This window comes from Rosettibacter sp. KY25 (genome assembly GCF_057554405.1).
In genome coordinates this window covers 1-57,671 of sequence record NZ_BAAJAO010000016.1, presented here as the reverse complement: position 1 = coordinate 57,671, position 57,671 = coordinate 1, and the positions used below count along the sequence as shown (strand labels likewise).

48 protein-coding genes (1 of these 48 running past the window's edge) are annotated in these 57,671 nt (G+C 31.2%); 34 read left to right on the top strand and 14 right to left on the bottom strand.

Annotated features, from left to right (window positions below):
* The 5 genes from uvrA to AC27L2_RS10280 all read right to left on the bottom strand — a co-directional run.
* On the bottom strand, positions 1-1,118 hold the 5' portion of the coding sequence (gene uvrA / locus AC27L2_RS10300) for an excinuclease ABC subunit UvrA (RefSeq protein ID WP_487211683.1). It extends 1,681 nt beyond the left edge of the window; only the first 1,118 of its 2,799 coding nucleotides appear in the window; its start codon is at positions 1,116-1,118; the stop codon falls past the left edge of the window.
* Between the two features lie 200 nt (positions 1,119-1,318).
* Positions 1,319-2,779, bottom strand: a complete 1,461-nt coding sequence (locus AC27L2_RS10295) for a sigma-54-dependent transcriptional regulator (RefSeq protein ID WP_487211682.1) — start codon at positions 2,777-2,779, stop codon at positions 1,319-1,321.
* 12 nt (positions 2,780-2,791) lie between these two features.
* A complete protein-coding gene (locus tag AC27L2_RS10290; protein ID WP_487211681.1) occupies positions 2,792-4,264 on the bottom strand; it encodes a sensor histidine kinase in 1,473 nt (490 codons plus the stop codon).
* A 6-nt stretch (positions 4,265-4,270) separates the two neighbouring features.
* Positions 4,271-5,596 (bottom strand): extracellular solute-binding protein, encoded by a 1,326-nt coding sequence (locus AC27L2_RS10285; RefSeq protein WP_487211680.1) that lies wholly within the window; start codon positions 5,594-5,596, stop codon positions 4,271-4,273.
* A 2-nt stretch (positions 5,597-5,598) separates the two neighbouring features.
* Positions 5,599-7,419 (bottom strand): peptidylprolyl isomerase, encoded by a 1,821-nt coding sequence (locus AC27L2_RS10280; protein WP_487211679.1) that lies wholly within the window; start codon positions 7,417-7,419, stop codon positions 5,599-5,601.
* Between the two features lie 174 nt (positions 7,420-7,593).
* On the opposite strand from AC27L2_RS10280, the gene AC27L2_RS10275 reads away from it, so the two are divergent.
* On the top strand, positions 7,594-8,754 hold the full coding sequence (locus tag AC27L2_RS10275; protein WP_487211678.1) for a thiamine pyrophosphate-dependent enzyme: 1,161 nt from the start codon (positions 7,594-7,596) through the stop codon (positions 8,752-8,754).
* On the top strand, positions 8,751-9,074 hold the full coding sequence (locus tag AC27L2_RS10270) for a cupin domain-containing protein (RefSeq protein ID WP_487211677.1): 324 nt from the start codon (positions 8,751-8,753) through the stop codon (positions 9,072-9,074). The genes AC27L2_RS10275 and AC27L2_RS10270 overlap by 4 nt, the downstream gene beginning before the upstream one ends.
* Before the next feature lie 56 nt (positions 9,075-9,130).
* On the opposite strand, the gene AC27L2_RS10265 is transcribed toward AC27L2_RS10270, so the two are convergent.
* Together AC27L2_RS10265 and AC27L2_RS10260 are read right to left on the bottom strand one after the other, a co-directional pair.
* Entirely contained in the window at positions 9,131-9,403 is a 273-nt protein-coding gene (locus AC27L2_RS10265) for a co-chaperone GroES (protein ID WP_487211676.1), read from the bottom strand.
* Positions 9,404-9,412: 9 nt separating this feature from the next.
* Complete coding sequence (locus tag AC27L2_RS10260) at positions 9,413-9,667, bottom strand: glutaredoxin family protein (RefSeq protein ID WP_353678258.1); 255 nt, start codon at positions 9,665-9,667, stop codon at positions 9,413-9,415.
* Positions 9,668-9,765: 98 nt separating this feature from the next.
* Between AC27L2_RS10260 and AC27L2_RS10255 the strand changes: the two genes are divergently transcribed.
* On the top strand, positions 9,766-10,305 hold the full coding sequence (locus tag AC27L2_RS10255; protein WP_487211675.1) for a hypothetical protein: 540 nt from the start codon (positions 9,766-9,768) through the stop codon (positions 10,303-10,305).
* 659 nt (positions 10,306-10,964) lie between these two features.
* On the opposite strand, the gene AC27L2_RS10250 is transcribed toward AC27L2_RS10255, so the two are convergent.
* Complete coding sequence (locus AC27L2_RS10250; RefSeq protein ID WP_487211674.1) at positions 10,965-13,037, bottom strand: bifunctional 3-deoxy-7-phosphoheptulonate synthase/chorismate mutase; 2,073 nt, start codon at positions 13,035-13,037, stop codon at positions 10,965-10,967.
* Between the two features lie 223 nt (positions 13,038-13,260).
* On the opposite strand from AC27L2_RS10250, the gene AC27L2_RS10245 reads away from it, so the two are divergent.
* The 27 genes from AC27L2_RS10245 to AC27L2_RS10115 all read left to right on the top strand — a co-directional run bounded on the left by AC27L2_RS10245 (position 13,261) and on the right by AC27L2_RS10115 (position 46,156).
* Positions 13,261-14,163, top strand: a complete 903-nt coding sequence (locus AC27L2_RS10245; RefSeq protein ID WP_487211673.1) for a 4Fe-4S dicluster domain-containing protein — start codon at positions 13,261-13,263, stop codon at positions 14,161-14,163.
* On the top strand, positions 14,163-15,398 hold the full coding sequence (gene nrfD / locus AC27L2_RS10240) for an NrfD/PsrC family molybdoenzyme membrane anchor subunit (protein ID WP_487211672.1): 1,236 nt from the start codon (positions 14,163-14,165) through the stop codon (positions 15,396-15,398). The genes AC27L2_RS10245 and nrfD overlap by 1 nt, the downstream gene beginning before the upstream one ends.
* Positions 15,398-16,528, top strand: a complete 1,131-nt coding sequence (locus AC27L2_RS10235) for a cytochrome c3 family protein (RefSeq protein ID WP_487211671.1) — start codon at positions 15,398-15,400, stop codon at positions 16,526-16,528. Before nrfD ends, AC27L2_RS10235 begins: the two co-directional genes overlap by 1 nt.
* Positions 16,525-18,408 carry an ATP-binding protein gene (locus AC27L2_RS10230; protein WP_487211670.1) on the top strand — a complete coding sequence of 628 codons (1,884 nt, stop codon included), beginning with the start codon at positions 16,525-16,527 and terminating at the stop codon, positions 18,406-18,408. Before AC27L2_RS10235 ends, AC27L2_RS10230 begins: the two co-directional genes overlap by 4 nt.
* A 1-nt stretch (position 18,409) precedes the next feature.
* On the top strand, positions 18,410-19,201 hold the full coding sequence (locus tag AC27L2_RS10225; RefSeq protein ID WP_487211669.1) for a response regulator: 792 nt from the start codon (positions 18,410-18,412) through the stop codon (positions 19,199-19,201).
* Between the two features lie 21 nt (positions 19,202-19,222).
* Positions 19,223-20,371, top strand: coding sequence for a response regulator (locus tag AC27L2_RS10220; RefSeq protein WP_487211668.1), 1,149 nt, complete (start codon positions 19,223-19,225; stop codon positions 20,369-20,371).
* Positions 20,372-20,578: 207 nt separating this feature from the next.
* Positions 20,579-23,020: a cytochrome b/b6 domain-containing protein gene (locus tag AC27L2_RS10215; protein ID WP_487211667.1), complete on the top strand. Its 2,442-nt coding sequence runs from the start codon at positions 20,579-20,581 to the stop codon at positions 23,018-23,020.
* Positions 23,021-23,091: 71 nt separating this feature from the next.
* Positions 23,092-23,637: a cytochrome c family protein gene (locus tag AC27L2_RS10210; protein WP_487211666.1), complete on the top strand. Its 546-nt coding sequence runs from the start codon at positions 23,092-23,094 to the stop codon at positions 23,635-23,637.
* An 18-nt stretch (positions 23,638-23,655) separates the two neighbouring features.
* Positions 23,656-24,918: a hypothetical protein gene (locus AC27L2_RS10205; RefSeq protein ID WP_487211665.1), complete on the top strand. Its 1,263-nt coding sequence runs from the start codon at positions 23,656-23,658 to the stop codon at positions 24,916-24,918.
* A 6-nt stretch (positions 24,919-24,924) separates the two neighbouring features.
* Positions 24,925-26,124 carry a cytochrome c3 family protein gene (locus tag AC27L2_RS10200; RefSeq protein ID WP_487211664.1) on the top strand — a complete coding sequence of 400 codons (1,200 nt, stop codon included), beginning with the start codon at positions 24,925-24,927 and terminating at the stop codon, positions 26,122-26,124.
* Between the two features lie 21 nt (positions 26,125-26,145).
* A complete protein-coding gene (locus AC27L2_RS10195) occupies positions 26,146-27,147 on the top strand; it encodes a CxxxxCH/CxxCH domain c-type cytochrome (protein ID WP_487211663.1) in 1,002 nt (333 codons plus the stop codon).
* A 126-nt stretch (positions 27,148-27,273) separates the two neighbouring features.
* Positions 27,274-28,098 carry a cytochrome C assembly family protein gene (locus AC27L2_RS10190; protein WP_487211662.1) on the top strand — a complete coding sequence of 275 codons (825 nt, stop codon included), beginning with the start codon at positions 27,274-27,276 and terminating at the stop codon, positions 28,096-28,098.
* A 54-nt stretch (positions 28,099-28,152) separates the two neighbouring features.
* Positions 28,153-29,448 carry a glutamyl-tRNA reductase gene (hemA, locus tag AC27L2_RS10185; protein ID WP_487211661.1) on the top strand — a complete coding sequence of 432 codons (1,296 nt, stop codon included), beginning with the start codon at positions 28,153-28,155 and terminating at the stop codon, positions 29,446-29,448.
* Positions 29,449-29,450: 2 nt separating this feature from the next.
* Complete coding sequence (gene hemC / locus AC27L2_RS10180; protein WP_487211660.1) at positions 29,451-30,380, top strand: hydroxymethylbilane synthase; 930 nt, start codon at positions 29,451-29,453, stop codon at positions 30,378-30,380.
* A gap of 17 nt (positions 30,381-30,397) precedes the next feature.
* Positions 30,398-31,198, top strand: a complete 801-nt coding sequence (locus tag AC27L2_RS10175; RefSeq protein WP_487211659.1) for a uroporphyrinogen-III synthase — start codon at positions 30,398-30,400, stop codon at positions 31,196-31,198.
* 16 nt (positions 31,199-31,214) lie between these two features.
* The gene (hemE, locus tag AC27L2_RS10170) at positions 31,215-32,258 is read left to right on the top strand and encodes a uroporphyrinogen decarboxylase (RefSeq protein ID WP_487211658.1); all 1,044 of its coding nucleotides are present in this window, start codon (positions 31,215-31,217) and stop codon (positions 32,256-32,258) included.
* Between the two features lie 18 nt (positions 32,259-32,276).
* Positions 32,277-33,653 (top strand): oxygen-independent coproporphyrinogen III oxidase, encoded by a 1,377-nt coding sequence (gene hemN, locus AC27L2_RS10165; RefSeq protein ID WP_487211657.1) that lies wholly within the window; start codon positions 32,277-32,279, stop codon positions 33,651-33,653.
* A 132-nt stretch (positions 33,654-33,785) separates the two neighbouring features.
* Positions 33,786-34,049: a DUF6922 domain-containing protein gene (locus AC27L2_RS10160; protein WP_487211656.1), complete on the top strand. Its 264-nt coding sequence runs from the start codon at positions 33,786-33,788 to the stop codon at positions 34,047-34,049.
* Positions 34,040-34,693 (top strand): nucleotidyl transferase AbiEii/AbiGii toxin family protein, encoded by a 654-nt coding sequence (locus AC27L2_RS10155; protein WP_487211655.1) that lies wholly within the window; start codon positions 34,040-34,042, stop codon positions 34,691-34,693. Before AC27L2_RS10160 ends, AC27L2_RS10155 begins: the two co-directional genes overlap by 10 nt.
* Before the next feature lies 1 nt (position 34,694).
* The gene (hemH, locus tag AC27L2_RS10150) at positions 34,695-35,693 is read left to right on the top strand and encodes a ferrochelatase (protein ID WP_487211654.1); all 999 of its coding nucleotides are present in this window, start codon (positions 34,695-34,697) and stop codon (positions 35,691-35,693) included.
* Positions 35,694-36,118: 425 nt separating this feature from the next.
* Positions 36,119-38,221, top strand: a complete 2,103-nt coding sequence (locus AC27L2_RS10145) for a M3 family metallopeptidase (RefSeq protein WP_487211653.1) — start codon at positions 36,119-36,121, stop codon at positions 38,219-38,221.
* Positions 38,222-38,586: 365 nt separating this feature from the next.
* On the top strand, positions 38,587-38,871 hold the full coding sequence (locus AC27L2_RS10140; RefSeq protein ID WP_487211652.1) for a GIY-YIG nuclease family protein: 285 nt from the start codon (positions 38,587-38,589) through the stop codon (positions 38,869-38,871).
* 315 nt (positions 38,872-39,186) lie between these two features.
* On the top strand, positions 39,187-40,551 hold the full coding sequence (gene hemG / locus AC27L2_RS10135) for a protoporphyrinogen oxidase (protein WP_487211651.1): 1,365 nt from the start codon (positions 39,187-39,189) through the stop codon (positions 40,549-40,551).
* Between the two features lie 353 nt (positions 40,552-40,904).
* A complete protein-coding gene (gene zwf, locus AC27L2_RS10130) occupies positions 40,905-42,419 on the top strand; it encodes a glucose-6-phosphate dehydrogenase (protein WP_487211650.1) in 1,515 nt (504 codons plus the stop codon).
* The gene (gene pgl / locus AC27L2_RS10125) at positions 42,416-43,171 is read left to right on the top strand and encodes a 6-phosphogluconolactonase (RefSeq protein WP_487211649.1); all 756 of its coding nucleotides are present in this window, start codon (positions 42,416-42,418) and stop codon (positions 43,169-43,171) included. Before zwf ends, pgl begins: the two co-directional genes overlap by 4 nt.
* Before the next feature lie 135 nt (positions 43,172-43,306).
* A complete protein-coding gene (gene hemB, locus AC27L2_RS10120) occupies positions 43,307-44,290 on the top strand; it encodes a porphobilinogen synthase (protein ID WP_487211648.1) in 984 nt (327 codons plus the stop codon).
* 603 nt (positions 44,291-44,893) lie between these two features.
* Positions 44,894-46,156, top strand: coding sequence for an MFS transporter (locus AC27L2_RS10115; RefSeq protein ID WP_487211647.1), 1,263 nt, complete (start codon positions 44,894-44,896; stop codon positions 46,154-46,156).
* 151 nt (positions 46,157-46,307) lie between these two features.
* On the opposite strand, the gene AC27L2_RS10110 is transcribed toward AC27L2_RS10115, so the two are convergent.
* Positions 46,308-46,814, bottom strand: a complete 507-nt coding sequence (locus tag AC27L2_RS10110; protein WP_487211646.1) for a PaaI family thioesterase — start codon at positions 46,812-46,814, stop codon at positions 46,308-46,310.
* 34 nt (positions 46,815-46,848) lie between these two features.
* On the bottom strand, positions 46,849-47,826 hold the full coding sequence (locus AC27L2_RS10105; protein ID WP_487211645.1) for a DUF1028 domain-containing protein: 978 nt from the start codon (positions 47,824-47,826) through the stop codon (positions 46,849-46,851).
* Between the two features lie 155 nt (positions 47,827-47,981).
* Here AC27L2_RS10105 and bamJ point away from each other — a divergent pair, with 155 nt between their 5' ends.
* Positions 47,982-48,680 (top strand): BamJ family beta-barrel-assembly machinery protein, encoded by a 699-nt coding sequence (bamJ, locus tag AC27L2_RS10100; protein ID WP_487211644.1) that lies wholly within the window; start codon positions 47,982-47,984, stop codon positions 48,678-48,680.
* Between the two features lie 176 nt (positions 48,681-48,856).
* On the top strand, positions 48,857-49,843 hold the full coding sequence (locus tag AC27L2_RS10095; protein WP_487211643.1) for a radical SAM protein: 987 nt from the start codon (positions 48,857-48,859) through the stop codon (positions 49,841-49,843).
* A gap of 12 nt (positions 49,844-49,855) precedes the next feature.
* On the opposite strand, the gene miaB is transcribed toward AC27L2_RS10095, so the two are convergent.
* Complete coding sequence (gene miaB / locus AC27L2_RS10090) at positions 49,856-51,163, bottom strand: tRNA (N6-isopentenyl adenosine(37)-C2)-methylthiotransferase MiaB (RefSeq protein WP_487211642.1); 1,308 nt, start codon at positions 51,161-51,163, stop codon at positions 49,856-49,858.
* A gap of 159 nt (positions 51,164-51,322) precedes the next feature.
* Here miaB and hemL point away from each other — a divergent pair, with 159 nt between their 5' ends.
* The gene (gene hemL / locus AC27L2_RS10085; protein WP_487211641.1) at positions 51,323-52,633 is read left to right on the top strand and encodes a glutamate-1-semialdehyde 2,1-aminomutase; all 1,311 of its coding nucleotides are present in this window, start codon (positions 51,323-51,325) and stop codon (positions 52,631-52,633) included.
* Between the two features lie 398 nt (positions 52,634-53,031).
* On the opposite strand, the gene AC27L2_RS10080 is transcribed toward hemL, so the two are convergent.
* The 3 genes from AC27L2_RS10080 to AC27L2_RS10070 are packed head-to-tail and all read right to left on the bottom strand — an operon-like array spanning position 53,032 to position 56,741.
* Positions 53,032-54,180 (bottom strand): iron-containing alcohol dehydrogenase, encoded by a 1,149-nt coding sequence (locus AC27L2_RS10080; protein ID WP_487211640.1) that lies wholly within the window; start codon positions 54,178-54,180, stop codon positions 53,032-53,034.
* 52 nt (positions 54,181-54,232) lie between these two features.
* Positions 54,233-55,816, bottom strand: a complete 1,584-nt coding sequence (locus tag AC27L2_RS10075) for a 4Fe-4S dicluster domain-containing protein (RefSeq protein ID WP_487211639.1) — start codon at positions 55,814-55,816, stop codon at positions 54,233-54,235.
* Position 55,817: 1 nt separating this feature from the next.
* Positions 55,818-56,741, bottom strand: coding sequence for a DUF362 domain-containing protein (locus tag AC27L2_RS10070; RefSeq protein WP_487211638.1), 924 nt, complete (start codon positions 56,739-56,741; stop codon positions 55,818-55,820).
* 93 nt (positions 56,742-56,834) lie between these two features.
* Here AC27L2_RS10070 and AC27L2_RS10065 point away from each other — a divergent pair, with 93 nt between their 5' ends.
* Positions 56,835-57,344, top strand: coding sequence for a hypothetical protein (locus AC27L2_RS10065; protein WP_487211637.1), 510 nt, complete (start codon positions 56,835-56,837; stop codon positions 57,342-57,344).
* Positions 57,345-57,671: the final 327 nt, after the last annotated feature.

The following is a 57,671-nucleotide window of genomic DNA, read 5'->3' as shown; positions in this document are numbered from 1 at the left end:
TTAAAAAAACCATTAATTCCTGCAAATCCACCGAATCCTTCTTTTAAAAGATTTATTTGTTCCTGTGTTAAATTTTTGAATGGAATATTAAGAGGAATTCTGCCATTGTTATTTCTAATTAAATCTCGCAGATATGAACTATGCTTAACGGTTCTCCATGGAGCAATGGCACCTTCGCTAATGCTTAAGTTTGGGTCTGGAACAATCAGATTCATGTCATAATCCATTGTTTTGCCAAATCCCTGACAAACAGGACATGCGCCAAAAGGATTATTGAAGGAAAAAAATCGCGGTTCGGGTTCTTCGTATCTAATTCCGCAACATTCATAAAATTTTGTAAAATGTTTTAATTCATTTTTATCTGCATTTATAATTGTTAATCTTCCTTCCCCTTCTTTGAAACTAATTTCAATTGATTCAGCAAGAGTTTCTCTTACTTTTCCTTTTTTGATTTTGAATCGGTCAAGAACTATAATAATTTCTTTTTTAGAATTGTGATTAATCTTGGCTTTAATTTCTTCAATCGGTTGAGAGTTGATATCAATCAATTCATTTTTATAAAAAATTCTGAAAAATCCTTTCTTCTTTAATAAATCAATTTCTTCTTCGATTGTCCTTCCTTCGTGATAATGAATTGGAAATCCAATATAAAATTTATCTTCTTCATTTTGTGTTTCGAGCCATTGAGATACAGTTGCAACTGTATCTTTTTTTACTTCATTGCCGCAGTTAAAGCAGATAGTTTTGCCAATTCGAGAAAATAACAGCCTTAAGTAATCATAAATTTCTGTACTGGTTCCTACAGTAGACCTCGGATTACGAGCTCCTGTTTTTTGTTCAATAGCAACAGCTGGTGAAATTCCATAGATAAAATCTACATCAGGCTTGTTCATTCTTTCTAAAAATTGTCTTGCATAGGAAGACAAACTCTCGACATATCTGCGCTGTCCTTCTGCATAAATTGTATCAAATACAAGAGAAGATTTGCCGCTTCCGCTTACACCTGTAAAAACAACTAATTTATTTTTGGGAATTTCGAGAGATATATTTTTAAGATTATGCTGCCGCGCTCCTTTAATTATAATTTTCTGGCTTTGTATTTCTTTATCTTCTTTCATTTTTTGATGAAGTTATGAAATCGTAACCTATAAATTACTAAAACTTTTTTGAAATTGATTGGAGCAAGAAATAGAAATAAGTGGAATAATGGAATGATGAAATAAGTGGAGTAATACATATATAATCTTTAACTGACAACCCTAAACTCTAATTTTTAACACGAAACCTTCAATCTGCAACCTTTAACCCTAAACCACTCCTACTTCAACCCTAACTCTTTGCACATTCTGTGATAATTTGGTGGTGCTAAGCCAAGAATTGATGCAGCTTCCTGATCAGAATTTACTTTGCTTCTGATATATCTAAAATATTTTTCACGGAAAATTCTTTCCATTTGTTTAAGTGGTAAAGGACCATTTGGAGATTTAAAACTTATTCCTTCATTTCCAAAGTAGTCTTCAAGTTCATTTATTTTTTTGCCAAGTGCAGTTTCAATTAGTTTTGGAGTAATTATTTTATCATCAAAAAATAATAGGCGCTGAACAAGATTTTTGAGTTCACGAATATTTCCAGGCCAATCATAATCAACAAGTAATTTCATTGCATCTTCTGAGATTACAGGGGCTTCTCTTCCTATTTCAATTGCGAATTGATTCATGTAATAATCAATCAAACAAATTATATCCTCTTTCCTTTCTCTTAGTGGTGGAATATGAATATTGATAACATTCAATCGATAATACAAATCTTCACGAAATCTTTTTTCTTTTACTTCCTCTTCAAGATTTTTATTTGTTGCAGAAATTATCCTAACATCAACTTTAATTTTATCAGTTCTGCCAAGTTTTTCAACTTCGCCATCCTGAAGCACGCGAAGCAATTTTACTTGAGATGAAAGCGGCAATTCTGAAATTTCATCCAAAAAAATTGTTCCATTGTTTGCTATTTCAAATAATCCGGGTTTACTTTTTTCTGCCCCTGTAAATGCACCTTTTTCATAACCAAATAGCTCACTTTCAATTAATTGGTCTGGTATACCACCGCAATTTATTGGAACAAAGTTTTCATATTTTCTTGGACTGTTGTAATGAATATTGTATGCAACAAGTTCTTTTCCTGTTCCGGATAATCCTGTAATTAGAACAGGCACATTGCTGTTTGAATATTTTTTTATTTGTTCTCTTAAATGTTCTGCAGTTTGAGAAACTCCAATAATTTTTTTTGAAGATAGAATATCATCAACATTCTTTCTTAATTTTTGTGTTGACTTCTGTTTTTCTTTAATTAATTTTCTTTTTTCATAAGCATTAAAGATTGACATTATAAAATCTGTTGGCTGATAAATGTGTTCTTCGATATCTCCAGGATATTTTGTGCAATACCAGAATGCTCCTGCTTCAATTAGACTGTGTGCAAATTCATAATCTGTTACATTTACAGTCATTTTTGTGATTACAATAATTTGAAGTGATGGATCAAAATCCTTTATTTTTTTGATTAGATATTCACCGTGCAGGCCGCCTGCAATTTGATAATCCATTATTACAACATCAAAATTATTTTTGTCTGCTTCCAGAAGTTCAAGAGCCGATTTTCCATCTGAAACAACTTCACAAATTTTTATTCTATCGGCAAAAGGTTTAATTGTGTTTTCAACACGTCGAACATCAAAATCTTCATCTTCAATAAGCAATATTTTGATTTGTTCATACTTATTCATTGTTGCTCCAAATTAATTTCGAATTGTTATTGTAAATCTGCAGCCTTTTTCCGGCAGATTTTCTGCATCAATATCCCATCCACACCTTTGTTTGGAAATTTCATAAGCTATATAGCAGCCGTAACCGCTGTTGGCATGAGACAAATTTTTTGTAGATACATTTTCAAGAAAAATTTTTTTGATTCCTTTTTCATTTACTTCTAATAGTTCGGGTTTAATTCCTTTTCCGTTGTCTTCAATTATAATGTTGGAAATTTTTGTTTCCGGATTATACTTGGTTGTAATTGTAATTAACAATCCAGTATCGCCGCCATGGTCAATACTGTTCTGAATTAATGGTTCTAAAATTTCCCAAACTACAAATTCATTAATATTTACTTTAGGAACTTTTTCATCAAGATTCAATTTTATTTCAAAAGATTTTGATTTCCTTGAAGTTCTGTTGAAAATATTTTCAACCATAAATTTTATTACTTCATTTAAATCTGTTGAAAAAGATGGATTTCGAATTGTTTGAATTGGCGGTTCATACCATTTCATATCATAAATTACACGAGAAATAAAGTTCGAATATTTTGTTGCCCGATATTTAACCTCATCTATATTTTCTGTAGAAAGTGTTCTTAAATCTTCTTTGATAAAGCCCATCACTTTTTCTGCTTTGTGATGTGTGTGATAAATTCTTTTTGTAAACATTGATTCTTTTTCGTGTTCAATTTGTTGTTTAATGTTTCTTTCATGTTCTTCCATTAAAAGCTTTTGAGCTTCATCTCTTTCTTTCACTGTGTAAGTTGAAATGTAATACATTGCAAGCAGTCCAAGCAAAAAAAGTGCAGAATAAATTATTGATGTTTCTTCATAGCTCGAAACCATTTCTCTTTGAATAAAAGAAAAATCAGGAGTATTACGAATGTATAATGCACCTGCATATTCACCATTAGGCACAAAAGGAACAAATATGTGATAAGTATTTTTGTTTAGTAAAATGTTTACAATCTGTTCACTGCCGATTAATTCACTTTTTACTTTTTTGTATAATTCGATTGCAGAACGATGACGCGAAGAATTGTTGCTGCCTTCTTTATGTTCAAACATAATCGCAAATAAATCATTGCCGTTGTCAATTGCTTTTATTTTATTTCCTTCCCCAACGAGAAGACAAATTTCTTCAATGTTCTGCTGAAGTATTTGTTGATTTAGAATTATATCAAAGAATTGAATAATCCTGCGCTTTTCATTCGGGTCAATTGTTTTTCTCATTTTTACAGTTTCATAAAATAATTCAAGTGAAGTTGTTGTTAAATTAGCCAATCTTTCCGCAGAATTTTTTTGATACCATTCCTGGGCATTTTCAACAAAATTGCGCAGAGAAGTTTTATGCACAAAAGATAAAATCAATTGGAAAATTATTAAGCCGACAAACAAAACTGTCAGATGCTTGAATTCAAAGTGATATTTTTTAAGATTTTCAAAAAAATTATCCATAATACATTATTTAAAGCTTGCTTCTGAGTTAATTATTTTTTCAGCATTGCTTAAAGCATCGTTTACAGAAATTTCATTTTTTATTGCACGATTAAGATAGTAAGTAATTATATCAGAATATCGAGTGTACTTTTCAAGAAATGGTCTGCGTGTACATGTTTTAAAAATTGATTTGTAAAAACTTAATTCGGGATTTTGCTTTAAATAATTTTTGTCTTCATAAATTTTTTTATTAATTGGCAGATAACCGCCGAGTTCATAAAATTTTTTTTGAATGTCTTCTTGAATTAAGAATTTGATAAATTCAATTGCTTCGCTTTTTTTTGTAGAATATTTTGAAACCATCAAATTCCAACCGCCGATTATGCTTTTTTTCGAACCATCTTTGAAATGAGGTAGAGGTGCTGTTTCAATTTTATCTGCAAAACTTTTATCGTTGAATTTAGTTTCATACCATTTTAATAAACCAGGCCAGCCGCGCAAAAATATTCCATTGTTATCAATAAAATAATAATAAGTATCGTATTCTTTGAAATTAGTAATTTCTTTTGGCGAAAGTTTGTATTTGTTTACAAGGTCAACAAGTAACTGAAGGGCTCTATTAGCTTGAGGTGTGTTTAATTTTAGAGAATCACCTTCAAGTATTTTTGAATTTTGAGATTCAATGAGTTCAACAAAACTGCACATCAATCCTTCAAATGCTTCTGCCTGATATAAATAAAATGGATAGCCCTGGTTTTTCATTCTTTGACCGAGTTTGATAAATTCTTCCCATGTAATTGAGTTGTCTATATTGTTTTTAATTTCTTTATAGTCGCTCAAATTTTTTAATAAATCTTTTCTGTAATACATTACACTCACATCAATATAAAGAGGAATTGTTACAAGCTGATTTTTATAAAAACAAGATTCAAGTGCATATGGAATTATATTCTCTCTTTCAGTTGTTGAAAAATAATTACTGAGCGGTTCTACAAATTTTGCAAAACGCGGAACCCATATCTGGTCTATTGAAAAAATATCAAGTCTGTCACTTCTGCTTCTCAAATATCTCATCAATAATTCTTTTCTTTCATTAGTTTGAAATTTTTCGAAAGATAAATCAATTGGTACTACTTCAATTTTCCCTTTATGAAGTTCATTGAATTTTTCTATTGCATATTTATGACTTGCTGAGATGTTATCTGCAAAATAAATTTTTTTTGGTCCCCCATCTTTGTAATCTGCAAGATTCCCAAATATGTACATGAAAATAAAAACTGATAGAACAAGAAAAGTAATTGCAGTTACAGAGAAATAGAAAGTTTTCATGTATGGTTTTAAAGTTTTCATATCTAAAAAGATAATTCCTTTCTCATTTGCTGGTAAATTTTATACCATGTAGAAAATATCGGTGCATAAGGAACTGCAATAAGCTGTCCACCAAATCCAAATCTTCTAAATACAAGCATATTTATGTTCGAAACTTTAGTTGACTTAAGAACATTTTCGTTTATTTCAATACCATTATCAACTGCAAGCTTGGCGGTAATTTTATCAAGTTCATTGTACATTTTTTTTGTTTGAATAATATTTTTTATATCATCTTTTGCTTCTTCAAAAGTTTCGATTTTCTTTCTGGCTCCTTTCTTTTTGTCGAGCAATTTTATAATGGAGTATCCAGATTCAGTTTTAATTGGACCATAAACATCACCTTTATTCATACTTGATGCAACTTTTCCAATTTCTCCAAATTCATTTACTGGTTTTAATCCTGATATTTTTGAATTAGAAAATTTTTTCTGCATCTCATCAAAGCTGATACCATTGTTTAATTCATTTAATATTTGCTCGATTGTTTCAAGATTATCTGAATTTATTTCAGCAATATTGATACTGTCTGGTTCTTCAATAGTTCTGTTCATTTTCAGGTAAAATTCTTTTGCTTCTTCATCACTTACATTTTGCTTTTTGAAAATTTCTTTCATTCTCAAACGCGATAAATAATAATCTTTCCACATATTTAATTCTTCATAAACATCAGGCAGTTTATCGTAACCTCGTTTGCGAGCTTCTCTTGCATATAACTCATTTCGGATAAAACTGCTTACAAAGTTATTCAATTTGCTTTTGATATCATCAATGCTTGCTGAATCAAAATCAATCCCTGTAAAGCTCAAGTTTTTTAGAAAATATTTTAGTGAAACTGGAGAATCTTCAAATTTTACAAAGGGAAGATTAATTTCTTCATTTGAAAAAGATTTTTGTATTTGTGAAAACTCTGTTTCTGAAAATCTAAGTTTTTTATTTTTTTTATCGTTGAAATAATTTTGATTTTGTTTTATAAAATTAAAAATCTCGATTGATAACTTTTCGAATAAAGGACGGTCAACATTTACATTGATTCCTTTGAAGAATTTATTATAAAATTCTTGATAGAGTTTATCTTCTGTTCTTGATTCAATTATCTTTTTAATTCTTGAAATATCTGAAGAATTGAGGTCGTTTTTTTTAATAACATCATAAACTTTACAAATGTACCAACCTTCTTTTAATTTTACCGGAGATGTAAATTCACCTGGCATAAGTTTGAAGATTTGTTCTTCAATTTCTGGAGCCATATTACCAAAAGTTACTTCGGCATAATTTTTCTGTTCTAAATTTTCCGGTCTCAGTGCTAATAATGAATCAAAAGATGCTCCATTTATAAGTGATGAATAAATTTCTTTTATTTCATTTTCATCAACAGAAAAGATGAATTTTACTTTTAGAGTTTTCAACATCTTATTTGTTCCTTCAAAAAAAGCCGAATCAGTTATTACAACTTTATCCTTGATTTCTTTTTTGTAAAGCGCATCTCGTAGATAAATGTTTTGGAGATAATCCATTAGATAAGTGAAATCTTCTGATTTATCTAAATTCTGTTTTATTGCATCTTGTGCAAGTAATTTTTCGGCTAAAAGGGTATATAGAAAATCTCTTTTTATTGTTGCAGTATCAAAAGCAGTTTCTGTTTGAGCATGAGGAGAAAATTCATAACGTTGAATAAATTCTTTTTTGGTTATTTTAATATTACCTGCTTTTGCGATTATTTCATTTTCTGATTGAGCTGATAAATTAGAAAAACAAAATATTGTAAGAAGAAATATTATAAATGAAAGAGACTTATTAAACATATATTCACTTAAAAATATTAATCAATCATTAATAATATCTAAAGATTATAAAAAATAAAAGTCATAAAAATAGAAGTCACAGTAACACAACAAAATAAGTTTCAAATTATTTTTCAGTAATAAAAATACAGAATTTATTTTATCTTAATGTTAAAATAATTTGATATATATAAAATGAAAGCTGCAGTATATCAGGCTATAGCTCATGCATTAAATGATTTGGGAGTTGAAATAGTTACATTTGTTCCTGGTTATGGTGCCAGTGAAACATTTCAATTCTATAATGAATTAACAATGCGAAGCCTTAAAATTTCATTTCATGAAGAAGTTGCCTATACAATAGCGCATGGTGCAAGTATCATTGGTAAACGTGCAGCTGTCTTGATGAAAGCTCATGGATTGATGAAAGCAGCAAACAGTGTGAGTGATTCACTCTACACAGAACCAACTGCTGGATTTGTTACAATAATCTTTGATGATAAATCAGGCAAACATTCAGACAATATACTTGAAATTACTCCGATTCTTGAAGGGATGAGCATGCCATTTACTGTTTCAAAGAACGAAACTGTTTATGATGATATTGTCAATGGATTTTTAGAATCGGAAAGAAGAAAAATGCCTGTAGCTGTTATTGTTGATGCACTAAGTGTTAAATCAGAAATTGAGTTTGCTTCCAAACAAAATCTTAAAAAAAATTTTTCATACGAGAGAAATGTGTATTCACATGTTGTCAATCCTCTTCTTGCAGATTATCAATACAAATTGTTTATAGCAAAAAAACTTAATGGAAATTTAGAAGCAGTAATTCGACCGGAATTGCCAGTTGTACCCGAAAGTTTAACTGAAAAAGTAAAAGCTGGAGCTATAAAGTATATTCCTTTCTTTGATGTTTTTAAAAATATCAAAAGAGATATTGCAACAGGAGATACTGGCTCATCAAGTTCGTTTGCTTTTCCTCCTTATAATTGCATTGATATTGTAACTTACATGGGAGGAAGTATACCTCTTGCAATTGGTGCTTATCTTGCAGGCAAGAAAAATGTTTGGGCTTTAACAGGTGATTTTAGTTTTATATCTGCAGGACATCTTGGACTTCTCGAAGCATTTAACAGAGAGATTCCTTTGAAGATTGTTATATTTTATAACAAAAAAGCTGCATCAACAGGGAATCAGCCGATTCATAGAAAACTGTTAAGACATCTTCTTGCAGGTTATGAAAAATATTTGCTTGCTATTTCAAACCCAGATGACCCATTTGAAATTGACACAGTTCTGCACGAAGCTTCATCTTCTAATGAATTAAAAATTATTATAGTAGATTATCCCGAATGAAAATAGAAGTAAAAAATATTTTTGAAAATATTCCGGAAGATTTATCAAAAGAATTTTTTGAAGATATTTTAATTGCAGAAAATTTTCGAATGGAAAGAATCATTTCAAAGGCACACTCATCGCCGGAGGGATTTTGGTATAACCAAAATCAAAATGAATTTGTTCTGCTTTTAAGCGGGAGTGCTGAAATATTATTTGAAAATAATTATTCAGTAGAATTAAAACCTGGTGATTATCTGATAATTCCTGCACATGTAAAACATAGAGTTGAAAAAACAGACAGTGATAAATTAACTTATTGGCTTACACTTTATTATTAAAAAAGCGGCATGAATTAAAAAAATCCACACCGCTTATTACAGGGGGCACCAATTGACTAATCTTCTACAACAGCTAATATGTCGGAACGAGGAATAATTTTTAATTCTTTGCCATTAGCGCTTACTTCCTCGCCGCCGTATTTAGCAAATAATATTCTGTCACCTTCTTTAATTTTTTCACGCAAATCTTCATCTGTCCCAACAGCAATTACTTTTCCCATTCTTGGTTTTTCTTTTGCTGTATCAGGAATTATAATTCCCGATGTTGTTTTTGATTCTTCTTCAATTGGTTCAACAAGAACTCTGTCGTCAAGTGGTTTAATTTTCATAGTGGTCTCCTAATCTTTTATGTTTAACATCTGATTGATTTTTTGTTTATCAAATCCAATTATTGGTCTGTTATTAATTAGAATTACAGGAACACCTGTTTGTCCAGTTCTTCGCATCATATCTCTTGCTGCTGCTTCATCTTTAGAAACATCGACATCTGTAAATCGAATATTCTTTTCTCTGAAATATCTTTTTGCTGCATTACAAAAACTGCATGTTGGTGTAGAAAAAATTATTACTTTTGGTTGAGATGTTACTGCCATATTAAAACCTTTTTTGCATGGTTAGATGAAAAAATTTTTTGAAAGATTCAAAATATTATTTGGTATATTGTCATAAAAAGTATGAAATCATGAGCAATATGAAAAAGTCTCTAATTTATTTTTTGTTCTTTATTTCAATTCCATTATATGCGCAGGTCAGCAATTTCAACGCAGGAACCTATGCTGGAATCGGAGAGATAAAAGGGAATACATCATCTATTGCAAGTGTTGGGGGTTCTTTGTTTTTCGATTTTAATTTATGGTTTTCTGATGATGTGTTTTTTCGAACAGGATTCAGCTACTTTAGAAAAATAGAATATTTTATACCTGAAGAACGAATGGGAAGATATTATCCATTTATAAAATTATACTCACTGAAAGGAATGATTCAACAAAATATTTATCAATATTTTTTTATGGAAGAAGGATTTGGAATAATTTATTTGAATGACAGAACATTAAGCGATACAAATGTTTGGCAACCCGGGATTTCGTTTAGTTTAACTGCAGGAATTGATTTCTGGCAAATCAATAAATCAAATTTTCAACTTGGATTGGGACTTGACTATGGAATGGGATTTACAAAAACAAATGCAAATTATTACATTATTTATTTGCAAGGGAGAATGAAACTATAATTTTTTTAATTCACTTGTTAATTTTCTATTTTCTTTGTTTGTTATGAATGTATGACACAATCAGTTTTATAATGAAACCGCTGGGAACACTAAGAGCGCAAAGATTTTTTAGAGATTTTTCATCTGCCTGTGGTGGACTCAAAATGATTTTTAAATATCGTCTTTTTGAGGACTCCGTACTTGGTGTGCGACGAATAATCTAATTTCTGCTTCACAATTTTATATGAGATTCTTCGCTCCGCTCAGAAAGACTTGTTTGCATAATCCATTATTCAAAGATTCTTCATCCTTCTTTGGCAGGGTGACTGAAGAATCAAAAATCATTTCACGCGAAGAAACAAAGAAAAACTTTTTTGATTTGCGGCTTTGCGAGAAACTAAAACCATTGAGATTGCTTCGTCACGACTAAAATCGTCGGGATTTATGGTTTTTATCGAGTTTCTTCACTTAGTTCAGATGACTTTTAATTTGGATTGACTAAAAAATCTAATCACGACAAGAGGCTAAGAATACAAGATTAAAAGAAAAATTTGCAGCTTGGTGTCTTAGCAAGAATTAAAAAAATTAAGAGGTAGCTTTGCGTTTATAAATTAAAACTCGTAAAGGCATTTGCTACCTTAATCCAATAATATTTTCAAAAAGATTAATTTTCTAACGAATTATAACTTATATAACTCTCTCATCAGTTCTTCGAATTGACTGAAATACAATGCCTGGTCAGGGTCACTTAAAGCATTTGGTGGATCGGGATGAAATTCAACCATAATCCCATGAGCACCAACAACTTTTGCTGCTTTTGCAAGTGGTATTACTTTATTCCTTTCGCCAATTGCGTGCGATGGGTCAACAATTACTGGCAAATGAGTTAATTCTTTAAGAACTGGGATTGCACTTAAATCTAATGTATTTCTTGTTGCAGTTTCAAAAGTTCTTATTCCTCGTTCACATAAAATTACCTGTCTGTTTCCTTGAGATAAAATATACTCAGCAGCATTCAGCCATTCATCAATTGAAGCACTTAAACCTCTTTTGAGCATAACTGGACGATGAGTTTTTCCAACTTCTTTCAACAAAGCAAAGTTTTGCATATTGCGTGCACCAATTTGAAGTATATCTGAACTCTTGGCTACTTCTTCAACCTGTTCTGTGTCCATTACTTCTGTAATTATTGGTAGGTCATAATATTTTCCTGCATCGGCTAAAAGTTTTAAACCTTCGTAACCCAAGCCTTGAAAACTGTAAGGTGAAGTTCTGGGCTTAAAACATCCTCCGCGCAAAATATGAGCTCCATTTTCTTTGGCTTCCAGAGCACACTTCATTATCATCTCTTCATTTTCTACAGAACATGGACCGGCAATTACAACAAAATTATTTCCTCCAATTAAAACATTCTTTACTTTGATTATTGTATCTTCACTTTTGTATTCACGGCTTGCAAGTCTATAACTTTTCTTCGATTTAATTATTGCAGGGGCTTTCTGAACATTTTCTGATTCAGAAGTTTTAACTTCAGTTGCATTTTCTTTGCTTAAATCTTTTTCTTCACTTATTATTTTTGAAAATTGCAATGCGGTTCTTTCAACTTCTTGAGAAGGATAACTTCCAAGAACTTTCATAAAACGAGTGTACTGGCCTAATTCATCAAGCACTTTTTGAATTGTTTCATTTGCAATATTTCCTTCGAAATCAAGATAAAACATTTCTTCCCATGGGTTGCCAATTATTGGTCTTGATTCAAGTTTTGTAAGATTAACATTATATTTTCTGAAAACATTTAATGCTTCAACAAGTGAACCTGGTGTATGAGATGTTGCCATTACAATTGAAGTTTTGCATGGAATTCTTTCATCAATTGTTTGAGGTTTTCTTGAAGCGATTAAAAATCTTGTATAATTCTCCGGTTGATTTGCAATATCTTTTTTAAGAATTTTTACTCGAAATAATTTTGCAGCTTCTTCGCTTGCAATTGCCGCATGAGAAATATTTCCTTCCTCTTTAATTTTTTGAACCGACATTGCTGTATCATCAAAATATTCAATAGAAATATGAGGAAGAGATTCCAGAAATTTACTGCATTGTGCTGCAGCTTGATAATGTGCATAAACCTTTTTGATTTTTTGAAATGGGATATCATCAAGAGCTACAAAGCAATGCTTAACCTGAAATTTTTCTTCGCCAATTATTGAAAGAGTTGTGTGAAGAAGTAAATCATAAACTTCATTGATTCCACCGGAAGTTGTATTTTCAATTGGAAGAACAGCATAATCAGCTTCTCCTTTTTCTGCAGCTTCAACAACTTCATCAAATCTTCGCTTGAATAAAAAATTTAATTTATAATCTGAATGAGAAAAGAATTTTTGTGATGCAAGATAACTGTAAGAACCTTCAATCCCCTGAATTGCAATTGTAATTGTTTTTTTCTTTTCACCTTTTTTACTTAATCCTGATTGAACAAAATTTTGCTGCAATCGAATTGAATCTTCTATAATTTCATAAAAAACACGGGATAAGAAATTGGAATCTAATCCTGCTTTCTTTCCTAATCTAATAAGTCTTCTTAAAAGTTCTTCTTCTCTTTTCTGGTCTCTAATTGGGGATTTATTAATTTCTTTAGCCAGAGCAATTTCTTTACTTAAATTTCTTCTATCTGAAAGGAGCTTAATTATTTTTTCATCAATTTGATTTATTTTCTCTCTCAGTTCTTTAATGTCGTTTACTTTTTTCTTTCCCATCTTATGTTCTAATTTTATTTAATTTTTGTGCGAATCTAAAAAAATTATCATCTTAAAAAAAGATTTGGAGGCAGAATTTTCAATAAAATAAAAAAATTGATTCAAAAAAATTAAAATTGACAGAGAGGAAACTATCTGCTAATTTTGAAATGGATATATTGCTCCAATTAGAAAATTGTCTTTTTAATCTTTTATGAGCTCACCGAGTTCGGAGGATAAAAATATGGCAAATCAATCCCGCCGTGAATTTCTAAAAACATCAGCTTTAATTGGTGCAGGGTTAACGGGACTTAGTTCATCAAAATTAAAAGCTGCACCAAAAAATATTCTTGACGAAAACAGAATGGGAGTACTTGTTGATACTACAGCTTGTATTGGCTGCAGAAAATGTGAATGGGCATGTAAAGTAGCACATAATCTTCCTACACCGCCGCTTGAGGCTTATGATAACAGAAGTGTATTTAAGAAAATGAGAAGACCAGATGACAAAGCTTTAACAGTTGTAAATGAATATCCGCCCTCTGAATCAGGAGGTTTTCCTGTTAATGTAAAAGTTCAGTGCATGCATTGTGACCATCCAGCATGTGTATCGGCTTGTATAGTTGGTGCATTTTCAAAAGAAGAAAATGGTTCTGTAATCTGGGATACAAAAAAGTGCATTGGATGCCGATATTGTATGGTTGCATGTCCATTTCAAATACCTGCATTTGAATTTGGTAAAGCAATTCAGCCAGAAATTAGAAAATGTGATTTTTGTTTTAACAGGACTAAAGAAGGTAAGTTGCCTGCATGTGTGGAAATTTGTCCAATGGAAGCTTTAACTTACGGCAAAAGAGAAGAACTTGTAAAAATTGCTCATGAAAAAATCAGGCTTTATCCAGAAAGATATGTAAATCATGTCTACGGTGAATACGAAGTTGGTGGAACAAGTTGGCTTTATTTGGCAAGCAAAGATTTTTCTGAACTTCAATTTCCTAAACTTGGAAGAAATCCTGCACCAGGTGTAAGTGAAGCAATTCAACATGGAATTTTTGCATACTTTGTTCCGCCAGTTGCACTTTATGCTTTGCTTGGAGCTGTAATGTGGATTAATAAAAATAGAAAGAAAGAACCGGAGGAAGAATAATGGAAAATTTTATGAAGCCGGCTCCGATAAGTAAAAAATTTTTTACTCCTGGAGTAATTGTTCTTACCATTTTTGCTGCTATTGGTTTATTTGTTGTATTTCTTCGATTAATTTTTGGTTTAGGTGCAGTTACAAATTTGAGCAATCAATATCCTTGGGGAATCTGGATAGGAATTGATGTGGCTGCGGGGGTTGCACTTGCTGCTGGCGGTTTTACTACAGCAGCTCTGGGACACATTATGCATAAGGAAGAATATCATGTTATTGTTCGTCCTGCTTTATTAACTGCAATGCTGGGTTATACTTTCGTTGCTTTAAGTGTTGCTCTCGACCTTGGAAGATATTATTACATATGGCATCCATTAATTATGTGGAATGGAAATTCCGTTCTCTTTGAAGTTGGTATGTGTGTTATGATTTATTTATGTGTTTTATATATCGAGTTTTTGCCAATTGTAACTGAAAGATTTATTGGGAGAGTTAACCTTCCAGGAATTTTAAGTGCCTTGAATAAACCAATAGATAAATTATTAAGATTGTTAGATAGAACACTTAACAAAGTGATGTTCATTTTTATTATCGCAGGAGTTGTTCTTTCATGTTTGCATCAATCTTCATTGGGAACACTAATGGTAATTGCAGGACCCAAAATGCATCCACTATGGCAAACACCAATCCTTCCACTTTTATTTTTGCTTTCTGCTATTTCAGTTGGTTTTCCAATGGTAATTTTTGAATCATTGATAACTTCAAAATCGTTTGGATTAAAACCTGAAATGAAGATTCTTTCTGATCTTGGAAGTATGGTTGCCCCAATGCTTGGAATTTATCTTTCATTTAAAATTGGAGATATGGTAATTAGAAAAACATTTGTTTACTTAAATGAGATTAATACTGCAAGTGTTCTTTTTGCAATTGAAGTAGTGGTTGGAATTATTGTTCCATTAAGAATTTTTCTATCTCCAAAATTAACAAAAACACCTCTTGGATTATTCATCGGTTCTTTACTTGTAATTTTTGGAGTTCTGTTAAATCGAATTAATAATTTCATTGTAGCTTATACTCCTCCATATCAATTTCATTCGTATTTCCCGTCACTTGGTGAAATTGCAGTTACATTGGGCTTTGTAGCTCTTGAAGTTTTATTGTTCAGAGCATTTGTGATGATATTCCCGATTGTAAGTGTTCCACAGTATGTAACGCCTCAAACTAAATTTTCTGTGAGAGGTGCATAATGAAAAATAAATTTTTATTAATAATTCTGGCATTTTCATTTACATTAAATGCACAGACAAAAATTAGTAAAAATCATTCAACTCAATCTTTGAATTGTTCAACATGCCACTCGTGCGAAATTCCAACAAAGGAAAATCCATGTCTTAAAGCTTGTCCACGCGAAAGCATGATTAGAATTGACCAGAAACCTGAAGAAGGACCAAAGGTTTTAACTATAAATAAAATCAACGAAACAGATATTTATGAGCCAGTAGTATTTTCTCATCTTGCACATGCAGAGATGGCAGAAATGTCAGGTGGATGCAGAACATGCCATCATTATAATCCGCCTGGAAATGTTATTGCTTGTTCTGAATGTCATGAATCTCAAAGAAAAAGAATTGATGTAAGCAAGCCAGATTTGAAAGGAGCATTTCATCGTCTGTGCATGAATTGTCATCGTTCATGGAGCGGAAGCACTGATTGTATTGTTTGTCACCAATTGAAAGGGAAAGAAACCCCATTAAAAATTGATACAAAAAAATTAACTGCAAAAAGAATTCATCCTGAAGTAAAAGCTCCCATTAAAATAACTTTTACTACCTCAAGCACATCAGGTAAACTTGTTACATTTTATCATGATGAACATATCAACACTTTTAAATTTGAGTGTGGTGATTGTCATAAAAATGATAATTGTGTAAAATGCCACAGCAAAAATAAAGTTGTTCCTGCAGTTAAAAAATCATTGAAAGAAGTTCATAAAAAATGTTCTAATTGTCATAATACAGATTCAAAATCTAATTGTTCATCATGTCATTCAGATAAAGAGAAAGGACCATTTAATCATTTTGCAGCAACTAGTTTTGATATTTCAAAGTTTCATTCAAAGTTAACTTGCAATAGATGTCACACAACAAAAGGGAAATTTACAGGACTTAAAAATGAATGCAGTTCCTGCCATGGAACATGGAGCTGGGAAAATTTCAAACACAGTGTTACAGGTTTGGCGCTTGATGAAACCCATGGTGAATTGGAATGCAGCAATTGTCATAAGGAACCAACTTACTCAAAACCAACTTGTGAAGATTGCCATGACGATAAATCTTATCCAAAAGATAAACCTGGAAAATTAATTAAAAAATTATGAATGGATTAAACGAAATAGGATTCTTTAGAAAAATTGGACTTAAGTTGATATTGATTGTAAGTCTGACTGTTGTAATTATCATTGGAATTAATTCATATTTTAAAATTAAGTCTCAAAGTCAGGTCTTGCTTGCAGAAGTCGAACGGCATGCAAATCAGCTCAGCGAGACAGTAAAGAACAGTACACGATATGGGATGCTTCTTAATCAAAGAGAATATGTTGATGAGATAGTTAAAACAATTGGAAAAGACCCGGCAATCGACAATATTAGAATATACAACAAAGAAGGGGAAATAATTTATTCTACAAATCCTGAAGATATTGGAAAGATGCTCGATAAAAAAGCTGAAAGCTGTTATGCATGTCATACAGAAAACAAACCACTTGAAAAATTATCGAGCAAAGAAAGAACAAGAATATTTAAGCCTAAGCCAAATTCACCTCGTGTGATGGGAATAATTAATCCAATTTATAATGAGAATTCATGCTGGCAGGCAGATTGTCATGCTCACTCTAAAAATGCAACTGTGCTTGGTGTTCTTGATGTTACAATTTCTCTTGCAGAAGTAGATAAGCAGATTACAAAGAATGAAATTCAGGAATTGCTTTTTGCAATTGTTTCAGTTATTTCAATTGGAATTATAATTGGAATATTTGTTAAACGATGGGTTGATTATCCCGTTCAAGAACTTGTTAAAGCAACAAATCAAATTGCTGCAGGAAATCTGAATTATGAAATAAAAGATTTGGGAAATGATGAACTTGGTTATCTTGCTAAATCTTTTAATAACATGACAAAAAAATTAAATGAGGTTCAGCAGCAGCTGCTTCAATCCGATAAAATGGCATTACTTGGTAAACTGGCTGCTGGTGTAGCTCATGAAATTAATAATCCATTAACTGGAGTATTGACTTACAGCAGTTATCTTCTAAAAAGAACTAAAGATAATCCAGAATTGCAGGAAGATCTAAATGTGATTGTAAGAGAGACATTACGAAGCCGTGAAATTGTAAAAAGCCTTTTAGATTTTGCAAGACAATCCACACCAAAGAAAAGTCTGATTGACATTAATGAAGTAATTAACAAAGCCGATGCAGTTGTTCACAATCAGCTCAACATTAACAAAATTAAATTGATAAAAGAATTTGATGAAAAGCTTCCGAGAATAACTGCAGATGCAAATCAAATTCAACAAGTAATTTTAAATTTGCTTCTAAACGCAATTGATGCTATTGGACCAAACGGTGGAACAATTACAATTAAAACTTCACAAACAACTTTATCACCAAAAGGAATAGTTCATGTAAAAGCAGCATTGTGTCCAAAAAATCATAATTTGATTGATAACGACCACAAAATCGGCGGCTTACCTTCAATCAAAATCAAAATGAAAACAAATGGGAACGAAGGCTTTTTATTCCTTGACCCTGTTTATGGAAGGTCAAAACATTATTTCGGAATTCCAATAGAAAAAAATGAAACAATTAAACTTTCCTGCCCAGTTTGCGATTTATCATTAATTGATAAATTTGAAAAATGTCCTGAATGCGGAGGACCTGTTTACAAAATTGAAATTCCATCTCAAGGTTATCTTGAAGGATGTGCTTCATTTAATGATGAATGGCAAAGATGGCATTACATTGATGAAAAAGGGAATAAAAAGTTTGTGGAAATTCAGGTGTCAGATACAGGCTGTGGTATTCCTCAGGAACATATCAATAAAATTTTTGAACCTTTCTTTACAACAAAAGGACAAAAAGGAACAGGACTTGGTCTATCTGTTGTGTGGGGAATAATCGATAATCATAATGGAACTATCACAGTTCAAAGTGAAATTGGAAAAGGGACAACATTTTCAATAAAACTTCCGGAAGAGTAGAATGAAAAACAAATTTGATATAATGATAATTGATGATGAAAAAGTAGTTATTGATTCTGTAGTTAAAATTGGTGTTTTGAATAACTACAAAGTTGATTCAGCCGAAAATGCGGTAGATGCACTAAAAAAAATTAAGGATAATGATTATAAACTGATAATCTGCGATATCATGCTGCCCGAGATGAGCGGATTTCAATTTCTGGATGAACTTCAGAATTTAAGAGTGAATACACCTGTAATCATGACAACAGGATACTCAACAATCGAAAATGCAGTTCAATCACTTTATAAAGGGGCAATAGATTTTATACCAAAACCATTCACTTTTGATGAAATGACCGGAACTATCAAAAGAGGAATTAAATACAGTGAGTTAATAGATAAGAAAGGTAAAGTATCAGATTCAGGAATTGTTTATGTATCCTGTCCATCAAGATATTTCAGATTTGGCTACTCGTGCTGGATGAAAGAAGATTTTAATGGAACTGTTCTGCTTGGTGCAACAAATTTATTTTTGAAAACAATTGATAACATAAAAGAAATAGAATTGTTAGATTTGAGTGAAAAGATTAATCAAGCTTGTCCCCTTGCAAAATTTATTGACAACGAAGGTTTTGTGCATCAACTTTATTCGGCTTTGAGCGGAAGAATAATTGAAAGAAATGAAAAGCTTTTATCGAATATTTCGATTCTTGAAAAAGACCCATATTTCGAAGGATGGATTTACAGAATAATTCCAACTGAATTTGAATATGAAATGAAATTTTTAATTCCATGCAGTTCAGATAGATAATTTTAATTAAGGAGAAAATTTATGCTGCTCTTTATTTTATTATTAATCGTAGTAATAATTGCAGATGTAATTATCAGATATGCAATTAAAAAAGCAAATGAAAAGAAAATTCGCAAAGAAAGAGAAGCTGTACTGAAAGAAGTAGTAAAAGTTGATTTCAGTAAAGAAGTCAAAACACTTAAAAGAGCCGAGGTTCCAAATCCAAAAGCAAGAATTCTTTGCGTTGACGATGAAGATGTAATTCTTGACAGCTTTAGAAAAATTCTTGTTCTCGATGGATATTCAGTTGATACTGTTAATTCAGGACCCGAAGCAATTAATCTTATAAAATCTCATCACTATGATTTTGTATTCACTGATTTAAAAATGCCGGAAATGGATGGAGTCGAAGTTACAAAATCAGTAAAATATCTGCGTCCAGATATTGATGTAATTATAATTACCGGATATGCAACTGTTGAAACTGCTGTTGAATGCATGAAACACGGGGCAATGGATTATGTTCAAAAACCATTTACAGAAGATGAATTACTTGAGTTTACAAAAAAATGTTTGATAAAACGACAGGATAGAATCCAAAAACAATTAAAACCAAGAGTTCATATTGCTCATATTCCCGAAATAGAAAAAGTTGGAAAAGGTGAATTTGCAATTCCTGGCGGAGTATTTATATCAGAAGGTCATTGCTGGGCTTCTGTAAGTCAAGATGGAACTGTAAAAGTTGGCATTGATGATTTTGCAAAAAAACTTATTGGCAAAATCGACAGCATTGAATTTCCAAATCTTGGTATGACAATAGAAAAAGGTCAGCCGCTTTTCAGTATAAGACAAAATAAAAAGTCAATTCAATTTTTATCTCCTGTAAGCGGATTAGTTAAGTCCATTAATCATGAACTATCCGAAAATCTTGAAGCACTTGAATTTACACCATACGGCAAAAATTGGATTTGCACAATCGATGCAGATAAACTTGACTTAGAACTTCAGCAGTTAAAAATTGGAAAAAGTGCAGTAGCTTTCTATCAGGAAGAAATTGAGAAATATATTAACAAAATGAAGGAAATTGTTAAGAAAGAATCTCCAATGGAAGAAGAAATGTATTGGGGACAGCTTGAAAATCTTGACGAAAAAGATTGGTATATAATAACAGGCGAATTTTTCAGGAAATGAAGAAAAAATTTGTGAAAATCGATGAAGTTGAATATTTTTTGATAAGATATATAAGTCCATTATCTTATTTTTAATAATGTTTTTTCTTAAAAATAGAAATACGTGAGTTAAAGGTATTTGAATATTTGAGCTTTTTGCAGATTTAATTTGAGCATAATTTTTGATGTTACATAAAGTTTCTTATAAAGAAAAATATGGAGTTTTTAAGTGGTCCTATTTCGGAATAATTTAGCTTATCTGATTATAGCAATTTTATTAATTGGACTAACCAAAACTAAAGCACAGGATTTCAATTGTTCAGATTGTCATGAAGTTTCTATTGAAAAGTCTGTTCATAAAGATGCAATCGATTGTCAGGGTTGTCACGAAGATGTTATAAATGAAGACCACATTGAAAAAGGTGCAAAAAAAGTAAATTGCGCAAATTGCCATGATGATAAAGTTAAATCTGTAAATTCAGATATTCATCACAGATTGAAAGTAAAAAATGCACCTAATTGCATTACATGTCATGGCAATCATGAAATTCAAAAACCTCCAAAAGAAAATTCTCTAAAATCAAAATTATATTGCTCTAAATGTCACGAAGCCAAACCAATTGCTACAGTTTATCATGCTGTATCTGTTGATAAAAGTAATTGTTTGAGCTGTCACAAAAAAGTTGATGTTAAACTTACACTTCCAGTATCTGTTCATAAAAATTTAGAATGTTCAGATTGCCACAGCTTTATAGCCAACAATTTGAAAGACCATCCCAAAAATTTAAAAGCGACTAAAAAAGCAGACTGCTATGTTTGCCACAACGAAATAGCAAAAGAACACAGTGAAAGCATTCATGGAATTGCATTAAGTGAAGGAATTGATGATGCAGCAAAATGCTGGGATTGTCATGGTTCGCATGATATTAAAAAAGTTGACAATCCTTCAAGTTCAGTTTATCCTACAAATCTTGCAGCAACTTGCGGCAAATGTCACGATAATCCTGAACTTGTGAAAAAGTATAATATCGGAATTGTATCACCTGGTAAAACTTATAAAAATTCTGTTCATGGGATTCTTGTTCAAAAAGGAAGAATGGATGCGGCTACATGCACAATGTGTCATGGTGTTCATGATATAAAAAACAAAGTGCAGCCTTCATCAAAAATTTCTTCTTTTAGTATTCCTCAAACATGTGGTCAATGTCATCAAAAAGAATCTGAAGAATATCAAAAATCAATTCACTGGATTAGAGCAAAACAGGGTTTTAGAGAATCACCTGTTTGCAATGATTGTCATAGTGAACACAGTATTCAATCAATATCAGCTGTAGATAAGAGAGAAGAAGCAAGAAAGCTTCAAGAAAAGACATGCATGGTTTGCCACGAAAATCCAATGATTGCAGAAAGATTTGGTATTAATGGTGGACAAGCAAAATCTTATCAGGATAGTTATCATGGACTTGCAGTAATGCGCGGCGATAAAGACGCTGCAATGTGTATAGATTGCCATGGTGTTCACAAAATTTTACCAAAAGAGCATCCTGAATCAAAAGTAAATGTTGCAAATATAACCAACACTTGTAAGAGATGTCATACGAATGCAACTCCTGTTTTCTCTCAGAGTTATTCTCATAAAACTGAAAATGAAACAGCATCAAAGATTGAAAACCTTGTAGCAAATATTTACTTCTGGCTGATTATTTCAGTTATTGGAGGAATGGTATTACATAATCTGTTGATTTTTATTTATGAAATAAGAAAAAAGAAAAAGAGAATTGAAGGAGAAATTACTATTCCAAGATTTACCAAGAGTGAAGTTATTCAGCATTTTCTTTTATTAATTTCTTTTATCACATTAGCAATTACTGGATTTGCTCTTAAATATAATCAAAGCTGGTGGGCAGAACTTTTAAAAACATTTGGAATGACAGAAACAGCTCGCCAATATATTCACAGAGGTGCAGCAGTAATTTTAATTGGAACAGGTTTGTATCATATCATTTATTTGATATCAACTGCAAGAGGAAGAGAAGTACTTAAAAATCTGATTCCTACTTACAATGATGTTCTCGATGCCAAAGACACTATTCTATATTATTTGAGAATTAAAAAGCAAAAACCAATTTACGATAAATATGATTACACAGAAAAAGCTGAATACTGGGCATTAATCTGGGGAACAGTTGTAATGGGATTAACTGGATTTATATTATGGTTCCCAACAGTAGTAGGAGATTGGGCTCCAGTGTGGTTAATCAAAGTAAGCGAATTAATTCATTTTTATGAAGCAATTTTAGCTACACTTGCAATTCTTGTATGGCACTGGTTCTTTGTAATTTTCCATCCTCATGAATATCCAATGAGCTTAACATGGATCGATGGAAAAATGACACTGCATAATTATCGTCATCATCACGAAAAACATTTTAGAAGAGTTGTGCTTGAATGGAAAGAATATCAACTTGGCAAACGGGATTACAAGAAGCTAAGCAATTCAACAATTTTATTTACTTCAACATTGAAGAAGAATGGATTAAATCCAGACGCTATAATAGATTCCGAACTTGATAATGATCCAGAATTGAAAGCCTGGCTGGAAGAAAAATTAAATCCCAAAACCAAAGGAGAGAATAACAAAGAAGAAACAGGCAATAATCAAAAGAATTAATTGCCTATGAATTTAGATTAAGCTATTTTCCTAATAAATAAAATGTTCATTAATTTTCAGGAGGAATTACAATGCTTAAGAAGATGATAACCTTAGTAATTTTTTCAGTTGCAATTTATTTTTTAATTCCTGCTCAAGTATTTTCACAGCCTTATGGTTATGAAGGAACTCAAGTTTGCGGAACATGCCACAAAACAGAAAAACAGGGGCAGCAATTAAAAATTTGGCAGGAGAGTAAACATGCAAATGCTTATAAAACGCTTTTAACAGACGAAGCCAATAAATTATCAGGAGATGTCAAAGCAGTTGAAAATCCAAAATGTTTGAAATGTCATGCAAGCGGTTATGATGTAGATAAAAAATTAATTGGTGCAAAATTCAAAGTTGATGATGGAGTTCAATGCGAAACATGCCATGGTCCTGGCTCTGCTTACAAAACATTAAAAGTTATGAAAGATAGAAACGAAGCTGTTAAGAACGGATTGGTTGTATGGAAAAATGATGAGGAAATTGAAAAGTTCTGCAAGACATGTCATAACCCCGAAAGTCCAACTTACAAAGAATTTAATTTTGCAGAAATGTGGTCCAAGATTGTTCATAAGGTACCAAAAAATTAAAATCTCAGCAGGCTAAAAATGAAAAGAATAATTTCATTAATAATTTTTCTGCCGTTGATATTAAATGCACAGAATATTAACGGCAGGTTTACTTCTTCTATTTATTCTTTTGAGAGATTTAATGATGTCAATAATTCTGAAACATTTTTCAGAACATATCAAACATTAAATCTCAATCTCAATTACAATAAATTTTCACTGCGCACAAGATTTAATTTTGAAAGCAACATTAGTAATGTTCTTGATAGCGACCCGCGCATGAGATTTTATAATCTTTATTTTGAGGCAAGAGATTTATTTAATCTTGTTACATTAAAAATTGGTAGACAGCCTGTAATAATGCCTGTAGCTGGCGGATTGTTTGATGGTGTGAATCTGAAAATTAAATATGCAGGATTTTCTTTAATGGGATTTTATGGAGGCAACGTTCCTGCGTATCAAAAATTAGAATTAATTGACGATATTTCTAATAATTACATTCTCGGAGGCAGACTCGAAACTTATGCTCTGAATAATTTTAGATTTGGAATTTCATACATCGATAAGAATTTTAAACCAGCTGATTACTACGCAGAAAGATTGAATGAGAATTTAGACCCTGTAACAGTTCTTATTCAATCAAAATCAAATCAATTTAGATTTTTGTCTGCAGATGTTTCTTACAATGACAATAAGCTTTTTGATTTGAATGCAAGATATGAATATGATTTGAATTATGAAGAAACATCAAAAATTGAATTTGATGGCAGAGTTAAAGCAACAAAAGAATTGGGAATTAATATTTACTACAATCAAAGAGAACCAAAGATAAGATATAATTCTATCTTTTCTGTTTTTGATTATGGCAACTCTCAGGAAATAGAAGGCGGAATTGATTACAATGTTTCTAATCTTTACACATTTATCTTCAAGTATGGTGATGTAAAATTTGGAAGCGAACATTCATCTCGAATTACTATGGGGGCCAATACAAAATTTGGAAGTTTGAGTTATAGAAAAACATTTGGTGATGCTGGTGAACTTGATGCAATTTCTCTTTATGCTGCTCAATCATTTTTTGAAGGATTAGTTACTCCCTCCATTGGAATTACTTACACTAATTACAAATTATCAAAAGATGATAATGTAAATACAATTACAGCTTTTCTTGCTGGCTTTAATCTTAGACCTTGGAGAGTTCTATCTTTTGATTTACAAGGGCAGTATTTCAACAATAAAATTTATAAAAATGATTTAAGATTATTATTCAAAGTAAATTATTTGTTCAATACAAATTTTTAGAAGAATATGAAAATAAAAATTTTATATGCGCTCTTAGCTCTTTCGCTTACAATCTTTCTTAGTGTTGCAGCTGTAAACGAAAGAGGAGAACCTAAAAAAACAAATAAAGACCTAATTAAATTTTCTCATTCATTTCATAAAGAAATTGCAGAGTGCACAGCATGCCATACCAATGCAGCTGAAAGCACTTCATTAAAAGACAGACTTTTGCCGGATATGCAAACATGTGCAACATGCCATGATGTTGAGGATACTGATAAATGCAATACATGTCATTATGAAAATGTTACAGAAAAATTAATCCAGAAAGAATCAGATTTAATATTTAATCACAAAAAGCATGTAACTGAACAAAAGATGGAATGTATTGCATGCCATAAAGGTTTGGATGAAGTCGATTATGCATTCCAGTCTGTATCATCATTTCCATCGATGAACAGCTGTTATAAATGTCACAATAATCAAACAGTTGCAGCAAATGATTGTGAGATTTGTCATATATCAACTGCAAATTTAATTCCTGCAGACCATCAGGAAGTTGGATTTCTTAAAAGTCACAAGTTCAAAGTCAATGCTGAGAATGCTGAATGTGAAATGTGTCATGATAACAATTTCTGCGAAACTTGTCATGCATCAACAACAATGATTACTGAATCAAACAATGCAAGAGATTTTTATGCTCCTTATTCGCCACACAAATTTACAGATAATGCAAAACAGCAGCAGCTCGGCAGAGTTCATGATTTGAATTACAGATTTTCTCATGGAATTGATGCAAATAATAAATCGAGTGAATGTCAAACTTGTCATCAAGTAGAAACTTTTTGTGTTGAATGTCATAATTCAGAGAAAAATGATTTTGCAATGGAAGGAACAATGCCAGCTTCTCACAGAAAACCAAATTTTGTTACAATTGGTGTAGGAACTGGAGGAGGACAACATGCAGCAATGGCAAGAAGAGATATTGAATCTTGTGCTGCATGTCATGATGTTCAAGGCGCAGACCCAAGTTGTATTTTGTGCCATACTGATAATGATGGAGTCAAAGGTACAAATCCAAAGACGCATATGAATAATTTTATGAGAGATGAAGAAGGTGACTGGCACAGTGATGCAAATTCAGTTTGTTATACATGTCATCGCGATGCAAATGCAAGACCAAATGGAATCAAAGGCGTTGGTTTTTGTGGTTATTGTCATAACTAATAAAAATCTTTTGGGTAGAATATGAAATACATAAAATTTTATTTCATTTTGATTGCAGCATTAAGTTTAACATTTTTTTCTTGCAGCGATGTTCAAGATGAAATTACTCCATCAGAAAAATTTAGTATTCATGGTAATGATGTAATGGTTAAAACATCTGCTAATTTTCATGGAAGACAATTAGTGGATGGAAAAATGGAGAGCTGCAAACAATGCCACGCTTCAAATTATTCAGGTGGAACTACAAAAGTTAGCTGTCTTGATTGTCACAGTGCAATTAATGTTCATACAGCTGAAATAAATGATTTAGCTTCAGAAAAATTTCATGGAAAATTTATTGCTGCTATCAACTGGGATTTAACAAAATGTTCACAATGCCATGGCAGTAATTATGCAGGTGGAATAGTAAGTCCAAAATGTACCACATGCCACACTCAATCATCTGGTCCTGAAGCCTGCAATACATGTCACGGTGATTTTGCTAATCCATCAAAAATATCGCCGCCTAAAGCTACAAATGGTGCAATTGATACTAAAGATTTTAGAGTTGGTGCACATCAGAAACATTTAGCAGATTCTCAAATTGCACAAGCAACTCAATGCAATGAGTGCCACGTAGTTCCAGCTAAATTTAATTCTGCTGGACATATTGATAATACTTCGCGAGCAGAAGTTGTTTTTGGCAGTTTCAGTTCGAGTGGTTTTGGAAATCCATCATATAATTTTAATGATAATAAATGCAGCAATACTTATTGCCATGGTAATTTTGAATTCAAGAAAGAAAATGCTCAATATCAATTTGCTTATATTGAAGATAAAATTACAGGAAATAACTTTCAGCCAATCTGGAATAAAGTTGATGGAACACAAGCAGAATGCGGAACATGTCATGGGTTACCTCCTAAAGGTCATATAGAAGTGGACAGAAATTCTTGCGGAATATGTCATGTTGGAGTTGTTGATAAGTATGGTAAGATTGCAGACAAAACAAAACACATTAATGGCAAGATTGATTTATTCTAACATTTCATCTTTTATTTCAAGCCGTCTCGTAAATCTTGAGGGACGGCTTTTTTTGTTTATGTATTTCTTTTTGAATTATTGTAATCTATTTTTGGTTTATAAGTAAGAATTAAAAAGAGAAAACAGATGATTTCTACAATAAACAGTTTAAATGCACTTCTTCCATTTTTGTATTTAATTGTTTTTACAATTTACACTTATGATTTTTTTGCAGAGAAAAATTTGTTTACAAATTCCAAAAGAATTTTTCTTTTTGTTACTCTTTTTGTTCACGCTTTTTATTTAATGGTTCGTTCAGTTGAATTTAATCATCCTCCAATTACAACTAAGTTCGAAATTTTTTCACTACTGGCTTTTTCAGTTTCATTTTCTTATTTCATTCTTGAATTGTTAACTGATATTCGCGGCACTGGCTCTTTTATAATTTTATTCTCATTGATTTTTCAGGTGGTTTCTTCATTCTCAATTGAACATAATTATGTAGTCCCAGAAGTTTTAAGAAATAGAATGCTTGGACTTCATGTTGTAAGTGCAATTCTTGGATATTCAGGATTTACAATTTCTGCAGTATATGGACTGTTGTTTCTAATTCTCTACAAAAATTTAAAAAGCAATAAATTTGGGTTAATATTCAATCGCCTGCCAAGTCTTGAAATTCTTGAGAAGTTAAGTTTTTATTCTCTGGTTATTGGATTTGTTCTTTTAACATTTGCAATTATTATTGGAACAATATGGCTGCCAAGTGCTTTCCCGAATTTTAAATTTTATGACCCAAAGCTTATTGGCACAGCTTTTATCTGGATTGCTTATGGTACTGGAATTATCAGCAAATATCTTGCAAACTGGTATGGTAAAAAAATTATAATATTTTCATTGTGTGGATTTATTCTTACTATACTTTCTTTAATTATAACAAGCACATATTCTAATACATTTCATTCATTTTATTGATTGATGAAATAATGTCAGGAAGAAAAGTAATTTTTAACAAAAGTATGATTGGAAATGAATTTAATAGGAATTTCAATAAATCATAAAACTGCACCAATAGATATTCTGGAATCTCTTCACTTAACAAGAGATGAAATTATTGAATTTATACCACGACTTAAAGATGAATTCAGCGAAGGTGTGGTAATTTCAACTTGCAACAGAACAGAAATTTTCTGCATTTCAAAAAATCAAAAATTGAATTCGGATTTAATTCTGAAAAAGCTACTGGAGTTTAAGCCTGTTCAAAATATTAAAGAAGAAAATTTTACAAAATATTTTTCTTGCGGTGCAATTAAACATATTTTTTCTGTTGCTTCTGGAATTGATTCATTAGTCATTGGCGACAGTCAGATACTTGGACAAGTTAAAGAATCTTTCGAATTATCTGAGGACCTGAATTTTGCTGGAACAATAATTAAAAGAATCTTAAATGCAGCATTAAAAGTTGGAAAACGAGCAATTAAAGAAACTACTATTGGTGAAGGTGCAGTTACTGTTAGTTATGCTGCTGTTCAAGTTCTTGAAAAAATATTTGCAGGACTTGATAAAAAATCAGCACTAATAATTGGTGCAGGCGAAACTGGTGAATTAGCTGCAGTTCATCTCAAAGATAAAGGAATAGGAAAAATTTCAATTTGCAATAGAACATTAGAGCGGGCAGAAGCTTTAGCAAATAAAATAAATGGCAATGTAATTCCCTTTGAATCTTTGAAAGAAAATATTTTTAATTATGATGTAATAATAAGTGCAACAAGTTCTCCAGATTTTATTCTTACGAAAGATGATATTCAAAATGCAATGAGAAAAAGGAAAGGAACTCCAATTGTATTAATGGATATTGCTGTACCGCGTGATATTGATCCAGAAGTTAAAAATATTGAAAATGTTTTTTATCACGATATGGACTCATTAAAAGTAATAGTTGACCAGAACATTGCAAGAAGAAAAAATGAAATTCCAAAAGTCGAAAAAATAATTATGGAAGAGATGATTGAATTTTTCAGCTGGTACAACACACTTGAAGTTGTTCCAGTAATAAAATCTTTGAGAGACTTTTTTGAACAAATCCGAAATGATGAACTTGAAAAAATTAAAAACAAAGTTACTGCAGAAGATTATTTGAAAATAGAAGACATGACAAGAAGATTGATTGGTAGGCTGCTTCATAATCCAACAATCAAATTAAGAGAAATGGCAGAATCAGGAATTAACATTGATGAAATGGCTGCAAATACAATTTTAGTTAAAGAACTTTTTGCGCTGGATAAAATTAAATCTAATGGAGAAGAATCAAATAAAAAGGAATAAACTTGAAAAAAGAAAAACTAATTATCGGAAGCCGAGGAAGTGAACTTGCCCTATGGCAGGCAAACTTTGTTAAAAAAGAATTAGAAAGAAAAAACAAAAATTTATCGGTCGAAATAAAAATCATTAAAACAACTGGAGACAAAATTCTTGATGTTGCTCTTTCAAAGATTGGAGATAAAGGTTTATTCACAAAAGAAATAGAAAAAGAATTATTAAATGGAACAATTGATATTGCTGTTCATAGTCTTAAAGATTTACAAACTGAAATTCCTGATGGATTAAAATTAGTGGCGGTAACAAAACGTCATAATGTTGAAGATGTATTGATTGCAAGAAAAAAAGGTATTAGAATTTTTGATTTGAAAGAAGGAGCAACTGTAGCTACCGGCTCGCTTAGAAGAAAAGCACAGCTTTTACATTTGAGACCTGACTTGAACATTGTTGATTTAAGAGGAAATGTTCCAACAAGAATAAAAAAATTTTTTGAATCAAACTGGGATGCAATAATTCTGGCAAGAGCAGGAATTGAAAGATTGAACATGAAAAAATATATTTCATCTTACATATCTACAGAAGAAATTCTTCCTGCAGTAGGACAGGGTGCGCTCGGCATTGAAATTCATCAGAATAATTCTTTTGCAGAAGAAATGATTAAAAACATTAATGATGAAAACACATTTTTAGCTGTAAGAGCAGAAAGAGCATTATTAAAATATCTTGAAGGTGGTTGTCAGGTTCCAATCGGAGCTTATGCAGTTGTTAAATCAAATGGACTTTATCTTGATGCTTTAATTGCTTCGATTGATGGTTCGATAACATTCAGAAAAAAAATTAGAGGTTCAAAAAATCATCCTGAAAAATTGGGTGAAAAGTTAGCCAGAGATTTATTGAAAGCAGGTGCTTCTGAAATTATGAAAGTGATATACAAGTAATTAGAAAGTTATTTAAAATGGAATCGCAGAATTTGAAATCAATAGTTAATAAAAAAATACTTGTTACAAAATCAAAAGAAGAATCAAAAAATTCGTTGAGAATTTTTTCTGATGCTGGTGCAGAAATAATTTTTTTCCCAACTATAAAAATTGAACCTTCTTATAAAAATCTTGACTTGAGCGAATTAATTTCCAATCCACATAAATATGATTATATAATTTTTACTTCTGCAAATGCAGTTCAGGTTTTTTCCGTAATGTTGAGTGAGTATAAATTTGATTTATCGAAAACAAAAATTGCTGTGGTTGGAAAAGCTACAGCTGAAGAATGCCGTAGTCATGGAATTTATCTTCATATTATTCCAGAAGAATTCAGTGCAAGAGGATTAATAAAAAAATTTTCTGAAATTAATATTGATGGGAAAAATATTCTTATCCCAGGTTCTTCGCTTTCAAGAGAAGATTTAAAATTAGGTTTAACAGAATTGGGTGGAAATGTATTAACTCTTCCAATTTATGATGTTGTTATAAATGAACAGATAAGAAATGAACATGAATATCAATTCGTAATTAATAACAAACCAGATATTTTTATATTTACAAGTCCTTCATCATTTGAAAATTATATTAAACTCTTGAATGTAGAAAATGTATCTGAGTATTTTCAAAATAAAATTGTATGTGCAATTGGTCCAACAACAGAGTTTGAAATTAGAAGTTATGGAATAAATGTTAATGTTGTTCCATCAGTTTATACACTTGAAGGAGTAAGTGAAGCATTAATTGAATTTTTGAAAGCATCAGAAAATTTAGCTTAATATTTAAGGAGGAATATTGAACATTAAAAATGATTTATTTCTAAGAGCATGTAAGCAACAATCAGTTGAAAGAACACCAATCTGGATTATGCGTCAAGCTGGAAGATATTTGCCAGAGTATATGAAAGTAAGAGAAAAATATGATTTCTTAACTATGTGCAAAACACCAGAACTTGCTGCAGAAGTTACAATTCAACCTGTTGATATTTTAGGAGTTGATGCGGCAATTATTTTTTCTGATATTCTTGTTGTACCAGAAGCCATGGGAATGAATTTACAAATTATTGAAAGTAAAGGTCCGCAGCTTTTTGAACCAGTTCGAAATGAAGAAGACATCAAGAAACTAAAAAAAATTGATCCAGCTGAAGAGTTAAGATATGTTTTAGATGCAATTACACTTACAAAAAAAGAATTGAATGAAAGAGTGCCTTTAATTGGATTTTCTGGTTCTCCTTGGACATTAATGACATACATGGTCGAAGGGAATGGTTCAAAAAATTTTTCTGAGATAAAGAAATTTATTTATAACAACCAAAATGCTGCGCACGAATTATTGAATTTAATTTCTGATGTTGTTGCTGATTATTTATCTGCTCAAATTGAAGCAGGTGCAAATGCAGTTCAAATTTTTGATACATGGGGCGGAATACTTGCTGAAGATGATTTTAAAGAATTCTCTCTTCAATATATAACAAAAACAATCTCTCAAATAAAAAGAAATCACGAACCTGTGATTATCTTTGCAAAAGGAGTTCACAATTTGGAATTAATGAAAAATTGTGGCGCTGATGTTATAAGCATTGATTGGACAATAAATATTGGCAAAGCAAGAAAAGTGCTAGAAGATAAAACAGCTTTGCAAGGAAATTTAGACCCAACAATTTTATATGCGCCAAAAGAAAAAATAAAAGAAGAAACAAAAAAAATTCTAAATTCTTATGGAAAAGGAAACGGACATATTTTTAATCTTGGTCATGGAATTTTACCAGATGTAAATCCAGAAAATGTGAAATATCTTGTCGATGTAGTTAAAGAAGAAAGTAAAATTTATCATCAATAATTTTTGTTAGGAGAAATTATGTTTGAAATAGATTTAAATCTTATCAGGAAATATGATAAACCAGGACCGCGTTATACAAGTTATCCAACGGCTCCGCAGTTTAACGAATCGTTTACTTCAGAAAGATATCTTGATGAAATTATTAGAACAAATAATTTAGAGAACCCGCCGAACTTATCACTTTATTTTCATATTCCTTATTGTGATACTCTTTGTTACTTCTGCGGCTGTAATATGATTGTTACAAGAAACAGAGATAGAATCAAAGAGTATCTTAGATATTTGAAGAATGAAATTGATTTAGTTCGTTCATACATAATTGAAGGAAGAAAAGTTGTTCAGCTTCATTGGGGCGGTGGCACTCCAACTCATTTAAATCCAGATGAAATAATGGATTTGAAATCGTACATCAATAAAAATTTTGAAATAGATACAAATGCAGAACAGGGCTGCGAAATAGACCCGCGCGGCTTAACAAAAGAACATATTGAAGCTTTGCAAAATAGCGGATTCAACAGAATTAGCATGGGAGTTCAGGATTTTAATGAGAAGGTCCAAAAAGCTGTAAATAGAATTCAACCGGAAGACATGACAAGACAAGTAATTGATTGGATTCGTGAATTAAATTTTCACAGTATTAATCTTGATTTAATTTATGGTCTTCCTTTCCAAACAGTTGAATCTTTTTCAGAAACTATTGATAAGATTATTGAAATATCACCAGATAGGATTGCTGTATTTAATTTTGCTCATGTTCCATGGCTTAAGAAACATCAAGCATTAATTAAACCGGAAGATTTGCCAAAGCCAGAAGAGAAACTTCAGATATTAAAAATGACTATTGAAAAACTTACTAATGCTGGTTATGTGTTTATTGGAATGGACCATTTTGCTAAACCAAATGATGAACTTGCAGTTGCACTTCGTGAAAAAAAATTATACAGAAATTTTCAGGGCTACAGCACTCATGCAGGATGCGACCTTTATGGATTTGGAATTACGAGCATAAGTCAAATTGGAAGATGCTATGCTCAAAATGTAAAAAAAGAAAAAGAATATTATGATAAATTAAATGATGAAATTATTCCGACTGAAAGAGGATTTTATTTAAGCGATGATGATTTATTAAGAAGACATGTCATAACAAGAATCATGTGTGATTTCGAACTTGACTTTGCTGCTGTTGAAAATCAATTCAAAATTGAATTTGAAAATTATTTCAAACGTTCTTTAAAAAACTTAACTGAATTTATTACAGATGGTCTCGTTGAAATTAAAAATAGAAAATTAATTGTAACTCCAATGGGCAGGCTTTTAGTGCGTAATATCGCAATGAATTTTGATTGGTACATAGAACAAAAAGCTGATAAAGCAAAATATTCGAGAACGGTTTAATAATTATCAAAACAAAATGGCAGAATTAGCAAATATTTTAATAGTCTATCTGAGGAGCGAAGCGACGAATCCGAATTTTTTTCAGCATAACAACTTTGAATAATTTTAGTACTAACTCATACTAAAAGTATTATGAAAAGAAAAAGAATTCCAGATAAATTTAAGGTTTACTTTTGGGACTGCAAGTTTAAGGACTTAGACATGCGCAAGCATAAAAAATTTATTATGGAACGATTACTTAACTTAGGTTCATTTAATACTTTTAACTGGATATTTAATAACTTCAAAAGAGAAGAAGTTGAATCTTTTCTAAAAGAGCATGGAAAAATAAGATTGAGCAGGAACAGTTATAACTTTTGGAAATTTGTAATTAGGATTAATCAATTATGGAAATAGATTTATTTTATAACATATTGGATAGTAAGAGTAAGTACATTTTAGAAAATCTGAAAGAATTCAAGAAGCATTTCTATCTTGCTGGTGGTACCGGCTTAGCCTTACTAATGGGTCACAGAAAATCCGATGATTTTGATTTCTTTACCCATAAAGAGTTTAATGAAATTAATATTCATAAATTTATTAATGAAAATTTTCATTCAAATGTCATAAATTATCTACAAAATGAAAAGGACACAATTACAGTTCTTATAAATGACAAAATAAAACTTTCTTTTTTTAGTCTTTCTTACCAAAATTATCTTCCTTTAATTGAAACAAAATATTTTAATTTGGCTGACGAAAGAGAAATTGGTGTAATGAAATTAATTTCTCTCTTAATAGCAGCTTACCGCGACTATGTCGATCTTTATTTCATACTGAAAAAATATCCACTCGAAGAAATTATTTCATTAGCTCAAAAAAAACATCCTGAAATTGATATTGAGATATATTTAAAATCCTTAGTAAGCTTTGATGACATTGAAATCATGCCATTAAAATTTATAAAAGGAAATAAAGTAACTCACAGACAAGTTTTTAATTATCTTAAAAAATGCACTGAAGAATTTCTTGTTAACTACATTAAAACGAAAGGGAAATAAATTGAATAAAATAGCTGTTATTCTTTTTAATCTTGGAGGACCTGATTCCTTAAATTCGGTCGAACCATTTCTTTATAATTTGTTTCAAGACCCTGATATTTTCAAAATTCCAATCGGACAAAAATTATTTGCAAAATTGATATCGCATTTCAGAGCACCAAAAGTAGTTGAAGAGTATAAGTTAATTGGTGGTAAATCACCAATTAATGAATGGACAGAAATTCAACGAGCAATGCTTGAGAAAAAATTACGAGACTATATTCCATCTTTCGATGTTCACGTAGCAATGCGATATTGGAATCCGCTAACAAAAGTAGTTGCAGAGAAAATAGAAAAAGAAAATTATTCGAAAATAGTTTTACTTCCTCTTTATCCGCATTATTCAATTACAACTACTGGTTCATCTTTCAATGAATGGAACAGATGTTACAGAGGGGACAGGAATAAATTAGTTTTTATTAATAATTATCATCTAAATGAAAAATATATTTCTGCCATTAATCAAAGAATTGATGAAACAATTTTAAGATTTCCAGAAAATGTAAGAGATAAAATTCATCTTGTTTTTAGTGCTCATGGAACTCCTGTTAGTCTTGTTAAAAATGGAGATCCTTACAGTCATCAGATTAAAGAAACAATGGAAGCGGTGATGAAAGCAAGAAATTATTCTCATTCATATCACCTTTGTTTCCAAAGTAAAGTTGGACCAATGAAATGGCTTGAGCCAGCTACCGACGTTATGATTTTAAAACTTGCTGAACAAGGACACAAAAATTTATTGATTATCCCGATTAGTTTTGTTTCAGACCACATTGAAACTTTGTTTGAATTAGATATTGAATACAGACATGTAGCCGAAAATGCCGGCATTGAAAATTATTTTGTTATGAAAGGCTTGAATGATTCAGAGTTGTTTATAGATGCACTTTCAGATATTGTGATTAATGAATTAAAATCAGATATACATTCTGAGGAAAGCGAAGAATTTAAAAACAATTAAATTTTTGATAGAAAGTTTAACCACAGATTTATACAGATTAAAAATCTGCGAACATCGATTTAAATCTGAGTTATCTGCGTTCTTATTAAGCAAGAGATTCTTCGTCCGCCTTTTTGGCGGACTCAGAATGACAATCAAAAAAAGAACAGTCATTCTGAGCGAAGCGAAGAATCTTAATTAAAAGTAACCGCTAAGAACGCCAAGAAGTCGCAGAGATTAAAAACTTTGTGCATTCTTGGCGCACTCTGCGGTTAAAATAATTCTCGCAGATTTCACAGATTATAAAATTGAAAAGTTACTTTTTAGACAAAAATCAATTTCTGTTTTAGATGGATTTTATGAAGGAATAATATTTAAAATAAAATATTGATATTTGAATTAGTCGAAGACTATATTTTCTTAAAATAAATTTATTGGTGACAACAATGAAAACAAAATTATTATTTATCCTGTTTTTATTAATAACAATTTCATCTTTAAAATCACAAGAGAGTAAACTTATGAACAATCCATTTTTCAAAAGCTGGAACACACCATTTCAAACACCTCCATTTAATGAAATTAAAAATGAACACTTTCTTCCTGCAATAGAAGAAGCAATTAAATACGAAGAAAATGAAATTGATAAAATTGCTAATAATCCTGAGTTGCCAACTTTTGAAAACACAATTGAAGCTCTGGAATTAAGTGGTGAATTGCTTGATAAAGTCACAAGTGTATTTAATGGCTTGAACGGTGCAAATACAAATGATGAGCTTCAAGCAATTGCAAGAAAAATAACTCCTATGCTTTCAAAACATCGAGATGATATTTATTTGAATGAAAAATTATTTCAAAGAATAAAATCATTATATGAACAAAAAGAAAAATTGAATCTAACTGATGAACAAAAAAGATTGCTTGAATTTTATTACATCGATTTTGTAAGGAGTGGAGCTAATTTATCTGATACTCAAAAAGAAGAATTAAGAAGAATAAATCAGGAACTCTCGGTTCTTTCACTTAAGTTCAATGAAAATTTATTAAAAGAAACAAACGCAGTTGCACTTATTATTGAAAACAAAGATGATTTGGTTGGACTGCCTGAAAATGTTATAAAATATGCTTCTGAATTAGCAAACGAGAAAGGTTATCCAGGCAAATGGGTTTTTACTCTTCAAAAGCCAAGCTGGATTCCATTTCTTCAATATTCACCAAAAAGAGAATTAAGAGAAAAATTGTTCAAAGCATATATCAATCGAGGAAATAACAATAATGAATATGACAATAAAAAAATTATTTCAAGAATTATTTCATTGAGAGTTAAGAAAGCAAACTTGCTCGGTTATAAAACTCATGCAGATTTTGTGCTTGAGAGAAACATGGCAAAAAATCCAGAGAATGTTTATAAATTCTTAAATGAACTCTGGGTGCCTGCAATTAAAAGAGCAAAAATGGAAGTTGAAGAGATGCAAAAAATTATTGATAGAGAAGGAGGCAATTTTAAACTTCAGCCTTGGGATTGGTGGTATTATGCAGAAAAAGTAAAACAAGAGAAATATTCTCTTGATGAAGAAATGCTTCGTCCATATTTCAAAATGGAAAATGTTTTGAAAGGGGCTTTCGAAGTAGCATCAAAACTTTATGGGATAAAATTTATTGAAAGAAATGATATTCAGGTTTATCACCCAGATGTAAAAGTTTTCGAGGTTCAGGAAGCTGATGGTAAACATATTGGAATTTTTTATGCAGATTATTTTCCGCGTGATGGAAAAAGAAGCGGTGCATGGTCAAGCAGTTTTAGAAGTCAATCAAACATCAAAGGAAAATTTATTACTCCAATTGTTTACAATGTAGGTAACTTTTCAAAACCAACAACTGATAAACCCGCATTAATGAGTATTGATGAAGTAAATACATTATTTCATGAATTAGGTCATGCACTTCATTCATTATTTTCTAATACAATTTATCATGGTTCTAAATGGGTGCCAAGAGATTTTGTTGAACTGCCATCTCAGATTATGGAAAACTGGGCTCTGGAACCTGAAGTGTTAAAAATGTATGCAAAACATTATCAAACAGGTGAAACAATTCCGCAAGAATTAATTGATAAAATTGAAAAATCAAAATTATTTAATCAGGGCTTCGAAACAGTTGAATATCTTGCAGCATCATTTCTTGACATGGACTGGCATACAATTCAAGATACAATAGAAAGAGATGTTCCAGCTTTTGAAAAAAAATGTTTTGAAAGAATTGGAAAAATTCCAGAAATAGAATCTCGTTATCAAACAACAAACTTTGCTCATATTGTTGGTGGTTATTCTGCTGGCTATTACAGCTATATCTGGGCTGCAGTTCTTGATGCCGATGCATTCGAAGCATTTAAAGAAAAAGGAAATTTATTTGATAAAGAAACTGCAAATGCATTTAGAAATTTTGTGCTGGCAAAAGGCGGCACAGAAGACCCAATGATTCTTTACAAAAAATTCAGAGGTCGTGAACCAAAAGTTGATGCATTATTGAAACGAAGAGGATTGAATTAAAAGGAAGTGATCAAAGCTTTTCGATGATAATAAAAATATTAAAGTCATTCTGTGTTTGCGTTTGGCGGATTGCTACAAAATGACATTAATGTGATTTTTGTGTCATTCTGAGCGAAGCGAAGAATCACGAAAAAATGATGAAGTAGAAATTAGATTCTTCAGGCACCCCGGCAAAAGCGGGGTTCCTTCAGAATGACAGAAAAGAATTAATACTATCAGAGTAAAAAAAGAAAATGTTGTGTCATTCTGAGTCCGCCAAAGGCGGACGAAGAATCTCTCTTTGAAAATATAAAAATGTTTTTAGTTTACTTATAATTATGCATTTTAGAGAAAGAAAGGAATAATAAAGTGTCATCTTAATAGACATGGAATTATATTACGTATACATCATGACAAATAAAAGTCGAACACTTTATACTGGGGTAACGAATAATTTGATTAGAAGAGTATTCGAACATAAGAATAAATTAATTCCAGGATTTACAAGTAAGTATAACATAACAAAATTAGTTTACTATGAAGAGTTTAAAGAAATTAAAGATGCAATATCAAGAGAGAAACAAATAAAAGGTTGGATAAGGAAAAAAAAGATTGAGCTGATAGAGAAAATGAATCCTAAATGGGAAGATTTGAGTAAAGATTGGTTTTAGATTCTTTGTCTGTAAATAGATAATAACATTAAAAGACGAATAATGAATTTGAAAGAAGTAAAAATTTCTTTGAAATAAGTGATTGAGAGATTCTTCAGTCACCCCGGCAAAAGCGGGGTTCCTTCAGAATGACAGAAAAGAATTAATACTATTAGAGTAAAAAAAGAAAACGTTGTGTCATTCTGAGTCCGCCAAAGGCGGACGAAGAATCTAAAATAGATTATAGATTGGAAATTATTTATCATGCTTTCTGTTGAGAAATTGTTTTTATAATATTTGAATAGAATACTTAAAACTAAATAACGGATTGATACAATGAACAAAAAAGTTGTCATACTCGGCGCTGGAATTTCTGGACTTTCAACTGCATACTGGCTTTACAAAAAAGGGTATGAAATTATAATTCTTGAATCACGAAGTGAACCGGGCGGCTCAATGCAATCTGAATTTGTAAATAATTTTTTAATTGATTATGGACCAAACAGTGGACTCGAAACAACTCCATTAATTAATCAACTTGTTGATGAAGTCGGAATCTCAAATGAATTTGTTTATGCTAATGAATCATCAAACAAAAGATATATCTTAAGAAATAATGAACTGCATCCACTTCCGATGAATCCGCCTCTTTTCATAAAATCAAAATTATTTTCTGCAAAAGCAAAATTAAGATTAATGGCTGAACCATTTATCGGAAAATCTGAAGATGGTTATTATCAAAGTGTTGCAGAATTTGTAAGAAGAAGATTGGGACAGGAATTTTTAGATTATGCAATTGACCCATTTGTTAGTGGTGTTTTTGCGGGCGATCCAAATAAACTCAGCGTGAAATCTGCATTCCCAAAATTATATCGATTGGAAGAGGTTTATGGTGGATTAATCAAAGGAATGATTAAAGGGGCAAAAGAAAGAAAACAAAGAGCAGAACAATCCAAACAAAGTGCTAAGATGTTTTCTTTCATTAATGGAATGCAGTCATTTCCAAAAGCAATTGCAAAAAAATTAGAAGACAATATTCTTTACAATTGTGTTGTGAAAAAAGTAAAAAAAACTTCTGGTAACTGGGAAATAATTTATGAAATGAATGGAGAACAAATTAAAATTAACTCTGATATTGTTTTGTCAACTACTCCTGCTTACGTTGCCTCTAAGATTTTTGATGAAATTGATTCTGAATTGTCCAGGCATCTGAATGAAATCTATTATCCACCTGTTATGGTTTTGTATCTTGGTTTTAAAAAAGAAGCAGTTGGAAGACTATTAGATGGATTTGGATTTTTAATTCCATCAAAAGAACAAAAACATTTTCTTGGTGCAATTTGGAGTTCAACAATTTTTCCAAATAGATGCGAAGATGATAAAGCAGCATTTACTTTGTTTATAGGCGGCGCTCGTTCTCCTCATTTATTTGACATCGAAAAAGAAAAATTAATTGAAATTGTGCTTTATGAATTCAAGGATATTATGAAAATAAAAGGAGACCCAATTTTGGTTAAAGAGAAACTGTGGGAGAAAGCAATTCCTCAATACAATATTGGTTACATAGAACACGAAAATTATTTTGACAAATTTGAAAAAGAAAATCCAGGTTTAATTTTAAGCGGTAATTATCGTGGTGGAATTTCTGTAGGAGATTGTATAAAAAATTCTGAATTGATAATTCAAAATTTGATATTATGAAGAAAAACAAGCATCAGAATCACAGGCTGTTGCAAAGTAAATTATGCCATATTGAACGAATTATAATGTTATAAAATTTACTTATTATGAGATTCTTCTCAGCCAAAGACTGATGAGCCTTTGGCTCAATTTCGCTTCGCTTCATTCAGTATGACTTATTGAAATTTTGCAATATCTCAAGAATTCAGAATTAGGCAGTGGTGTCAGAAGTATATCTTAAAATTAATTACTTAACTGTTGTAAATAATTTTATGTTTATTTAATCAAAATTAGGCAGACTCAATTTCTTGTTACTTTTTTTACAGAACCGCATCATATAGTTTCGATTTTGATAAACATTGAAAGGAAAACTTATGAACAACAATCATATATTTGTAATATTCGGGGCATCAGGAGATTTGGCAAAAAGAAAATTAATTCCTGCACTTTATTCTTTATTCGAACAAAATTTACTATCAGATAAATTTATAATTCTTGGTGCAGCCAGAACATCCCTTTCTGATGATGAATTCAGAGACATTATGATTGAATCAATCAAAAAGTTTGGGAATAATCAAAACAAATCTAAAATAGAAGAATTCATTAAGTTCTTATTCTATATTCAGGTTCAATATGATGATTATTCTTCTTACATCTTGCTAAAAAATAAATTAAGTGAATTTAGAAATTCATTTGGTATAAGTGGCAATACAATTTTTTATTTATCAACTCCGCCAAATTTATATGATAAAATTCCTTTGAATCTTTCTAAAGCAGGATTAAATAAAGAAGATGACGGCTGGAAAAGACTTATAATTGAAAAACCATTTGGATATGATTTAGAATCTGCACTGCAACTTAAAGACTTATTATTAAAAGATTGGAAAGAAGAACAAATTTTTCGAATTGACCATTATCTTGGAAAAGAGACTGTTCAAAATTTACTTGTTACAAGATTTTCAAATGGAATATTTGAGCCTTTGTGGAATCGAAATTATATTCATCATATTGAAATAACTGCAGCAGAAAATATTGGAGTAGAAAATCGTGGCGGTTATTATGATAATATTGGTGCATTAAGAGATATGATTCAAAATCATCTTTTGCAGATTGTTGGTTTGATTGCAATGGAACCGCCTTCTTCTCTCGAACCGCTTTTTATTAGAAATGAAATATTGAAAGTATTCCATTCATTGCGGCCAATTAAAATCGAAGATGTTCCAATGATAGCTGTGAGAGGTCAATATACCTCTTCAATAATTAACAATGAAAAAGTTAAAGGATACAGAGAAGAAAATAATATAAATCCAGAATCAAGAACCGAGACTTATGCAGCAATGAAATTTTATATTGATAATTGGAGATGGGGCGATGTTCCATTTTATATTCGCACAGGGAAAAGATTGCCAACTCGTGTAACAGAAGTTGTGGTGCATTTTAAACCAACTCCTCATTTTCTTTTCTCGAGAAATAATATTCAGGAAGCATGCAACAAATTAATTCTAAGAATTCAACCAGATGAAGGAATGCTGCTTGAAATAGGAATGAAAACTCCTGGGCAGGGTTTTAATGTTCAAAATATTGACCTCGATTTTAAATATTCAGAACTTGCACATCAAAGAATTCCAGAGGCATACGAAAGACTTTTGTATGATACAATTAATGGTGATAATACACTTTTTGCCAGAACAGAAGAAGTAATTGCTTCATGGAAATTTCTTACGCCAATTCTCGAAGCATGGAAAAATAATCCTGATATACCTTTATATGGTTATCCAGCAGGTACTTGGGGCCCAATTGAAGCTGATAAACTGATTGAAGATGGAAAAATATCGTGGCGGTTCCCATGCAGAAATTTAACCAACAGTAATTTATATTGTGAATTATGAGAAGAGATAAAATTATTGTCTTTAATGAAATTAATGATGCTGCACTAAAGGCAGTTGAATTTATAAATCAAAAATTAGAAAGATTACAATCAAATAATTTTTTTACAATAGCTCTTTCAGGGGGCTCAACTCCCAAAAATTTATTTGATAGTATTTCAAAAAATTATTCAGATAAAATTGATTGGAGAAAAATTAAATTATTCTGGGGTGATGAAAGATGTGTGCCCCCAGACAACGAAGAAAGCAATTATCGAATGACTTATGAACATCTTATCAAACATATTGATATTCCCACAGAAAATATTTTTAGGATTAAAGGGGAATCAGAACCAGAGAAAGAATCAAAAAGATATTCAGAACTTTTACAAAAAGAATTGAAAAATATAAGTGGCATTCCTTCATTTGATTTGGTAGTTCTTGGACTTGGAGAAGACGGGCATACAGCATCTATTTTCCCGGATCAATTGGAGCTTTTTCATTCAGATAATTTTTGTGTAACAGCAATTCATCCAGTTGCAAAACAAAAAAGAATTTCAATTACGGGAAAAATTATTAATAATGCAGATAAAGTAGTATTTCTTGTAACAGGTGAAAACAAAGCACAAAAGATTTATGAAATCATAAATGAGAAAGAAACAGCAAAAAATTATCCCGCATATTTTGTAAATCCAATCTCAAAAAATTTAGTCTGGTTGATTGATAAAGATGCTGCAAAGCTAATAGATAAAACTAATTGCATTATCATCTCTTAGCCATAATGGTGATTTGGAATCTCTATTATAAAAAGAAATAATTTTGTTATAAAAACATTAAATTTGGTTTGCAATTTATTTATAAGTTAAATACAGAAGAAATTTAATAAAGCTAAATTTAACGTGGGAGTTTATATGGCAACTTATCCTACTAAACGATTAAGAAGATTGAGATATAATCCTATCGTCCGCAATATGGTGCGTGAGACTCAACTAAGCAAAGATGATTTAATTTATCCTTTATTTGTTGTTCCCGGAACAAAAGTAAAAAATGAAGTTCGTTCAATGCCTAATGTATATCAAATGTCAATTGATGTTCTTGTAGAAGAATGTAAAGAAGTTGAACAGCTTGGAATTCCTGCAGTAATTTTATTTGGAATTCCTGAACATAAAGATGAAATGGGTTCCGAAGCATATAATCCAGATGGAATTATTCAGCGTGCAGTAAGAGCAATTAAGAAAGAAGTAAAAAATTTGCTTGTTATTACAGATGTTTGCATGTGTGAATATACTTCTCATGGACATTGTGGAATTTTAAATGGCGAAAAAATTTTGAATGACGAAACTGTTGAATTGCTTGCTAAAGAAGCATTAACTCATGCTCAAGCTGGTGCCGATATTGTTGCTCCATCAGACATGATGGATGGAAGAGTAGCAGCAATTCGAAAAATTCTTGATGAAAATGGATTTATCGAAATACCAATTTTAAGTTATGCAGTAAAATATGCTTCTGGATTTTATGGACCATTCAGAGATGCCGCAGAATCTGCTCCTGCATTTGGCGATAGACGTTCTCATCAAATGGATATTGCAAATGCACTCGAAGCTTTAAGAGAAGCTGAAACTGATATCGAAGAAGGTGCAGATATTATTATGGTTAAACCTGCTGGTGCTTATCTCGATATTATCTGGCGTGTGAAGGAAAAATTTGGAATGCCTACAGCAGCTTATCAAGTCAGCGGTGAATATGCAATGATTAAAGCTGCATCAAAATTAGGCTGGATTGATGAAGAACGTGTAATGATGGAATCATTAATTGCAATTAAACGTGCAGGTGCTGATATGATATTAACTTACTTTGCAAAAGATGTAGTAAAGATTTTAGATAGAAATAAATAATTATTTTTATTCAATTATTGATGGATTAATTAAATAGTAATTGTTAGGCTTTCGAATTCTTTTATGAACTAAGAAATTTTAATATAGCCAAACCGCAGTGTTCGCAAAGAATATAAAAGAAATCGTAGAAGCTAAATCTTTGCGAATACTTGTTATCTTTGTATGGTGAAAGTAAAAATCGAAAAAGATTTTTCAAGGAAACTTAGAGTGGATATAAGTTTTTATGATTGATTAAATTCAGGATGAAAAATTCAAGGATGTCAGAAATAACTAAACAAACTTTAGAAGAGATTCTTCGTCCGCCCTTGGCAGACTCAGAATGACAGGAAAGATATTCGACTTTGCGTAGAGTAAAACTAATGGATTGTTATCCATGAAGAATCTAAAATATAATTTCATGCAAAGACGCAAGGAATTAAAGACGCAAAGAAAATTTACTGCTTTGCAACTTGGCGAGAAATAAAAAAATATGAAAATTACTTCGTCACGAAAGTCGAGACTTGCAATGACTTTGCTTTTCTATTTTTTTGACAGTTTCAATGTAACTATAACAAAATTCTCAAAAAAAGTGTAATAGATAAATTTTATCATATAATTTATTCAATGCCTTTACAGAAAGAAGAAAAAATACTTCCAGAATTAAGAACAAGATTCAGCATAAAAAATACATTTGCTGCTCTTAAATATCCCAACTATAAATTATGGTTTGGCGGACAAATAATTTCTTTGTTCGGCTCATGGATGCAGTCGACAGCACAAGCTTTCTTTATTTATGAATTGACTCACTCACCTGCTTTTCTTGGATATGTCGGATTTGCTAATGGAATCCCAACATGGCTATTTATGCTTTATGGCGGTGTAATTGCAGATAGATTTCCAAGAAGAAATATTTTAGTTGTAACACAAACCGTTATGATGCTTTTTGCATTTACACTTGCATTCTTAACTTTTGAAAAAATTGTTCAACCTTGGCACATAATTCTTTTGGCTTTTCTGCTTGGAGTTGCAAATGCATTTGATGCACCAGCACGACAGGCATTTGTAAATGAATTAGTCGATAAAGAAGATTTAATTAATGCAATAGCATTGAACTCAACAATGTTTCATAGTGCAGCTGCAATTGGTCCTGCTGTAGCTGGGGTAACTTATGCAGTTCTTGGTCCTGCATGGTGTTTTACAATTAATGGAATTTCTTTTATTGCTGTTATTTATAATTTGTTAAGAATGAAATTTAATTCGGTTATCAAAAAGAGTGAAAAGAAATCTGCATTCAAAGATCTTTATGATGGGATTAAATATCTAAAAACACAAAAGTTTATTTTAATCATAATGTTGATTGTTTCTTTTACAAGTATGTTTGGACTCAGTTTAATTACATTGTTTCCTGCATGGGCTGTTAAAATTTTACATGGCAATGCTGCTACCAATGGATTACTTCAAACATTTAGAGGAATTGGTGCTGTTATTTGTTCTTTAATCATAGCTTCTTTCAGCAGATACATTGTAAGAGGCAAAGTTCTTAGCTTTGGTATGATTTCTCTTCCTGCATTAATGATTTTATTTTCATTCAATCGTACTTTTTTTATTTCTGCATTTTTACTTATTCTAATTGGAGCAGCATTTATAGCAATAAATAATCTTTCAAACGGATTGACACAAACATTGGTTACAGAGGAATACCGCGGAAGAGTAATGGGAGTTTACAGCTTCAGCTTTTTTGCATTAATGCCAGTAGGCTCATTATTAATTGGAACTCTTGCCGAACATTTCGGTTCGCCGATGGCAATTTTTATTAATGGATTAATTTTGTTATTACTATTTGGTTCAATTCTTTTTAATTATACTATATTATCAAAGGTCGAATAAAAAAAGAAGATTACTAGAGAACTAGTTAAAAGGATAATAATCAACTACATTGCTTTCGAAATCACTATATAAAATTAACTTCAAATAAAATATCCCAGCTGCATCAGTTTCAGTTAACTGAAAACTTATAGACAAACGTTAATCATTCACTTCATATCTCAATTTCTTTCGGGTCATTTTCTAATTCAACTATTCTCCATTCGTTTTCTTCTTTATCAAATTCTGTTATCTTCTCAAGGGGAACTTTAAGATATCTTCCTGAAGCTGTAACAGCTACATCACCATTTGGTAAAATTATTTCGCCTGTCCCTTCAAAAAATCGATTGTTTTCTGATGTAATTCTTCCAATAACTTTTAGTTCTTCATTTAATGGAATTGGTTTCTTGAATTTTACATTTAATTCAATTGTAACTCCCCATATTTCTTCTTCATGATGATTTAATATTGCTCTTCCAATTGTTTCATCTAAAATTGCAGAAGCAATTCCACCATGCATTCTTCCAGGATAACTTTGATGTTCTTCAAGAGGTGTAAATAATGCTATTAATTCTTTGTTTTCTGTTACATAAAAATGAGCTTTAATTCCAAATTTGTTTTTTAGTCCACACACAAAACAGAGTTTTGAATTGTGCTGCTTTCCTACAATTTTGTGTATCATGATGATCTCCGAAAATAACTGTAATGAATAGTTTTTATTTCATAATTTCTTCAAGTTCTTCTTTGCTTACTTTCAATAAGCCATTTGGTATTAAGCGAGGTGTTAAAATTTTCCAATTGTTATCCTTAGAAAAGATTTCTTTAAATAAAGGCAGAGCATCTTTTAATCTTCCATTGTTTGCTAAAGTAACTGCAGTCCAATATTTCATTTCAAGATTATCTGGAAACATTTCCATTGCAGCTGAATATTCTTTCATTGCTTTATCCATGTCATTTTTTTCAACTGCTAAATCACCGTTGTTCATGTGTTCATAAGCACGATGAACTTTTAATAATCTTCTAAGTTCAATTAATGGCTCTGGATTATCGTCAACTCTTAAATCAACAAGTTTATCTTCCCAGACTTTCCCAGTTGGTTTACCTGAAAAAACAAGTAATGCAGCAGATTGTTTGCCGCGTATATCTCCGCCAGCATGTTCAGCTGCTTCAAGTGCAATTAATAATCTTTCTGCCAGAGGACCTTTTGATTTTTGAAATGCTTCTGCCATCGAGGGCCAAACTTTATCGTTAGACATTAAATTTGCTTGAACGGAAAATCCTTTCCCAACTATATGTCCAGCTGGTTGAATACAATTTTTTCCTGTAAAAGCAGCAGCATTTCCTTTTGCATCAAGTACTGCGAGTTGACGATAATCTCTTCCTTCGTCACTCTGGATTAATTCATCTACAACTTCTTTAGGGGTTTTTCCTTTCTTTAAAAGTTCTAATCCTCTTGGACCAAAAGATGCATTAACAAATGATTGAGTTGCTATTACTCCTACACCAGCTTCGCCCCAACAAACCACAGTTCCAACAGAAAACCAGTGCGATTGAACTGCAACTCCAATTTCTCCTGTGATTGAATCATAAGCAACTATCGAATAAGTATGTGTTAATGGATTTTCTGAAAAAAATGTTTGCGAATAATTTTTTGAAAATAGAATCAGCAGAAATAATAAAATTACTTTTCTCATGACTTCTTCCTTCATAATGTTTCATCTAAAATAAAATTTTATCCTCAATGATAAAACATAAAATTTGCTATTGATTAACATTTGCATTTATTTTTGTCTGTCATTTGAAAACAGATTGACTTAATTAACAAAATAAAATTCATACTGGAGTAAAAATGAAGCATACAAATTTATTTTTAATGTTTGTTCTTTCATTTTCATTATTATTTGCACAAAATAAGAAAGAATCAAAACCACAATTAAAAACTCAAGACGATTCAATTAGTTACAGCATTGGGCAGAATATTGGAAAAAATTTGAAAGATGCAGACCTTCATATCAACTTTGATATTTTGTATCAGGGTATGCAGGACCAAATTAAAGGAAGCTCTTTGTTGACTGATGATGATATTCAAAGAGTTATGATTGCATTTAATCAAAAATTAATTGCAAAAAGAAATGCTCAGATGAATGCAGTTAAAGAAAAAAATAAAAAAGAAGCAGAAGCATTTCTTACGGAAAATAAAAACAAAGAAGGTGTTGTAACTTTGCCAAGCGGTCTTCAATATAAAGTTCTTGTTAAAGGAAATGGTCCTCAGCCAAAAGATACAAGTGTGGTTAAAGTTCATTACATTGGTAAATTTCTTGATGGAAGAGAATTTGACAATTCTTATAAAAGAGGGGAGCCGGCTGAATTTCCTCTTAATCAGGTTATTAAAGGATGGACTGAAGCTCTTCAATTAATGCATGTAGGCGATAAATGGATTTTATACATTCCACCAGAATTGGCTTATGGTGAAAATGGCGCAGGCAACACAATTGAACCAAATTCACTTTTAATTTTTGAAGTAGAATTACTTGATATAGTTAATTAAGTTTTTTCAAGAGCAGGAGGAAGATTTTTTCTTTCTCTTGCTCATATTTGCTTTGCGAAACAAATAATCTTACCTCTTAAATTGAATTCTTCAAATTAATTCCTATTCATTTTGTGCATTGACAAAATATTTTATGATATTATAAATTTATAGTGCGAAACTATAATTCAATTGAAATGAAATTTATTCCTTCATATAAAAAATTGCTTGAAAGCGGTGAACTTAAACTTCGTGCAGAAGAAGCCCTAAATATTTTAAAATCATGTAAAAGCTGTCCAAGAAATTGTGAGGTAAATCGTTTTGAAAATGAATATGGCTTTTGCATGAGCGGCTATCTTCCAATTGTTTCATCTTACACACCTCATTTTGGAGAAGAACCAGTATTATCAGGTACACGTGGTGCAGGAAATATTTTCTTTGGTAATTGTAATTTAAGATGTGTTTACTGCCAAAATTTTGAAATAAGTCAAAATTGGAAAAATGAAAGAAAACATGAAGTAACTCATGAACATTTGGCAGATATAATGTTAAGACTTCAGCAGATGGGATGTCATAACATTGGTCTTGTTTCTCCAACTCATTTTTCTGCTACAATTTTAAAATCAATTTACATTGCAGCTGAACATGGTTTAAATCTTCCAATTATTTATAATACAAATGGATATGATTCAGTAGAAATACTCAAGCTTTATGATGGTGTAATTGATATTTACCTGCCTGATTTCAAATATGGGAATGACGAATATGCCCGAAAATATTCTTATGTGGATGATTACTTTGAAAAAACAAAAGCTGCAATTAAAGAAATGTATAGACAAGTAGGTGATGAACTTGTTTATGAAGGCAATGTAGTTGTAAGAGGCTTGATAATTCGTCATCTTGTTCTGCCAAATGGATTGGCAGAATCAGAAAAAGTATTCAAATTTATTTCAGAAGAATTAAGTCCAAATGTTCATATCTCTTTGATGTCACAATATTATCCTACAAATAAAGCCCATAAAGAAATTTTATTGAGCAGAACAATCAGAGAATCTGAATATGAAAGAACTCTTGAGTTAATGGATAAATATGGACTTCATAACGGATGGATTCAGGAGATGGACAGTTATGAACATTACAGACCAAATTTCTGGGAAAGTCGTGATAATCCTTTCAATAATTAGAAATGAATTTTTCTAAATAGCTTCTCCAAAAAGTGTAGCTGAAGTAGCTCGATTAATTTTTACTCGAACGTAATCACCAATTTTTATATTCTCATTTTTTGGTATTACAACCACTTTGTTGGTGTCTGTTCTTCCAGATAAAAATTCTTCTGACTTTTTGCTGAATCCTTCAACAAGAATTACTTCTTCTTTGTTAATAAGCTGTTGATTTATTTCGTAAGATATTTTTTGCTGGAGTTCAATAATTTCATTTAATCTTCTCAACTTTATTTCTTCTGGAACATCATCTTTCATGTTGTAAGCTTTTGTTCCTTCTCGAGGTGAATATTTGAACATATAAGCTCCATCATATCTTACATGTTTCATAACATCTAAAGTCATTCTGTGGTCTTCTTCGGTTTCTGTTGGAAATCCTGCAATAATATCTGTTGAGAAGCTGACACCCGGAATTATTTTTCTTGCTTTGTCAATTAAATTAAGATAATGCTCAATTGTATAAGTGCGGTTCATCAGCTCAAGAATTCTATTCGAACCAGATTGTACTGGAAGATGAATGTAATTGCAAATGTTATCATGTTCTGCAATTGTATATAAGAGTTTATCTGATAAATCCTGCGGGTGAGAAGTTGTAAATCTTATTCTCATATTTTTATCAACAGATGCACAGGCAGCAAGCAAATCTGCAAAATCATAATTTCCATCTTTATAAGAATTAACATTTTGTCCAAGTAAAGTAACTTCCTTAAAACCTCGTGAAGATAATTTTTTAATTTCTTCAACAATTGAATTTAATGAGCGGCTTCTTTCTCTTCCTCTTGTAAAAGGAACAACACAGAAAGAACAAAATTTATCGCAGCCTCTCATAACAGCAATCCATGCACTTATTCCATCTTCGCGGTATGGTTCTATATCTTCATAAGTTTCTGTTCTTGAAAGTTTTACTCCGATTCCTTTTTCCCCTCCAAATGCATATTCAATGTATTCGGGTAATCTTCTATATTCATCAGGACCAACAACAACATCAACAATTTTCTTTTCTTCGATTAAACTTTTTCTTAATCTTTCTGCCATGCAGCCAAGCACACCAATTACAGCAGAAGGATTTTTTTTCTTAACATTTTTTAAGTGGTCTAATCGATGAAATATTTTTTCTTCTGCATTTTCTCTTACGCTGCATGTATTTAAAAGAATTACATTGGCATCTTCAAGTTCTTTTGTAATTTCATAACCCTGCTTTTTTAAAATTCCCATGATTAATTCAGAATCTGCAAGGTTCATCTGGCAGCCATAAGTCTCTATGTAAACATGGTTTTTGTTCATTCCTATCCTTTCAAATAATAACTTTCAAATTTGGGTTACAAAGCTAAAAAGATTGATAAAGATTAACAAGACAAAATGGCTTGATATTAATAACCTCAAACAATTCTTAATTTATTTTAATATTTTTTAATACTTATTTTTAATAAAAATGGAGTTGAGATGAATATAAATCTTAGTGAAAAATTATTTGAAGAAGCAAAAAAATATATACCAGGCGGGGTTAATTCTCCTGTAAGAGCATTTAAATCTGTTGGCGGAACCCCATTGTTTATTTCAAAAGGAATTGGCTCAAAAATGTTTGATGTAGACGGCAATGAGTTTATCGACTACATTGGAAGCTGGGGACCACATCTTTTTGGTCATAATCCGAATTTTATAAAACAGGCAATCTTAAATGCACTTGAAAATGGAACAAGCTTTGGTGCACCAACAGAACTTGAAGTTAAAATTGCAAAGTTAATTACTGAACTTGTTCCATCTGTTGAAATGGTTAGAATGGTAAACAGCGGAACCGAAGCTACTATGAGTGCAATTCGAGCTGCAAGAGGATTTACAGGTAAAGATAAGATTATAAAATTTGAAGGCTGCTATCACGGGCATGGAGATTTCTTTTTAATCAAAGCAGGAAGTGGAGCATTAACATTTGGTGTTCCAACTTCTCCAGGTGTAACAAAAGGAAATGCAGCTGATACTTTAATAGCAGAATATAATAACATTGATTCTGTTAAAAAATTGATTCATGAAAATAAAACTGCAAATGGAAATCAAATTGCAGCTGTTATTGTTGAGCCAGTTGCAGGTAACATGGGAACTGTTTTGCCAAAAGAAAATTTTTTAAAAGAACTAAGAGAAATTTGCAGCGAAGAAAAAATTGTTTTGATTTTTGATGAAGTGATGACAGGATTTCGACTTTCAATAGGTGGGGCACAGGAAATTTATGGTGTAAAACCTGATATGACAACATTTGGGAAAATTATTGGCGGAGGGTTGCCTGTAGGTGCTTATGGAGGTAAAAAAGAAATTATGGAAATGATATCTCCAAGCGGACCAATTTATCAAGCAGGAACATTAAGTGGTAACCCAATTGCAATGAGTGCTGGTTATGCAGCATTAACTTATATCAGCAAGCATCCTGAGATTTATGAACAACTCGAAAAAAATTCAGCTTATCTTGAAAATGGAATTAAAGATGCAATTAAATCATCTGGCAAGAACTTTCAGTTAAATAGAATTGGTTCGATGATGACATTATTTTTTACTGAGGAACCTGTAGTGGATTATAAATCAGCAGTAAAATCTGATACCAAACTTTATGGAAAATATTTTCATGAAATGTTAAATCGAGGAATTTATTTGCCCCCGGCACAATTCGAAGCGATGTTTGTTTCTACTGCTCATTCAAAAGAAGATTTGGATAAAACAATTCAAGCAAATTTTGAAGCATTGAAAAAAATTGTAGAAGAAAATTGAGATTGCTTAGTTTCAATAAAATTCATTGTGGCTTGCAATGAATTTCTTATGATTTTTTATAGAGATTTTTCGTCCGCCTATGGCTTATTCTAAATGACATTTAATTTGAATTATTATTTTGAAGGAACTCCGCCTTATGCGGAGCGACAGAAGAATCATAAAAATAATTTCTCGCTAAAACACAAAGAATAAGAGATGCAAATAAAAACTTTGCGGCTTGGTAGCTTTGCTTGAAATTCAAAATGACAAATTATTCAATTTACATTTCTTATAAAATTCTTTGCGTTCTCTGCGGTTAGATTAATTGTGATACCGCAGGGAACGCTAAGAATGAAGACGACTAATAGAGAGAATATTGCATCAATAAATTATATCTATCAACTTATAACAAAGAAAAATTATTCTAAACAGAGTTGTAAAATTTCAATCACTTCTTTTTTACCAATATTTTCATGTTCACCAAGTTTTTGGTTTCTATCTTCGAATCTCTTTGCAATCTCTTCAAATTTTTCTGTTCCAATTCCATTTTCTTTAAGCTTTGTTTTCATTCCAAGTGAACGGAAGAATTCTTCTGTCATCTCAATTGCTTTATCAGCAGCATCATCTCCTTCATAATTCCAAACATTCTTTGCATACTGTTTTAATTTTTCTTCCTTATTTTTCTTTTGATGCTTCAATACACCTGGCAAAACAATAGCAAGAGTTCTTGCATGGTCAAGTCCATAAAATGCAGTTAATTCATGACCAATTGAATGAGTCGCCCAGTCTTGAGGCACACCACATCCGATATTACCATTCAATGCTTGTGTAGCTGTCCACATTAAATTTGCTCGGACATCATAATCTTTTGGATTCTTTAGTGCCTTAGGTCCTTCTTCAATCAATATTTTTAATAATGCTTCAGCAAATTTATCCTGAACTGCTGCATTAACAGGATAAGTCAAATATTGTTCTGTTATATGAACAAAAGTATCAACAATGCCATTAGCTGTTTGCCATTCAGATAGAGTGAATGTTGTTTCAGGGTCTAAAATTGAAAATTTAGGATAAACAAGAGGATTACCAAAGGCAAGTTTTTCCTGTGTCGATTCCCGAGATATCACAGCAAACATATTCATCTCTGAACCTGTAGCTGGCAAAGTTAGTACACTTCCAAGTGGAATTGCTTTTTTTGGTTCAGCTCCTTTTGATAAAATATCCCATGGGTCTCTATCTTCATACAATGATGCAACTGCAATAAATTTTGTTCCATCTAGAACAGAACCCCCACCTACACTTAATAAGAAATCTATTTTAGAAGTCTTGCAGATTTCAACTGCTTTCATCAATGTTTCATACTTGGGATTTGGTTCAATTCCTCCAAACTCAAGTAAATTAAAATCTTTTAGAGCTTCTTTTACCTGCTGATAAACTCCATTTTTTTTGATTGAACCTCCTCCATAAGTCATTAATATTTTTGAATCTTTGGGAATAAGAGAAGATAATTCTTTGATTGTCCCTTTTCCAAAAACAATTTTAACTGGATTGTGATATATAAAGTTATTCATAATAAACCTCACTTTTAATTAAAAGATTAAATTCAATCGGCAAAAATAAAAATTAGAAAGGAAACTCTTCTTTATAATTAATTTTTTCCTGCGGCTTTTCTATTTCAAGATTCTTTTTTGCTGTTTGATGATAAACATTTCCCTCAACATAAATTGCTTTGTATGGTTTTACTGGACATGCATATTCACATGCACCGCAGCCGATGCAATATTCTTCTCGAACTTCAGGGATAACCAAATTTTTTTCAAAGGGAATCATGTGAACTGCTTTCGTTGGGCAGTGTTCTGAACATGCACCGCAATCGGTCTTTTGTGTGTAAACAATGCAATTTTCTTTTACAAATTTTGCTTTCCCAATTTGTGTTAATTTTTTCTTTTCAATTTCTATAGGAAGAATTGCTCCTGTTGGACAAACTTGACTGCAAATATTGCAGTCAAAATTACAAAAACCTGCATTGTTGTTTAATCTTGGCTGAAGCATTCCGGTAAATCCGTATTCAAGAAAAGAAGGTTGAAGTACCTGAGTTGGACATGAACTTACACACAAATGACATGCAGTGCAAATTGAATTAAATCTCTTTATGCTGATTGAACCTGGAGGTGATACAGCATTTTTTCTGAATATGGGAACTGTGCTTGGCTTTGTTACAACAATTTGTTTTTTTACTTGAGAGAAGATTGATGATAAAGATGTTAAATATATTCCTGCTGAAATTAGAAATTTTCTTTTTGATTCATTCACTACTTCAACTTCTTCAACTTCTATTTTCTCTTTTTTTGTAACTTTGAATCCAAATGTTATTCCTTGAGTTGGGCATAATGAAATGCAGTCAAAACATGCTACACATCTCGACATGTCCACAATTTTTGATTCACTATCGATGCAGTTTGCTTTACAGTCGCGCTCGCATAATCCACAGCTTAAACATTCTTCATCTTTAATAATAATTTTAAAGAAAGAAAATTTTGATATAAACCCGAGCAATGTTCCTACTGGACAAACAGTATTGCAGTATAATCTTCCTTTTTTGTATGCCAAATAACCAACAAAAATGAAAAATGAAATTGTAATGATGAATGGAATCAAGTTGAATGTCTTTATTTCATAAGGATAGAGTGAATAAATTTTGATGTTAGTTAAAATGTTGGCTAAAAAATTGTTGATGCCGATTAGTATTGGTCTAAAAATATTTCCTGCTATTCTTCCATAAATGCTGTAAGGGTCAAGCAAATTTATTCCAAGAGCAATACCAGATAAAAATAAAATAACACATAAGGCAAGAAAAGACCATCTCAAGATTTTTTGCTCTTTTAAGAATTCAAATCTTCTTTTCCTTCTTTTGATTTTTTTTGCGATGTAGTTAATTATATCTTGAAGAAAACCAAGAGGACAAATTGTAGAGCAATAAATTCTTCCGAAGAAAATTGTTAATAAAAATATTAGTATAAAACCACTTGAAAAAACTGTGAACACAGCAAGTGATTTTAACAAAGAAGGAACGAATTGGAAATAAAGAACATATTTTGTAATTGATGCAGGAATTTGTTCAGTAAAATCAACAAGTATGATTGTTGTTGGAATGAAAAATAAAATCGAAAGAATTATCCGGATTTTTCTAAGCGATGATGTATTCATTTCAAAGAATTATTCTGTTAATTTTTAGTGAATCAAGATTTTTGTTGCCTACACCTAATTCATAGGCTAAACTTATATATGGAATATCATTTGGATCTAAGCCAAATAATTTAGCAGCTGCGGAATCTGCTGCAACCATATCAGTAGAAATTATTTGTGATTTCATGACAACCACATCTGCCATCGATACTCCTCGTGGTCCATTGCTTTTTAATACATAGTAAGCATCAACAATGTTCAAATCGGGTTTTCTGAATGTGCTGAAATCTGCAATACATTGATGTAAATCTGTTCTGTGCCAGTAGCCTCTGTCCCAAACAACGCCCATAAGATTTTTCATTGTAATTGTTAATCTTGTTGAACCATGATGTTTTAATATTGGAATGTTGATAAACACATCGCACTCAAGCAGAAGTTCGTGCACTTTATCTTTTTTGAGTTTCTTCCCTTTTTTGACTTCAACATTTTGATAATAACTTTCACTGTTTGCAGGCACAATTTCTCCTCCAGCATCCTTAACTGCTTTTTCTATTCCGCTGTTTGAATAACATCTTCTCCAATCATCACAGGTGTGATCAAATACATAAACTTTTTTTGCACCAGCATTGTAGCAATGTTCAATTACTCTTGCAACAAGTTTTGGATTTGTGTTTCCTGCACGTTCAGGCACAACATCCCAGCCAATATTTGGCTTAATTAATACAGTTTGATTTTTCTTAACAAATGTTTTTATGCCGCCAAGAGATTTAATCCCTTCGTCAAACATCTTATCGGGTTCGCCACCTTTTATTGCAACAAGGTCATATGGCAAAGATGAATTATTTTCTTTTGAAACAAAATTATTAATAAATCCAGGGAATGTTAATGAAGCACTTAATATAGTTCCTGCCTGAATGCTTTTTCGAATAAAATCTCTGCGTTTCATTTTTTTATTCTCCGTTTGTATAAATTTTTTCATTAAAAGATAGATATATATTATATTGTATTCAAGATTTACAAAATAATTAAGGGCACTAAAATGAATACCAATACAATTTTATTAAACCAAACCAGAATAAAAAGCATTATCTTCGATTTGATTGCATTATCTGTGATTACATTGACACCTGCTTTGTCACATTTATTTAGTATTCCATTTTATTTATTAGAACCTATGAGAATTATGTTGTTGATTTCTTTGTTTCATACTTCAAAGAAAAATGCATTTATTCTTTCATTTGTTTTGCCATTCTTTTCTTTGATTATTTCAAGTCATCCATCATTTCCTAAAGCAGTTTTGATATCTACCGAGTTAATGTTGAATGTATATCTTTTCTTTTTATTATCACAAAAATTTAATAATAGTTTTATTGCAATGTTCTTGAGTATTGTATTGAGCAAGTTTTATTATTATGCAATAAAATTTTTATTGGTTTCCCTGGGATTGATGACTGGTGAGATTGTATCGACACCAATTTATTTACAAGTTTTAATTGCTGTTGCACTTTCATTTTATGCATTTATTGTAATGAGAAAGGAGAAGAATTAAGGTTTATCTAATTAATCAATTTTTCAAATTAGTGCATGCTGAAAGTCAAAACATCGAATAACTTTGAGTTCTCTGTGGTTTAATTTATAATGAAACCGCAAAGCACACAAAGTTCACAAAGAATTTTAGAGGTTCTTCGTCCGCCTTTGGCGGACTCAGAACGACATGAAAATTTTTATGTTGATTAAAGAATCTAAAAACAGAGAAAATCTAATAAATCTGTGTTCAAAAAAATATTGAAACCACAAAGTTCGCAAAGAAAAACTTTGCGGCTTTGCGAGAAATGAAAAATAAATTAAGAGTGTTTTGCAATAACATTTATAGAGA

Coding starts and splice junctions, on each gene's coding strand:
- AC27L2_RS10225 (WP_487211669.1), top strand. CDS start 18,410: ATGAAAAACAAATTTGATATAATGATAATTGATGATGAAAAAGTAGTT.
- bamJ (WP_487211644.1), top strand. CDS start 47,982: ATGAAGCATACAAATTTATTTTTAATGTTTGTTCTTTCATTTTCATTA.
- AC27L2_RS10075 (WP_487211639.1), bottom strand. CDS start 55,816: ATGAATACATCATCGCTTAGAAAAATCCGGATAATTCTTTCGATTTTA.
- AC27L2_RS10095 (WP_487211643.1), top strand. CDS start 48,857: ATGAAATTTATTCCTTCATATAAAAAATTGCTTGAAAGCGGTGAACTT.
- AC27L2_RS10275 (WP_487211678.1), top strand. CDS start 7,594: ATGAAAGCTGCAGTATATCAGGCTATAGCTCATGCATTAAATGATTTG.
- AC27L2_RS10105 (WP_487211645.1), bottom strand. CDS start 47,826: ATGAGAAAAGTAATTTTATTATTTCTGCTGATTCTATTTTCAAAAAAT.
- hemA (WP_487211661.1), top strand. CDS start 28,153: ATGAATTTAATAGGAATTTCAATAAATCATAAAACTGCACCAATAGAT.
- AC27L2_RS10205 (WP_487211665.1), top strand. CDS start 23,656: ATGAAAAGAATAATTTCATTAATAATTTTTCTGCCGTTGATATTAAAT.
- pgl (WP_487211649.1), top strand. CDS start 42,416: ATGAGAAGAGATAAAATTATTGTCTTTAATGAAATTAATGATGCTGCA.
- AC27L2_RS10250 (WP_487211674.1), bottom strand. CDS start 13,037: ATGGGAAAGAAAAAAGTAAACGACATTAAAGAACTGAGAGAGAAAATA.
- AC27L2_RS10175 (WP_487211659.1), top strand. CDS start 30,398: ATGGAATCGCAGAATTTGAAATCAATAGTTAATAAAAAAATACTTGTT.
- AC27L2_RS10255 (WP_487211675.1), top strand. CDS start 9,766: ATGAAAAAGTCTCTAATTTATTTTTTGTTCTTTATTTCAATTCCATTA.
- AC27L2_RS10220 (WP_487211668.1), top strand. CDS start 19,223: ATGCTGCTCTTTATTTTATTATTAATCGTAGTAATAATTGCAGATGTA.
- AC27L2_RS10265 (WP_487211676.1), bottom strand. CDS start 9,403: ATGAAAATTAAACCACTTGACGACAGAGTTCTTGTTGAACCAATTGAA.
- nrfD (WP_487211672.1), top strand. CDS start 14,163: ATGGAAAATTTTATGAAGCCGGCTCCGATAAGTAAAAAATTTTTTACT.
- AC27L2_RS10115 (WP_487211647.1), top strand. CDS start 44,894: ATGCCTTTACAGAAAGAAGAAAAAATACTTCCAGAATTAAGAACAAGA.
- AC27L2_RS10140 (WP_487211652.1), top strand. CDS start 38,587: ATGGAATTATATTACGTATACATCATGACAAATAAAAGTCGAACACTT.
- AC27L2_RS10270 (WP_487211677.1), top strand. CDS start 8,751: ATGAAAATAGAAGTAAAAAATATTTTTGAAAATATTCCGGAAGATTTA.
- AC27L2_RS10155 (WP_487211655.1), top strand. CDS start 34,040: ATGGAAATAGATTTATTTTATAACATATTGGATAGTAAGAGTAAGTAC.
- AC27L2_RS10260 (WP_353678258.1), bottom strand. CDS start 9,667: ATGGCAGTAACATCTCAACCAAAAGTAATAATTTTTTCTACACCAACA.
- AC27L2_RS10065 (WP_487211637.1), top strand. CDS start 56,835: ATGAATACCAATACAATTTTATTAAACCAAACCAGAATAAAAAGCATT.
- AC27L2_RS10210 (WP_487211666.1), top strand. CDS start 23,092: ATGCTTAAGAAGATGATAACCTTAGTAATTTTTTCAGTTGCAATTTAT.
- AC27L2_RS10245 (WP_487211673.1), top strand. CDS start 13,261: ATGGCAAATCAATCCCGCCGTGAATTTCTAAAAACATCAGCTTTAATT.
- AC27L2_RS10195 (WP_487211663.1), top strand. CDS start 26,146: ATGAAATACATAAAATTTTATTTCATTTTGATTGCAGCATTAAGTTTA.
- AC27L2_RS10190 (WP_487211662.1), top strand. CDS start 27,274: ATGATTTCTACAATAAACAGTTTAAATGCACTTCTTCCATTTTTGTAT.
- hemL (WP_487211641.1), top strand. CDS start 51,323: ATGAATATAAATCTTAGTGAAAAATTATTTGAAGAAGCAAAAAAATAT.
- AC27L2_RS10160 (WP_487211656.1), top strand. CDS start 33,786: ATGAAAAGAAAAAGAATTCCAGATAAATTTAAGGTTTACTTTTGGGAC.
- AC27L2_RS10200 (WP_487211664.1), top strand. CDS start 24,925: ATGAAAATAAAAATTTTATATGCGCTCTTAGCTCTTTCGCTTACAATC.
- AC27L2_RS10230 (WP_487211670.1), top strand. CDS start 16,525: ATGAATGGATTAAACGAAATAGGATTCTTTAGAAAAATTGGACTTAAG.
- zwf (WP_487211650.1), top strand. CDS start 40,905: ATGAACAACAATCATATATTTGTAATATTCGGGGCATCAGGAGATTTG.
- AC27L2_RS10080 (WP_487211640.1), bottom strand. CDS start 54,180: ATGAATAACTTTATATATCACAATCCAGTTAAAATTGTTTTTGGAAAA.
- AC27L2_RS10285 (WP_487211680.1), bottom strand. CDS start 5,596: ATGAAAACTTTAAAACCATACATGAAAACTTTCTATTTCTCTGTAACT.
- AC27L2_RS10110 (WP_487211646.1), bottom strand. CDS start 46,814: ATGATACACAAAATTGTAGGAAAGCAGCACAATTCAAAACTCTGTTTT.
- hemG (WP_487211651.1), top strand. CDS start 39,187: ATGAACAAAAAAGTTGTCATACTCGGCGCTGGAATTTCTGGACTTTCA.
- AC27L2_RS10290 (WP_487211681.1), bottom strand. CDS start 4,264: ATGGATAATTTTTTTGAAAATCTTAAAAAATATCACTTTGAATTCAAG.
- hemN (WP_487211657.1), top strand. CDS start 32,277: ATGTTTGAAATAGATTTAAATCTTATCAGGAAATATGATAAACCAGGA.
- AC27L2_RS10145 (WP_487211653.1), top strand. CDS start 36,119: ATGAAAACAAAATTATTATTTATCCTGTTTTTATTAATAACAATTTCA.
- AC27L2_RS10235 (WP_487211671.1), top strand. CDS start 15,398: ATGAAAAATAAATTTTTATTAATAATTCTGGCATTTTCATTTACATTA.
- AC27L2_RS10295 (WP_487211682.1), bottom strand. CDS start 2,779: ATGAATAAGTATGAACAAATCAAAATATTGCTTATTGAAGATGAAGAT.
- hemB (WP_487211648.1), top strand. CDS start 43,307: ATGGCAACTTATCCTACTAAACGATTAAGAAGATTGAGATATAATCCT.
- miaB (WP_487211642.1), bottom strand. CDS start 51,163: ATGAACAAAAACCATGTTTACATAGAGACTTATGGCTGCCAGATGAAC.
- AC27L2_RS10280 (WP_487211679.1), bottom strand. CDS start 7,419: ATGTTTAATAAGTCTCTTTCATTTATAATATTTCTTCTTACAATATTT.
- AC27L2_RS10070 (WP_487211638.1), bottom strand. CDS start 56,741: ATGAAACGCAGAGATTTTATTCGAAAAAGCATTCAGGCAGGAACTATA.